We start from the raw sequence: 55,469 nt of genomic DNA on the forward strand, positions 1-55,469 counted from the left end.
GGACGCTTCCTTCGGACCGCCTTCCAGCGGGCCCTCCGGGCGCTTCGTTCTTTCGTGTTCCCAGCTTATCAGATGTTTTCCGCTCCGTTTTCCGGAGTTTCATTCATCCAATTTCCCGAACTGGGTCGGGGCCGCTTTCTGCGACGTCCACCACATTAGCGCATTCCGAGAGTCAATCGAAATCCACACTCACATCCGGTGACGGCAACGCCGACGGACCCAAGTGAATGGGCTTCGAGGTGTGAGGGTGGGTCTTGCTGAGTGGGTGGCCGCTCCAGCGACTCGTTCAACACTAGGCCACCTGGAGGACATCGTCAAACGTCGAGGGCCGGATCTGTCCAGATCCGGCCCTCGGGGCTCGAAGCCGCAGCTCAGAGCGGGTGTTCTTTCAGCCAGTAGATCAACTGACAGGTCGATGGACCGGTCAGCCGGCCGTGACCAGCTCCGCCGCCGCCAGGTTGCGCTTGCCACGGCGCAGCACCAGCCAGCGGCCGTGCAGCAGGTCGGCCTCGGTGGGCACGGCCTCCTCGTCCGTCACCTTGACGTTGTTGAGGTAGGCACCGCCCTCCTTGATCGTCCGGCGGGCGGCCGAGCGGCTCGGCGCCAGGCCGACGGCGACCAACAGGTCGACCACCGGCTGGAGTTCGGTGACCTCGGCCTTCGGGACCTCGGCGAGGGCCGCGGCCAGGGTCGGGGCCTCCAGGTCGGCCAGGTCGCCCTGGCCGAACAGCGCCTTGGACGCGGCGACCGCACGCTCGTACTGCTCGGCGCCGTGCACCATCGTGGTGAGCTCCTCGGCCAGCGCGCGCTGGGCGAGGCGGGCGGCGGGGCGCTCGGCGGTCTCGCGCTCCAGCTCCTCGATCTCCTCCTTCGAGCGGAAGCTGAAGATCCGCAGGAAGTTGGAGACGTCCCGGTCGTCCGCGTTCAGCCAGAACTGGTAGAAGGCGTACGGGGTGGTGAGCTCGGGGTCGAGCCAGACCGTGCCGGACTCCGTCTTGCCGAACTTGGTGCCGTCCGCCTTGACGATCAGCGGCGTGGCCAGCGCGTGCACGGACTTGCCCTCGGCCTTGCGGATCAGGTCCGTGCCGGCGGTGAGGTTGCCCCACTGGTCGCTGCCGCCGGTCTGCAGGGTGCAGCCGTAGCGGCGGTTCAGCTCCAGGTAGTCCATGCCCTGGAGGATCTGGTAGCTGAACTCGGTGTAGCTGATGCCCGCGTCGGAGTTGAGCCGTCGGGCGACGGCCTCCTTGGCGATCATGTTGTTGACGCGGAAGTACTTGCCGACGTCGCGCAGCAGGCTGATGGCCGACATCCCGGACGTCCAGTCCAGGTTGTTCACCATGCGCGCCGCGTACGGGCCCTCGAAGTCGAGGAACCGCGAGATCTGGCCGCGCAGGCGCTCGACCCAGCCGGCCACCGTCTCGGGGTCGTTGAGCACGCGCTCGGCGGTGGGCTTCGGGTCGCCGATCAGGCCCGTGGCGCCGCCGACCAGGCCGAGCGGCAGGTTCCCCGCCTGCTGGATGCGGCGCATGGTGAGGATCTGCACCAGGTTGCCGAGGTGCAGGCTGGGGGCCGTCGGGTCGAAGCCGCAATAGAACGTGACCGGGCCGTCCGCGAACGCCTTGCGCAGTGCGTCCTCGTCGGTGGACAGGGCGATCAGCCCACGCCACCGCAGCTCGTCGACGATGTCCGTCACGGTCACGCTTCTCCTTCGATCGGGCGCCCGCCCGCTGTCGGCCCGGTTCGGTCGGGCCCGGGGTCGGTACGGCTCCAGCCTGATAGAGCCTACGCGGTTCCGGCCAGCGAGTTTCCCCCGAGGCACCGGGTCCGGTCGGCGGCCCCGCTGCCCGCGTTCCTCCTCGACACCGGAAATTCCGTTGTTCGTCGGCTGTGGGCCCATTCAGAGTGGGGTCACCGCCGTGCGGCGGCAGTGACGTGTGTGGAGACGGTCGTGCCGCCGTGGCACGCCCGTGGGAAGGGTGTGCCGAGTGCGCAACACGCTGGTTCTGAACGCGAGCTACGAGCCCCTGACGACGGTGTCGCTCCAGCGCGCCGTCGTCCTGGTGCTCCAGGACAAGGCGGTGGTGGAGCAGGCGCACCCGCTGCGCTCGATCCGGGGGACGGGTGTGGCCGTCCCGGTGCCACGGGTGATCAGGCTGCAGAGGTACGTGAGAGTGCCGTTCCGACAACAGGCCCCGTGGTCGAGGCGGGGTGTCCTGGCCCGGGACCAGCACCTGTGCGCGTACTGCGGGCGCCGGGCCACCACGGTGGACCACCTGCAGCCCAGGTCGCGCGGTGGGGAGGACAGCTGGATGAACACCGTGGCCGCGTGCGCGGAGGACAACCAGCGCAAGGCCGACCGGACGCCGGAACAGGCCGGGATGAAACTGCTGCGGCGGCCGTTCGTGCCGACCCCGCAGGCCACCTTGATGCTCGCGCTCGGGCTGCGCGGCTCGGAGGCCCGCGAGCTCGCCGACTGGCTGCCGGCCGTGCCGGGGCAGCCCGTCACGGCGGCCTGACGGGGAGCCGGGCGCCGGACCGGGAACCAGGCCCGGGCCCGGTCCGGCCTCAGCCCTTCGCCTGGTACCCCGCCGCCGTGCCGTAGTTGGCCGCGTGCTCCGGCACCACGACCACCTGTCCGCCGCCGATCAGCACCCGCCCGGAGAGCAGCAGCGAGCCGGTGCCGGGCGGGAAGTTCCCGCCGACCGCCTCCTGGCCGCCCGCCAGCGGGAAGCGGCCGAGGCGGGCGGGCTGGTCGCGGCGCTCGTCGGCGGCCAGCACCAGCGAGCCGCCGTCGATGCCGACCGCCCGGGAGGTGCCCTTGGCGGCGGTCGGCGTCTTCCAGCGCTGCTTGCCGGTGTCCAGGTCGTAGCCGACCGCGGACACCGGCCCGCCGCCGTTCGCCGGGGTCGTCGCGGCGACCATCGTGCGGCCCTCGAAGAACACCTCGGGCGTGGCCGAAAACGTTCCATGGGTGACGTTCAACCGGCCGCCGTCGGTGACCACCGGGATCTCGACGGCCGGGTCACCGGCGGAGCCCCAGGCGAACACCCGGTCGTCCTCGGGCCTACCGCCGGTGGTGAGCACCACGGCCGGTTCGGCGGAGAGCACCGTCACCGTCTTCGGCTGGTTGTTCAGGCCTCGCCACCAGCTGACCTTGCCGTCCGTCGCGTTCACCGCGACGGCCTGGTCGGCGGGCGTCGAGTCGGCGCAGGAGGAGGCGACCAGCACGGTCCTGCCGCTGACGCCGCCGGACAGCGTGCAGAACTTGCCCTGCCCGGTGTACTGCCAGACGTCCTTGCCGTCGGCGGCCGCCCAGGCCGCCGCCCGGTCGTCGCCGACCGCGATCACCATGTCGTCGGTGACGCCGATCCGCGCCGAGTAGGCGTCCTTGGATTCCGAGAGGCTCTTGCTCCAGGTGGTCTTGCCGGTCTTGGTGTCCACGGCGGCGACCAGGGTGCAGGGGCTCTTCGGGGCCGCCTGCGGCCGGAACAGGGCCGCGCCCAGCCCGGCCTGGTTCACGCTCGCCGAGAGGCCGCACGGAACGGCCCCGGCCGCCGGGGGCTCGACCGACCAGGTCGGCTTGCCCGTCGCCCGGTCGTACGCGCGCACGCCGGCGCCGTCGGCGCGGACCACCGCGTCGGCCAGCAGCCAGCTGCCGACCAGCGTGTCGTCGCCCGTCTGCTGCGCGGCCGCGGGCTGCGCCGACCAGATCCTGGTGTGCGCCACCGTGAAGCCGGGCTCACCCCCACTGGACGCGGACGCGCTGCCGCCGCCCTCGGCACCGACCGTCAGCGCCGCCGTTATCAGCACCCCGAGCGCGGCCACCCCGGCGCCGGCCCGCACCAGCAGGGCCCGCCGGCTGGGCACGTGCTCCCCGGTCAGGACGGCCGTCCGGACCTTGTCCACCAACGAGGAAGAGGAGGGAGAAGAAGGAGAAGAAGGGGAGGAAGGAGAGGAAGGAGAGGCGGAACCGGAACCGCCGTCACCACCGCGACCGCCCCGCCGAGCGGCCCGCGAGCGCGCGCCGGGCTCGCCGGGCTCGGCGGGAACGGCGGGAGCCGCCACCGAGGCCGCTGCCCCCGCCGGGGACTCCTCGACGGCCGGCTCGGGCTCCGCCGGTGACTCCTCGATCCGCACGTAGCCGTCGGCCGAGTACTCGGCCCCCGCCGGGACGTACAGCCCCTCCCCCACCTGCTGGGCCTGCGGTGCGGCCGCGGCGTACGGCTGCTGCCCGTGGCCCGGGTACTGCTGCTGGTACGGCTGGTACTGCTCCTGCCCGCCGTACGACCCGTGCGCCTGGGCCTGCTCCTGGTAGCCGTGACCCGCGAAGCCCTGCCCGTGGAAGTAGCCGCCCTCGACGTACCCGGTCTGCGCGTACCCGCCCTGCTGCTCGTACGGGGCCTGCTCGTACTGCCACTGCCCGGACGGCTCGGTCTGCTGCCACTGCGCCGCCTGCTGCTGCGGGTCGTAGTAGCCCTGCCAGTCCTGCCCGCCCTGGGGGTGCCACGGCTGTTGCTGGGCATGGGCGTCTCCGAAGGGCTCCTGTGCCACCGTTCCGTCCCTCCCAGCCCCCCAGCCGGCCTGCCGATTGCGGCAGTCAGCATCTCACGCCCGCCCGGGCCCGCCACCCGGGCCCTCGACGCGGTGGCGGGGGCCGGGTCTCAGGCCGCCGACTCGGCGCGCAGGGCCTCGTCGATGCGGGCGGCGAGGGTGAAGTCCAGGCCGGTAAGGCCGCCCTCGCTGTGGGTGGAGAGCACGAAGCGCAGGGTGCGCCAGCGGATGTCGATGTCGGGGTGGTGGTCGAGTTCCTCGGCCTGCTCGGCGACGGCGACGACCACCCGGATCGCGGCCGGGAAGTCGGGGGCGTCGGCGCTGCGGACGATGCTGTCGCCGTCCCGGCTCCACAGCGGCACGTCCGCCAGCGCCGCCGCGATCTCGTCCTCGCTCAGTCGTGCCCTCTTGCCCATCGGTGCGCTCCGGGTCTCGTCGGTGGTGCCGGTCGGATGCCGGTCAGGCGGCCTTCCGGCGCGGACGGGTCACCAGTTCGCCTCCGCAGTTGGGGCAGTTGGCGGCCATGGCCTCGGTGCAGTCCGCGCAGAAGGTGCACTCGTAGGAACATATCGAGGCGGGGCCGTCGGCGGTCAGCGACACCTCGCAGCGCTCGCAGGTCCCGCGCATCTCCAGTGCCATGGCTTGTCTCCTCCGTTGTTGGTACGGTCCGACGGTCGGTCAGTCCTACGGTCCGACCGTAGTTCAGCTCAGCAGCAGTTTGATGACGGCCACCAGTCCGACCACCACGATGACCGCGCGCAGCGCGGTCGGCGGCAGGCGGCGGCCGACCTTGGCGCCCAGCAGGCCGCCGACCAGCGAACCCACCGCGATCAGCCCGGCAGCCGTCCAGTTCACCGTCGAGGTGAACAGGAAGAACAGCGCGGCGACCCCGTTGACGATCATCGCCAGGGCGTTCTTCACGGCGTTGATCCGCTGCAGGTCCTCCTGGAGCAGCATGCCCATCAGCGCCATCAGCAGGACGCCCTGCGCGGCGCCGAAGTAGCCGCCGTAGATGCCGGTGAGGAACACCCCGGCCAGCAGCACCGGACTGCCGTCCGGGTCGCCGTCGGCCCGCCGCCTCGCCGCGACGGCCTTGGCCACCCGGGGCTGGATCACCACCAGGACGAGCGCGAGCAGGATCAGCGCCGGGACGATCGCGTCGAAGGCCCCGCTCGGCAGCTTGATCAGCAGCAGTGCGCCGAGCAGCCCGCCGAGCAGCGAGGCGGTGCCCATCCGCCGCAGCCGGCGGCCCTGGCCGACCAGCTCGCGGCGGTAGCCGATCACGCCGCTGAGCGAGCCGGGCACCAGGCCGAAGGAGTTGGAGACGTTGGCGGTCACCGGCGGGATGCCGACGGCGAGCAGCACCGGGAAGGTGATCAGGGTGCCGGAGCCGACGATCACGTTGATCATCCCGGCCCCGACGCCGGCCGCCAGGACGGCGATCGCCTCCCAGAGCGTCATGGGTCACCTCTCCTCGCGGTCCTGTCCGAGGGGATCATGCCGGACCCCGCCCCGGCCGGACCAGGCCCGCCCACGATTCGGGACGCACGCCACACCGCCCATACCGCCCCCACGCCCCCACGCCGCGCCGCCGCCTGCACGGCGCACGACCCGGAAAGACGCCGGGGGCCCGCCACCACCAGGCAGCGGGCCCCCGGCCGGAGAACTCGGCCGATCACTCCGGGTCGATCTTGCGGTACTCCCGCGCCGGGTCCACCCGGGGACGGGCGGCACCCTTCTCGACGTCCACCGGCCGCGGCCCGGCCGCCGGGTCGATCGGCACCTGGGTGGCCGCCGGGGGCGCCTGCGGCACGCTCGGCGCCGCCACCGCGGCGCCGTTGGCCCCGCCGCCGTTGCCGGTCAGGCCGGTGAAGGCGCCACCGAGGCCCTTGAGCGCGTCGCCGACCTCGCTGGGGATGATCCACAGCTTGTTGGAGTCGCCCTTGGCCAGCTCGGGCAGGGTCTGCAGGTACTGGTAGGCGAGCAGCTTCTGGTCGGCGTCGCCGTCGTGGATGGCCTCGAAGACCGTCCGGATCGCGGCCGCCTCACCGTCGGCGCGCAGCACGGCGGCCTGCGCCTCACCCTCGGCCCGGAGCACGTCCGCCTGCTTCTCACCCTCGGCCTTGAGGATCTGCGCCTGGCGCTGGCCCTCGGCGGTGAGGATCGCGGCGCGCTTGTCACGGTCGGCGCGCATCTGCTTCTCCATCGAGTCCTGGATGGAGGTCGGCGGCTCGATCGCCTTCAGCTCGACGCGGTTGACCCGGATGCCCCACTTGCCGGTGGCCTCGTCCAGCACCCCGCGCAGACCGGCGTTGATGACCTCGCGCGAGGTCAGGGTGGACTCCAGGTCCATCGAACCGATGATGTTGCGCAGCGTGGTCACGGTCAGCTGCTCGATGGCCTGGATGTAGCTGGCGACCTCGTAGGTGGCCGCCCGGGGGTCGGTGACCTGGTAGTAGATGACGGTGTCGATGTTGACCACCAGGTTGTCCTGGGTGATCACCGGCTGCGGCGGGAACGGCACGACCTGCTCGCGCAGGTCGATGCGGTTGCGGACCCGGTCGATGAACGGGACGACGATGTTCAGCCCTGCGTTGAGCGTCCGGGTGTAGCGGCCGAAGCGCTCCACGATCGCGGCGCTGGCCTGCGGGATGACCTGGATCGTCTTGATCAGCGCGATGAAGGCCACCACGACCAGGACGACCAAAACGATAAGGACGGGTTCCACGGACTCTCCCCTAGACGACCAGGGCGGTCGCGCCCTGGATTTCGACGACGTCGACCTGCTGCCCGGGCTGGTAGACCTGGTCCGGGTGGAGCGCGCGGGCCGACCAGATCTCGCCGTTGAGCTTGATCCGTCCGCCCTCCCCGTCGACGGTTTCCGCGACGACCGCGGTGGCGCCCTGGAGCGCCTCGATGCCCATCTTGATCTGCGGTCCCCGCTGCAGCTGCCGGTAGGCGATCGGACGGACGAAGGCCACCAGCGCGACCGAGACCACCAGGAAGGTCACGGCCTGGAGGACCACTCCCGCGCCCAGCCCGGCGACCCCGGCGGCCGCCAGCGCGCCGACGGCGAACATGGCGAACTCCGGCATCGCGGTGAGCACCAGCGGTATGCCGAGGGCCGCGGCGGCCAGGAGCCACCAGATCCAGCTGTCCACACGACCATCCTAGGGAGCGAGGGCCTTCGAGGCGGACAGTTCCCGCAGGTCGAGGGGCGGAAACCGGTCGCACGTGCGACCGGTTCCCAGGAGCCCTCGTGAGGCGGGCGGACGGGGGGTCAGCCCAGCGGCAGGCCCTGCGCCGACCAGCGGTCGCCGTGGCGCTCCAGGGTCAGCGGCAGGCCGAAGCACTTGGAGAGGTTGCGGGCGGTCAGCTCGGTGTCGATCGGTCCGGCGGTGAGCACCTTGCCCTGACGGATCATCAGCACGTGGGTGAAGCCGGGCGCGATCTCCTCGACGTGGTGGGTGACCATCGCCATGGCCGGCGCGAACTCGTCCTGGGCGAGCGCGCCGAGCCGGCGGACCAGGTCCTCGCGGCCGCCGAGGTCCAGGCCGGCCGCGGGCTCGTCGAGCAGCAGCAGCTCGGGGTCGGTCATCAGGGCGCGGGCGATCAGGGTGCGCTTGCGCTCGCCCTCGGAGAGGGTGCCGAACTTGCGGCCGGTGAGGTTGGCCATGCCCATGCGGTCGAGCAGGGCGAGGGCGCGGCCCTCGTCGGACTGGTCGTAGGTCTCCTGCCAGCTGACCGTCATGCCGTAGGCGGCGGTGAGCACCGTCTGCAGCACGGTCTGCTCGGCCGGCAGCTTGTCGAACATCGAGGCGCCGGCCAGACCGATCCGGGAGCGCAGCTCGAAGACGTCGATCTCGTCCAGCTTCTCGCCCAGCACCGAGACCTTGCCCGAGGTCGGGAACAGGTACGAGGAGGCGATCTGCAGCAGGGTGGTCTTGCCGGCGCCGTTCGGTCCCAGGATGACCCAGCGCTCACCCTCGGAGATGGACCACGAGACCTGGTCGACCAGCGCGCGCCCCTCCCGGACCACGGATACGTCCACCAGCTCCAGCACGTCGCTCATGCCTACGCCTTCCCCAAATACAAAAAATGTCGGCCGTCGGTGCGGGCGGCGAGCCTACTCCGGCGGCCGGTGGGCACGGGGTGGGTGCGCCGCACGCGCATGGGCAAACCTACGCCACGCGGATGACCGCCGATTCCGTAGGCTGGCCGGATGCTCGCGACTCCTGCCGACAATCCGTACGAAGAGCCCCGTTCGGGGCGGCTGACCGCCTGGGGCAACGCCCTGCTGGGCGGGCTCGTGCCGCCCGACGACGCCGCCACGGCCGTGCTGGGCGCCGACGAGGGCCACCGGGTGACCGGGCTGCCCGGGGACGCTCCGGGCGAGCAGCACGGGCTGACCTGGGCGCTCGGCCGGCTGCGGGTGCTGGGCGTGAAGGGCCTGCGGCTGGCGCTGCCCTCGGCCGGCCACCCGCTGGGGCTGACCGGCCCGGCGGCCTTCAACGAGCGGGCCATGGCGGCCGGCGAGGCGGTGCTCGCGGTGGGCGTACCGCTCGGCCTGGTGCCGGAGGTCACCGTGTACGGCCCGGAGGGGGACCGCGCGGCGACCGTGCTGTGGCGCTGCTCCGAGGTCACCGACGCCCCGCCGGCCGACGTGCCCTCGCTGCACGAGGCCGAGCGCGAGCTGGCGGACGGCCTGCGCGAGGCGACCGTGCTGCTGACCCGGCTGGATGTGGCGGGTGCGGGTCCGGAGGCGCTGCGCGCCCTGGAGGCGTACCGCCGGCGCGGCCACGCCGAGCTGCTCGCCCCCGGCTATCCGCCGCGCGCCGTGCGGGTGCTGGAGTCGGCCCGCCAGGTGTCCGCCTTGCTGGCGATCGCCTCGGGCGGCCACGGCGCGGCCGTGAGCGCCTCCGAGATGACCGCCCGCCGGTCCGTGCTGGCCCCCCTGCGGCGCACCGCCCGCCGCGCCCAGGTGGCGGCCTACAACGCACTGGTGGACGAGCGCGACGACCGCTAGGTCGGGGAGCCCTCGCGGGTCTCGCCGTTGCGGACGGCCCACAGCGCGGCCTGGGTGCGGTCGGCGAGGTCCAGCTTCATCAGGATGTTGGAGACGTGGGTCTTCACCGTCTTCTCCGACAGGTGGAGGCTGCGGGCGATCTCCCGGTTGGAGCGGCCGTCGGCGATGTGGCCGAGCACCTCGCGCTCGCGCTCGGTGAGGGTGCCGCCGCGGCCCTGCGGGGCGCGCGGGCCCTCGTCGGCGAGCAGCGCCTCGGCCAGTTCCGGCTGGAGCAGCACGTGGCCGGCGTGCACCGAGCGGATGGCGCCGGCCAGCGCCTCCGGGTCCACGTCCTTGTAGACGTAACCGGCGGCGCCGGCCCGCAGCGCGGGGACCATGGTGCGGTGCTCGGTGAAGCTGGTGACGATCAGGATCCGGGCCCGGCTGCCCTCGCCCTTGAGCGTGCGCAGCGCCTCGATGCCGTCGACGCCGGGCATCTTGAGGTCCATCAGGACGACGTCCGGGTCGAGTTCGCGGGCGCGCTCGACGCCCTCGGCCCCGTCGGCGGCCTCCCCGACCACCTCGATGTCGTCCTGGACCTCCAGGAAGGTGCGCAGCCCGCGGCGGACCACCTGGTGGTCGTCGACCAGCAGGACGCGGATCGACGGCGTGCTCTCAGGCACCGGGGACCTCCATCTCGACGAGCGTCCCCTTGCCGGGGGCGGACTCCAGGGTGAGCGTGCCGCCGACGGCGGCCGCGCGGTCGCGCATCGAGGCCAGGCCGAGGTGGCGGCCGGCCCGGCGGACGGAATCGGGGTCGAAGCCGCGCCCGTCGTCGCGCACCCGCAGCACGGCGCCGCGGGCGGCGGTACCGGTGAGGGTGACGGTGACCCGGCGGGCGCCGGAGTGGCGCAGCGCGTTGTGCAGCGCCTCCTGGGCGACCCGCAGCAACGCGGCCTCCTGGGCGGGCGGCAGGGCACGGACGCCGTCGGCGGCGAAGGCGAGGTCGGCGGTGTGCGCGCGGTCGAGGACCTGTACCTGGGAGGCGAGGGTGGCGCTCAGTCCGTCCTCCTCCAGGGCGGCGGGGCGCAGTTCGACCACCACGGCGCGCAGTTCGTCGGCGGCCTCGGCGGCGAGCCGGGCGACCTCGGCGAGTTCGGCGCGGGCCCGGGCCGGGTCGCGGTCGACGAGCTTGGCGGCGGCCTTGGCGGTCAGCCGCAGCGAGAAGAGCTTCTGCGAGACGGCGTCGTGCAGGTCGTGGGCGATCCGGGCGCGCTCGCCGGCCAGGGTGAGTTCGCGGCTTCGTTCGTACAGGCGGGCGTTGGACAGGGCGAGCGCGGCGTGTGCGGCGAGGATCCGCAGCAGTTCCTCGTCGTGGTCGGTGAACAGGCCGCCGCCGCGCTTGTTGGCGAGGAAGATGACGCCCATCACCTGTGGTTCGTCCTCGGCGGCCTCGGTGTCCAGGACGGGCATGCCGAGGAAGGCGTCCATCTCGGGGTGGGCGGAGGGCCAGCCCTCGAAGGCGGGGGCCTTGCGGACGTCGACGAGACGGGTGGGGCCGGTCTCGTGCAGCAGTTCGGCGAGCACGCCGTGCTGACGGGGCAGCGGGCCGATCGCCCGCCACTGTTCGTCGGTGACGCCGTCGACCACGAACTGGGCGAAGCCGCCGTGGTCGTCGGGCACGCCGAGGGCCGCGTACTCGGCGCCGAGCAGGTCGCGGGCGGAGGCGGTGATGCGGCGCAGCACCTCGCGGACCTCCAGGTGCCGGCTCATCGCGAGCAGGGCCTGGCTGACGGCTTCGATGCCGGCCAGCTGGTCGCAGGCGGTGGGCGGGCCTTCGGGGGTCCGGTGGTCACCGGTGGTGCAGGGCATACCGCCAAACTACCGCCGCCGCGGGGACGTCCGCGTCCGCCCCGGGCCGCCCCGGACGCAGGTCCGGGGACCTAGGCCGGTGGGCCCGCCACCCCGGGCCCCCGGGTCCGAGCGCCCCGGAGGTGGGCGGGCGGGTGACGGCGAAGGGCGGCCCTCCCCTCATGGGGAGAGCCGCCCTGTTCGAGGCCGGGGGTGTCAGCCCTTCTGCATGACCTCCGGCTCGTGCCGGCGCTGCAGCCGGGTCACGATCACGCCGATGATGATCGAGATGACGACCAGCACGCTCGCGTCGATGGCCCACTGGGCGACGGAGTGCTTCCACAGCGGGTCGTAGTTCGGGTGCTGGAAGTCCTTGTTCCAGGGGCCCATGAGCTCCGACAGGTTGAGCGTGGTGGCGACGATGCCGGTGCCCCAGCGGGCGGGCATCAGCCAGGCGACCTGCTCCAGGCCGGGCTTGCCGAAGATCTGGAAGAGGCAGCCGGTGAAGACGACCTGGACGATGGCGAACATGACCAGCAGCGGCATGGTCTTCTCGGCGGTCTTCACCAGCGCGGAGATCATCAGGCCGAACATCATCGCGGCGAAGCTCAGCAGGATCATGCCGATGGTCATCTCGATCATCGGCATGTTCTGGACGATCAGGCCGTGCTCGGGGAGCTTGCGCGGCAGGAAGCCGACCGCGGAGATGATCGCGCCCTGGATCACGGAGAAGATGCCCAGCACGATGATCTTGGACATCATGTAGGCCGACCGGGACAGGCCGGTGGCCCGTTCCCGTTCGTAGATCGCCCGTTCCTTGATCAGCTCGCGGACCGAGTTGGCCGCTCCGGAGAAGCAGGCGCCGATCGCCAGGATCAGCAGGATCGTCGCGGCCCCGTTGTTGAGGTGGAGTTGCGTCTTCGGGTTGGGTGCGAGCCCCGGTTCGTTGGGGATCAGCACGCTGACCGCGCCGATGACCGCGGGCAGCAGTACGGACAGCGCCAGGAAGCCGCGGTCGGAGGCGAGCACCGACATGTAGCGGCGCATCAGCGTCCACAGCTGCGAGCCCCAGCTCTGCGGCTTGGGCGGCTTGATGGCCTCCTGGGCGACCTGGACGTGCTGCACCTCGCCCGCCTCGACGGTCGGGGCGGAGTACTGCTGGTAGTGCACCGAGCCCCGGTAGCGGCCGGCCCAGTCGTGGTCCGGGTAGTTCTCGAAGGCCTGGAAGACGTCCGCCCAGGTCTCGTACCCGAAGAAGTGCAGCGCCTCGTCCGGCGGGCCGAAGTAGGCCACCGAGCCGCCCGGCGCCATCACCAGCAGCCGGTCGCAGAGCGCGAGTTCGGCCACCGAGTGGGTGACGACCAGGATCGTGCGGCCGTCGTCGGCCAGGCCGCGCAGCATCTGCATGACCTCGCGGTCCATGCCCGGGTCCAGGCCCGAGGTGGGCTCGTCCAGGAAGATCAGCGAGGGCTTGGTGAGCAGCTCCAGCGCGACCGAGACGCGCTTCTGCTGGCCACCGGAGAGCGCGGTGATCTTGTTGTCGGCGCGCTTGTCCAGGCGCAGCTCGTAGAGCACCTCGTCGATCCGGGCGTCGCGCTCGCGGGCCTCGGTGTCGCCGGGGAAGCGCAGCCGGGCCGCGTACTTGAGGCCCTTCCGGACCGTCAGCTCGCGGTGCAGGATCTCCGACTGCGGCACCAGGCCGATGCGCGAGCGCAGTTCGGCGAACTGCTTGTAGAGGTTGCGGCCGTCGTACAGCACCTCGCCGCGGTCGGCCGGGCGGTAGCCGGTGAGGGCGCGCAGCAGGGTCGACTTGCCGGAGCCGGACGGGCCGATGACGGCCACCAGGGACTTCTCCGGGACGCCGAAGCTGACGTCGTTGAGCAGGATCTTCTTGGCGCCCTTGTGCTCGACCTCGACGGTCAGGTGGCGGGCGGAGAAGGAGACCGCGCCGGTGTCGACGAACTCCTGCAGCTGGTCGCCGACCAGCACGAAGCTGGAGTGGCCGACGGTCAGCCGGTCCTGCGGGCCCATCAGCTGGCGCTGCACCGGCTGGCCGTTGAGGAAGATGCCGTTGTGGCTGCCGAGGTCGACGATCTCGTAGCGGCCGTCCGGCAGCTGGCGCAGCTCGGCGTGGTGGCGGGAGACCTGGAGGTCGGACACCACGATGTCGTTGTCCAGTGCACGGCCGATCTTGACGGTGCGCATGCCGGCCGTCAGGTTGCGGATCATCGTCGGCTGCGGGCCGCCGCCACCGCCGTGCTGCGGCGCGGCCGGGAAGCCCTGCTGCGGCGCGGCCGGGAAGCCCTGCTGCTGCGGGAACCCGCCGTGCTGCGGCGGCTGCTGGTTCTGCGGCTGCGGCGGGTACGGCTGCTGCTGCGGCACGTACTGCTGCTGGGGCTGGCCCGGCCAGGCCTGCTGCGGCTGCTGGTACGGGTCCTGACCCGGCCACGGCTGCTGCGGGGCGGGCTGCTGGGGCGTCGGACCGGGGCTGCGGCTGGTGACGGCCTCGTGCACCGGGGACGGCTGCGGGGCGGCGGCGTGCGCGGGGGCGGAGAAGGCGAGTCGGGGCCCGTTCTCCGGGTTGCCCAGGTTGACCACGCCACCGGGGAACAGCTGGGCCTGCATGGTGCGGGCGCCGGCCACGTACGTGCCGTTGGTGCTCCCGTGGTCGTCCAGCTGCCAACCGCTGCCGTTGAAGCTGATGGTCCCGTGCTGCCAGGAGACCCTGGCGTCGTCGAACGGGAAGTCCGACTGCGGGTTGCGTCCGATGGTGTAGGACCGCCCGGGCTCAAGAGTCCGCTGCTGTCCGTTGATCTCAATGACGAGTTGCGGCACTGCTCGCCTGCCCCGCTCTCTCGGTCCCCCGAATTCGGCCCCCGTCCGGGGTGCGCTGTTCCTCTGACTGACGGGGGGAATCATTCCAGCCCGCCGTCCGCCGATGAAAGTCACCCCGGGTGACTGTGACCAGCCTGCTACCCGCGGCCGCCGGCCGGGCCCTCGGGCGCGCGCGTCCCGCGACGTGGGACGGGTGCCCTCGGCCCGGCGACCGACGGGTAGCGTGGGAGTCACCATGAACGCATCGCCCTTGGCCGCTGAGCCCCTCCCCGCCGCCCAGCCCCGGACCGCGGACGAGCGCACCCTGCTCGTCAAGGTGTTCGGCAAGGACCGCCCCGGCATCACCGCCGGCCTCTTCGCCACCCTGGCCGGCTTCGGCGTCGACGTGATCGACATCGAGCAGGTCGTCACCCGCGGCCGCATCACGCTGTGCGCCCTGGTCACCCCGCCCCACGCGCCCGGCGCCGAGGGCGGCCTGCGGGCCACTGTGCACCGCTGGGCCGAGGAGCAGAAGCTTCAGGCCGAGATCCTCTCCGGCATCGGCGACAACCGGCCGCGCCGTGAGGGCCGTTCGCACGTGACGGTGCTCGGCAACCCGCTGACCGCCGCCGCCGTGTCCGCGCTGACCTCCCGGATCACCGCGGCGGGCGGCAACATCGACCGCGTCTTCCGCCTCGCCAAGTACCCGGTGACGGCGGTCGAACTGGCCGTCTCCGGTGTGGCCACCGAGGAGCTGCGGGCCGAGCTGGCCCAGGAGGCGGCCACCCAGCGGGTGGACGTCGCGGTGGTGGCCTCCGGGCTGGAGCGCCGGGCCAAGCGCCTGATCGTGATGGACGTGGACTCCACGCTGATCCAGGACGAGGTGATCGAGCTGTTCGCCGCCCACGCGGGCTGCGAGGAGCAGGTGGCCGAGGTGACGGCGGCGGCGATGCGCGGCGAGCTGGACTTCGCCGAGTCGCTGCGCGCCCGGGTCGCCCTGCTGGCCGGGCTGGACGCCTCGGTGACCGAGAAGGTCCGCGCGGAGGTCCGCTTCACCCCGGGCGCGCGCACCCTGATCCGCACCCTGCAGCGCCTGGGCTTCCAGGTCGCGGTGGTCTCCGGCGGCTTCACCCAGGTCACCGACCACCTGGTGGAACAGCTGGGGCTGGACTTCGCGGCGGCCAACACCCTGGAGGTGGTGGACGGGAAGTTCACCGGCCGGGTGGTCGGCGAGATCGTGGACCGGGCCGGCAAGGCCCGCTGGCTGGCCCGCTTCGCCGAGCAGGCGAAGGTGCCGCTGGAGCAGACGGTGGCGATCGGCGACGGCGCCAACGACCTGGACATGCTGAACGCGGCCGGCCTGGGGGTGGCCTTCAACGCCAAGCCGGTGGTGCGCGAGGCCGCCGACACCGCGGTGAACGTGCCCTTCCTGGACACCGTGCTCTACCTGCTGGGCATCACCCGCGAGGAGGTCGAGGCGGCCGACGGCCTCCCGATCGAGTAGTCAGCCGATCGAGTGGCTCCGAGCCGGGCCTGCGGACGTACCTGAGGGGCGCGCGGATCGATCCGCGCGCCCCTCACGTGTGGGTCGGCCGTCAGTCCTGCGGCGTGTGGTACGAGACCAGCTCGGCCACGCCCGGCTCGACGCCCTTCCACGAGCCGCTGAAGCTGAGGACCGCGATCGCCGCCGTCGGGAAGCCGCCCAGGCGCAGCCGCTCCAGCGCGTCCCGGTCGCCGGCGTCCCCGGCCAGCACCTGGGTCAGGCCCAGCACCCCGGGGTTGTGGCCGACCAGCACCACGTCCGCGTACTCCTCCGGGGTCTCCTGGAGGACGGCGATGATCTGGCCCGGGCTGGCCTCGTAGATCCGGTCCTCGTACACCGTCTTGCGGGTCCGCTTGGGCAGCTCGTGCGCCGCCAGCTTCCAGGTCTCACGGGTGCGCAGAGCGGTGGAGCAGAGCACGAAGTCGGGGTTGATGCCGGAGTCGGCCATCCAGCGGCCGGCGTCCGGGGCCTGATGGCGGCCCCGGTCGGCCAACGGCCGCTCGTGGTCGTCCACGCCGTTCGGCCAGTCGGCCTTGGCGTGGCGGAGAACGATGATCCTGCGGGGCGTGTCGGCGCTCATACCCAGCAAGCTTGGCAGAAAAGCGGCCCGGGGGCGCGACGCCCCCGGGCGCCGCCACTCCCCGGGGCGTCAGCCCATCGAGGTGGCGACGGTGGCGATGATCGCCACCAGCACGACGATGGCGGCGAAGGCGAGGGCGATGCGGCCGAGCTGCTTGCGGCCGTCGGTGGGATTCGGGTCGAGAACGGGCATGTCGGGAATTCTTCCATCCCGAACACGCCCGTCCTCCGCTGGCCCCACCGCCTTGGTCAGGCCTTGACCCGCCGCTCGGCCGGGCGGACCGCCTCGTCCTCGATGTGCCGGGCCCGCGCGGCCCGCAGGCCGAACAGCATCTGCGGCACCAGCAGCAGCGCCAGGAAGCCCAGCGGCCCGTACCACTGGCCGGTGGCCTGGTAGATCCGGCCGACCAGGATCGGGCCCGGGATGGAGATCAGGTAGCCGACGCCCTGGGCGAAGGCGGACAGCTGCGCCACCCCGCCCGCCGTCCGGGCGCGCAGCCCGATCATGGTCAGCACCAGCGGGAAGGCGCAGTTGGACAGGCCCACCAGGACCGCCCAGATCCACGCGCCCCCAGCCGGGGCGAGCGCCAGACCGGCGTAGCCGGCGATGCCGCAGGAGGCCAGCACCACGACGAACAGCCGCTGGTCACCGCGCCGGGCGGCCAGGTTGGGCAGCACGAAGGAGACCGGCACGCCGATCACCATGGTGACCGCGAGCAGCACTCCGGAGGTGCCCTTGTCGACGCCGGCGTCCTGGAAGATCTTCGGCAGCCAGCCCATCACCACGTACGCGCCGGTGGCCTGGAGGCCGAAGAAGCAGGCCATCGCCCAGGCGGTGCGGCTGCGGGTGATCGGCAGCTTGGCGGGGGCGGCGGAGCCGCCCGCCCGATCGCCGCGCTCGCGCCTGGACACCAGCAACGGCAGCCAGAGCAGCAGCGCGAGTGCGCCCAGGGCGGCCCAGATGCCCAGGCCGTAGCGCCAGTCGCCGCCGAGCGCGCCGGTCAGCGGCACGGTGACGGCGGCGGCCAGCGCGGTGCCCGCGGACAGCGCCATGGAGTACAGGCCGATCATCGGACCGACCTTCTCCGGGAAGTACCGCTTGATCACCACCGGCAGCAGCACGTTGGACACCGCCACGCCGGCCAGCGCGAGCGCGGTGAGCAGCAGGAACACCGCGGTGCCGCCGGCGAAGGAGCGGGCCAGCACGCCCGCGGTGATCGCGCCCATCCCGGCGGTGACCACCGCGATCGGGCCGATCCGGCGGGCCGCCGCGGGGGCGGCGAAGCCGAACAGCGCGAAGCACAGCGAGGGGACGGCGGTGAGCAGTCCGGCCAGGGTCGGGTTCATCCCGAGGTCGGCGCGGACCTGGTCGAGCAGCGGCCCGAGGCTGGTGACCACGGGGCGCAGGTTGACGGCGGCGGCGGCGATCGCGACGGCGAACAGCACGCCGAGGTACCTGGCGGGGGTGGAGGGCCGCTCGGTCTGCGGCCGGGCCTCGGTTCGTCGGGAGGCGGTGATGTCTGCTGCGGGAGGCATGTGGGCCATCATAGAATGATGGGATGAATTGATGCACCTTGGAATTGGCATGATGTGCCGACCGTTCATCCACCGGTCACCTCCCTCCGGGGGGCCACCCACCCCGTAGTCGCAAGGAGTCCCCGTGGCGCTGTCCTCGCCGAGGCGCACCCCGCTGTCCGACCAGGTGATCGCGCAGCTGCGCGCCCAGATCACCTCCGGGGAGTGGCCCGTCGGCTCGCGCATCCCCACCGAGGCCGCCCTGGTCGAGCAGCTGGGGGTCGCCCGCAACACCGTCCGCGAGGCCGTCCGCGCCCTCGCCCACAACGGGCTGCTCGACATCCGCCAGGGCTCCGGCACGTACGTGCTCGCCACCAGCGAGCTGGCCGGGGTGATGCACCGCCGCTTCGCCGACGCCGACCAGGCCCAGGTCGCCGAGCTCCGGGCGGCCCTGGAGACCTCCGCGGCCGGCCTGGCCGCCGTCCGCCGCACCGACCGCGACCTCGAACTGCTGGAGGCCGCGCTGGAGCGGCGCGAGGCCGCCTGGCGCTCCGGCGACGCCGAGGACTTCGTCCAGGCCGACGCCGCCTTCCACCAGGTCGTGGTGGCCGCCGCCCACAACGACGTACTGCTGGCCGTCTACTCCGACCTCGGCGAGGTCACCCGCGCGCACCTGCGCAACGACGTCGGCCCCGAGCTGATCGCCGAGCGCTACATCGGCCACGACACCATCCGGGACGCCATCCGGGACCGCGACGCCCAGCGCGCCTCGGTCGAGGCCGGCCGGGCCATCGGCGCCTGCGCGACCGCCGAGGCCTGACCGGCCGGGTGACTCGCCCGCTCGCCGGAAAACGCCGCTGCCCGGCACCCCCTCCTCGGGGGTGCCGGGCAGCGGCGGTGCCGGACGGTCAGGCGCCGATGGCGTGCAGACCGCCGTCCACGTGGATGATCTCGCCGGTGGTCTTCGGGAACCACTCCGACAGCAGCGCGACGATGGCGCGGCCGGCCGGCTCCGGGTCGCTCAGGTCCCACTTCAGCGGGGAGCGGTGGTTCCAGGTGTCGGCCAGGTCGCCGAAGCCCGGGATGGACTTGGCGGCCATCGAGCCGAGCGGGCCGGCCGAGACCAGGTTGCAGCGGATGTCCCGCTCGCCCAGGTAGCGGGCCAGGTAGCGGTTGGTCGCCTCCAGCGCGGCCTTGGCCGGGCCCATCCAGTCGTACTGCGGCCAGGCGAACTGCGCGTCGAAGGTCAGGCCGACGACCGCGCCGCCGTCCTGCATCAGCGGCAGCAGCGCCATGGTCAGCGACTTCAGCGAGTACGCCGAGACGTGCATCGCGGTGGCCACGGACTCCCACGGGGTGTCCAGGAAGTTGCCGCCCAGCGCGTCCTGCGGGGCGAAGCCGATCGAGTGGACGATGCCGTCCAGGGTCGGCAGGGTCTCCCGGACCTGGTCGGCGATGCCGGCCAGCTGCTCCGGGTTGGAGACGTCCAGCTCCAGCACCTTGACCGGCTTCGGCAGCTTCTTGGCGATCCGCTCGGTCAGGCTCGGGCGCGGGAAGGCGGTGAGAATGATCTCCGCGCCCTGCTCCTGCGCGAGCTTGGCGGCGTGGAACGCGATGGAGGACTCCATCAGCACGCCGGTGATCAGGATCCGCTTGCCTTCGAGGATTCCACTCATGATCAGTGACCCATGCCCAATCCGCCGTCGACGGGAATGACGGCTCCGGTGATGTACGCGGCCTCGTCCGACGAGAGGAACCGCACGGTGGAGGCGACCTCGGCGGGCGCCGCGTAGCGGCCCAGCGGCACGCCCGAGACGATCTCCGCGCGGCGCTCGTCGCTGAGCACGGCGGTCATGTCGGTGTCGACGAAGCCGGGGGCGACCACGTTGACGGTGATGTTGCGCGGGCCGAGCTCGCGCGCCAGCGAGCGGGCGAAGCCGACCAGGCCGGCCTTGGAGGCGGCGTAGTTGGCCTGGCCCGGCGAGCCGGAGAGGCCCACCACGGAGGAGATCAGCACCACGCGGCCCTTCTTGGCCCGCATCATCAGCTTCGACGCGCGCTTGACCACCCGGAAGGTGCCGGTCAGGTTGGTGTCGACGACGGAGGTGAAGTCCTCCTCGGACATCCGCAGCAGCAGGGTGTCGTTGGTGATGCCGGCGTTGGCGACCAGCACCTCGACCGCACCGTGCTTCTGCTCGATCTCGGTGAAGGCGGCGTCGACCTGGGCGGCGTCCGTGATGTCGCAGCGCACCGCGAGGACGTCGAACTTGGCCAGCGCCTCGGGCACCTCACCCGAGCGGCTGGTGATGGCCACCTTGTCGCCTGCCTCGGCGAAGGCCTGGGCGATCGCGAGGCCGATGCCCCGGTTTCCTCCGGTGACGAGAACCGAGCGGCTCAACGATCCACCTCTCTCCGTGTGTGAGCGCGTACGTCGGAATGCGTACGCAGTGTGACGCTATCGGGCGGTCGGCGGCGGCGACGAATCGGGCTCCCACAGCGCCGCACCGGCGGAACTGTCGCAATCCGACAATCCGCACCCGCAGCACCGGGCGTCCCGGGGCCGTGCGCCGCAGGCCGGGGCCCCGCCCGGATCGGGGTGGGCTGTCCGGGAACAACACGGGCGGGTGTGCCCGTTGCCCCCCTGGTGCGAACCGCCCCGGGACCGGCCGTACCCTTCCCCCGAAGAGTCCCGGCGAGGAAACGAAGGCAGGGCGCATGACCAAGGTACGGCCAGGGAGCACCCACCGACGCGGACGACTGCTCGCCCTCACCGCCCTGGCGGCGGGCCTGGGCGCGACCGCCTGGTCGCTGCGCGACCTGCCCGCGGCGTTCGGGCGCCGCCCCGACGGCGAGCGCGAGGAGCGGGTGCGCAACTCCCCCCAGTACCGCGACGGCGTCTTCCACAACGCGCCGTCCACCCTGGCCCGGGCCGCCGGCGCCCCGGACTTCGACCGCGACACCGTCCGCCGGATGCTGTTCGAGCGCGAGGGCCGCGTCCCGGCCCACCCGGTGCCCACCGTGCGCCCCGCCCCCGCCACCGGCCCGGCCGCCGAGGGCGTGGAGATCACCTGGTACGGCCACGCCTCCGCGCTGGTGGAGATCGAGGGCTCGCGCGTCCTGCTCGACCCGGTCTGGAGCGACCGCTGCTCCCCCTCCGCCCACGTCGGCCCCAAGCGGCTGCACCCGGTGCCGGTCGAGCTGGAGGAACTGCCGCCGGTCGACGCGGTGCTGATCTCGCACGACCACTACGACCACCTCGACATGGCCACCGTCAAGCGCCTGGTGCGCAGCCAGTCCGCGCCCTTCGCGGTGCCGCTGGGCATCGGCGGCCACCTGCGCCGCTGGGGCGTCCCCGAGCACCGGATCATCGAGCTGGACTGGGACGAGACCTGCACCCTGGGCGAGCTGGTGCTCACCCTCACCTCCGCGCACCACTTCTCCGGCCGCGGCCTGACCCGCAACACCACCCTGTGGGGCTCCTGGGTGATCGCCGGCCCGCGCCGCAAGGTCTTCTACACCGGCGACTCCGGCTACTTCGAGGGCTACGCCCGGATCGGCGAGCAGCACGGCCCCTTCGACGCCGCCCTGGTGCAGATCGGCGCGTACGACGCGGCCTGGGCGGACATCCACATGACCCCCGAGGACGCCGTCCTCGCCCACCGGGACCTCCGGGCCGGACTCCTGCTGCCGGTCCACTGGTGCACCTTCAACCTGGGCCTGCACCGGTGGGCCGAGCCGATCGAGCGGCTGCTCAAGGAGGCCAAGACCCAGGCCGTGCCACTCGCCGTCCCACGCCCCGGCGAGCGGGTCGACGTGGACAACCCGCCGGAGCTGGACGGCTGGTGGGAGGCCGTCGCCTGACGGCACGGAAGGCCCCTGGCCGAAACCGCAACGCACCGGGCCGAATACGCTGGCCGGAAACCCCGTGGACGGGAAATGATGCGGTGCGGACGCCCCTGCGGCGCCCGCACCGCCACCCTCCGCGACCTGGGAGCCCGATTGCCTCCGATCCCTCCGGCCGACACCGCCGGCGCCGCGCGCGAGCGCGCCGTCGACCCGCTGTTCCTCGCCCTCCCGCTGCGTTCCCTCGCCGACGCCGCCCTCAGCCGGGCCCGTGAACTGGGCGCCGGTCACGCCGACTTCCGCCTGGAGCGGGTCCGCAGCGCCTCCTGGCGGCTGCGCGACGCCCGTCCGGCCGGCACCTCGGACAGTGTGCAGCTGGGCTTCGCCGTCCGGGTGCTGCTGGACGGCGCCTGGGGCTTCGCCGCCGGGGTGGACCTCACCCCCGAGGCCGCGGCGAAGGTCGCCGCCCAGGCCGTCGCGGTGGCCCGGCTCTCCGGCGGGATCAGCCGGGCGGCCGGCTCCACCGAGCGGGTCGAGCTGGCCGACGAGCCCGTCCACCGGGACGTCACCTGGGTCTCCGCGTACGAGGTCAACCCCTTCGAGGTGCCGGACGCCGAGAAGACCGCCCTGCTCGCCGAGCGCAGCTCCCGGCTGCTGGCCGCCCCCGGCGTCTCGCACGTCCAGGCCGCCCTGCTGACGGTGCAGGAGAACAAGTTCTACGCCGACACCGCGGGCACCATGACGACCCAGCAGCGGATCCGGCTCTACTCCGACCTGGAGGCCACCTCGGTCGACGAGCGCACCGGCGCCTTCGACTCGATGCGCACCCTGGCCCCGCCGGTCGGCCGTGGCTACGAATTCCTCACGGGAGTCCCGGGGTCGTCCCCCGACGGACGCGGCCTGACCGGCGGCGGGTGGGACTGGGACGCGGAGCTCGCCGAACTGCCCGTCCTGCTGGCCGAGAAGATGAAGGCCCCGAGCGTCCGGGCGGGCCGCTACGACCTGGTCATCGACCCGTCCAACCTCTGGCTGACCATCCACGAGTCGATCGGCCACGCCACCGAGCTGGACCGCGCGCTCGGCTACGAGGCCGCCTACGCCGGCACCTCCTTCGCCACCTTCGACCAGCTCGGCAGCCTCCGCTACGGCTCCGACCTGATGCACGTCACCGGCGACCGCACCGCCGAGCACGGCCTGTCCACCATCGGCTACGACGACGAGGGCGTCGCCACCCAGTCCTGGGACCTGATCAGGGACGGCGTCCTGGTCGGCTACCAACTCGACCGCAGCATGGCCAGGTTGAAGGGCTTCGAGCGCTCCAACGGCTGCGCCTTCGCGGACTCCCCCGCGCACGTCCCGGTCCAGCGGATGGCCAACGTCTCGCTCCAGCCCGCCGCCGACGGCCCCGACACCGAGGGCCTGTTCGCCGGGGTGGAGAACGGCCTGTACATCGTCGGAGACCGTTCGTGGTCAATCGATATGCAAAGGTACAACTTCCAGTTCACCGGCCAGCGCGCCTACGCCATCAAGAACGGCGAACTCGCGGGCCAGGTCAAGGACTTCGCCTACCAGGCCACCACCACCGACTTCTGGGGCTCGATGGCGGCGGTCGGCGGCCCGCAGACCTACGTCCTCGGCGGTGCCTTCAACTGCGGCAAGGCCCAGCCCGGTCAGGTCGCGGCGGTCAGCCACGGCTGCCCGTCGGCGCTGTTCCGCAACGTCAACGTGCTCAACACCCAGCAGGAGGCGGGTCACTGATGTCCGCGATGCAGCCCCACGAACTCGTCGAGCTGGCACTCGGCCTCTCCCGCGCCGACGGCTGCGTGGTGATCGCCGACGAGGAGTCCACCGCCAACCTGCGCTGGGCCGGCAACGCCCTGACCACCAACGGCGTCACCCGCGGCCGCCGCCTCACCGTGATCGCCACCGTGGCCGGCGCCGAGGGCACCGCCTCCGGCGTGGTCTCCCGCGAGGCCGTCACCGCCGAGGACGTCGAGGGCCTGGTCCGGGCCGCCGAGGAGGCCGCCCGCGCGGCCGGTCCCGCCGAGGACGCCCAGCCGCTGGTCGCCGACCGGCCGCCGTCCCCGGACTTCACCGCGCCGCCCGCCGAGACCTCGATCGAGGTGTTCGACGCCTTCGGCCCGGCCCTCGGCGCGGCCTTCGCCCGCGCCGCCGCCCAGGGCGAACTGCTCTACGGCTTCGCCCGGCACGAGGTCACCACCAGCTACCTGGGCAGCTCCACCGGCCTGCGGCTGCGCCACGACCAGCCCACCGGCATGGTCGAGATCAACGGCAAGACGGCCGACCTCACCGGCTCGGCCTGGGTCGGCGCCGCCACCCGGGACTTCACCGACATCGACGTCCCGGCCCTGCACGCCGAGCTCACCAAGCGGCTCGGCTGGGGCGCCCGCAAGGTCGACCTGCCGGCCGGCCGCTACGAGACGCTGCTGCCGCCCTCGGCCGTCGCCGACCTGATGATCTACCTCCACTGGTCCTCCGGCGGCCGGGACGCCCACGAGGGCCGGACGGTCTTCTCCAAGCCCGGTGGCGGCACCCGGGTCGGCGACAAGCTCTCCGGCCTGCCGCTGACCCTGCGCGCCGCCCCGGACGAGCCCGGCCTGGAGGCCGCCCCGTTCGTGCTGGCGCACAGCTCCGGCGGCGACGTCTCGGTCTTCGACAACGGCGCGCCGATCACCGCCACCGACTGGATCCGCGACGGCGTGCTGACCGAGCTGATCACCAGCCGCCACGCGGCCGGCCTCACCGGCCTGCCGCTGCGCCCGGCGGTCGACAACCTGGTGCTGGAGACGGCCGACCAGGAGTCCGCGCCGACCCTGGACGAGATGATCGCCCGCACCGAGCGCGGCCTGCTGCTCACCTGCCTCTGGTACATCCGCGAGGTGGACCCGGCGACGCTGCTGCTCACCGGCCTCACCCGGGACGGCGTCTACCTGGTGGAGAACGGCGAAGTGGTCGGCGCCGTCAACAACTTCCGGTTCAACGAGTCCCCGGTCGACCTGCTCGGCCGGATCACCGAGGCGGGCCGCACCGAACGCTGCCTGCCCCGCGAGTGGAGCGACTACTTCACCCGCACCGCGATGCCACCCGTGCGTGTCGCGGACTTCAACATGAGTTCGGTCAGCCAGGCCTCATAGCCGCTGGCCAACGGGGGGATACCGAGAACATGATGGACGAGAAGCGGCTGGTCAGGTCGAGCAAGATGCTGTCGCGCATCCTGCGCCACGAGCCGGAGCTGGTGGGCATCACCCTGGACGGCTCCGGCTGGGTCCGGGTCGAGGTCCTGCTCGACGCCCTCGCGGCGAAGGGCAGGCCGCTCTCCAGGGCCGAGCTCGACCACGTCGTGGCCACCAACAACAAGCGCCGCTTCGGCTTCTCGCCGGACGGCCTCTCCATCCGCGCCAACCAGGGCCACACGGTGGCGGTCGACCTCGGTCTGACCGCCACCGTGCCACCCCACGTGCTCTACCACGGCACCGCCGACCGCCACCTGGCGTCGATCTTCCGCGAGGGCCTGCGCCCGATGACCCGGCAGGACGTGCACCTCTCGGCGGATACCGAGACCGCGACCCGGGTCGGCGCCCGGCACGGCCGCCCGGTGGTGCTGACCGTCAACGCGGCCGCGATGGCGGCGGCCGGCCACGAGTTCCGGCTCAGCGAGAACGGCGTCTGGCTCACCGACGCCGTACCCCCGCAGTACCTCTCCCGGCGCTCCTGACGGCCGATAGGCCCGTACGGCCCTCCTACCACGCCCGACCGGGTGGGCCCCGCCCACCCGGTCTCGTCGTCCCCGGCGCCCGGGCGTACCGTGAGGAGGCCGCGCGGCACGGCGCGCGGGTGCGTGGACGAGGGCGGTAGGACACATGGGCAAGAGCGCCGAGGACGGGCAGGTCTACCGGATCACAGGGGCGCGCAGCAGCCTCACCGAGGACGTCCGGGGACGCCAGCGCCGCTACGTCATCTCGATGCTGATCCGCACCCTCTGCGTGCTGCTCGCGGTGGCGCTGTGGGACGTCCAGCGCTGGCTCGCCTTCGCGGCGCTGGCGGGCGGCGTGCTGCTGCCGTACTTCGCGGTGCTGGTCGCCAACGCGGGCCGGGAGCGGGCGCCGTCGCTGCCGAGCACCTTCGACTTCCCCTCGGAGACGCCGCTGATGCTCGGCCCGGGTGGTACGGGAGGGGCCGGTGCGCCCGCTGGTACAGGACAGGCAAAGACCGCCGGCACCGAAAGTTCACAGGGCACGGACTGACCGTCCGCTTCACGGTGGTTGAGCCCGAATCGGCTGAGCAAAAGCTCAGAAGAAGCTCAGATTAATCATGCAAGACCTCCCCATCCGAGGGTCTCGGCGTGACATACTGCGTACGCGCTCCGCATCCCCCGTCGGAGCGACGGACCGACGCCGGGCGGCTCCCCCCGTGGCTGCCCGGCGTCGCCATGCCCGGATCCCGACGGGCCCGGACGGCGCGCCGCGGCGGCGTGACAGACTGGCGGCGACGACGCACCCGCCGAGCACCGAGGACGGCCCCCCGATGGACACCCCGCAGACCCCGATCTGCTCCGCCAAGGGCTGCCGGGCGGACGCCCGTTGGGTGCTGGTGTGGAACAACCCCAAGCTGCACACCCCGGACCGCCGCAAGACCTGGCTGGCCTGCGAGGAGCACCGCGAGCACCTGTCCCAGTTCCTGGGCGTGCGCGGCTTCCTCAAGGAGGTCGTCGCCTTCGCCGACTGGGCGCCCGAGGAGGGCTAGCCGCCGATCGCCGACATCGGCCGGTCGGGCTGGTGGAACTCCGGGTCGTCGATCCCGGCCCCGGCCTTCTTGCCCCACATCGCTGCCCGCCACAGCGCGGCCAGCTCCGCGTCGTCCGCCCCCGAGCGCAGCGCGGTGCGCAGGTCGGTCTCCCCGGTCGCGAAGAGGCAGTTGCGCACCTGCCCGTCGGCGGTCAGCCGGGTCCGGTCGCAGGCCCGGCAGAACGGCCGGGTGACGGAGGCGATCACGCCGACCCGGCCCGGACCGCCGTCCACCACCCAGCGTTCGGCGGGGGCCGCGCCCCGGCGCGCGGACGGCTCGGGGGTGAGCTCGAAGCGGGCGCCCAGCAGGTCGAGGATCTCGCCCGCGGTGACCATCGACGAGCGGTCCCAGCCGTGCTGGGCGTCCAGCGGCATCTGCTCGATGAAGCGCAGCTCGTAGCCCCGCTCCAGGCACCAGGCCAGCAGGTCGGCCGCCTCGTGGTCGTTGACCCCGCGCATCAGCACCGCGTTCAGCTTCACCGGCGCCAGTCCGGCCGCCTCGGCGGCGGTCAGCCCGTCCAGCACGTCCTGGTGGCGGTTGCGGCGGGTGAGCGTGCGGAACACCTCGGGGTCGAGGGTGTCCAGCGAGACGTTGACCCGGTCCAGCCCGGCCTCGCGCAGCGCGGTGGCCGTGCGGGCCAGTCCGATGCCGTTGGTGGTCAGCGACAGCTCGGGGCGCGGTTCCAGGTCCGAGCAGGCGGCCACGATGGCGACCAGTCCGGGGCGCAGCAGCGGCTCGCCGCCGGTGAAGCGGACTTCGCGCACGCCCAGGTCGCCCACGGCCAGGGTGACCAGCCGGACGATCTCCTCGTCGGTCAGCAGGTCGGGCTTGGCCAGCCACTGCAGGCCCTCCTCGGGCATGCAGTACGTACAGCGGAGGTTGCACCGGTCGGTCAGGGAGACCCGCAGGTCGACGGCCTGTCGTCCGAAGGTGTCGAGCAGCACGTGGCTTCCCTTCCCGAGTAGCGGCCGGCTTCCGGGGAAAGCAGCCGGCCCGGCCACCGTCGCGGCGGGGCCGGGCCAGCATAGTCATGCCGCAACGATCAGTGGGCGCCCAGCCCGGTGAGCGAGCGGACCTCCAGTTCAGCGTACTTCGCCGGATCGGGGCGTTCCTTGGACAGGAGGGTGCCCAGCCAGCCGGCCAGGAAGCCGATCGGGATGGAGACCAGGCCGGGGTTCTCCAGCGGGAACCAGTGGAAGTCGGAGTGCGGGAAGAGCGAGGTCGTCCTGCCCGAGACCACCGGGGAGAAGACGACCAGCAGCACCGAGCTGATCAGGCCGGCGTAGACCGAGCTGACCGCGCCGGTGGTGGTGAAGCGCCTCCAGAACAGCGAGTACAGCAGCGTCGGCAGGTTCGCGGAGGCCGCCACCGCGAAGGCCAGGGCGACCAGGGCGGCGGTGTTGAGCTTGTCCGCGTAGAGGCTGAGCACGATCGAGACCGCGCCGATCCCGACGGCCGCCCACTTGGCCGAGCGCACCTCCTCCCGTTCGCCGGCCTTTCCGCGCCGGATCACATTGGCGTACAGGTCGTGCGCGAAGGAGGCGGAGGAGGCCAGGGTGAGCCCGGCGACCACGGCCAGGATGGTGGCGAAGGCGACCGCCGAGATCACCGCGAGCAGGATGGCCCCGCCGGTGCTGCCACTACCGCCGCCGAGCGCCTCGGCCAGCTGAGGGGCGGCCGTGTTGCCGGCCGCGTTGGCCGCCTTGATCTGCTTGGAACCGACCAGCGCCGCCGCGCCGAAGCCGAGCGCCAGGGTCATCAGGTAGAAGACGCCGATGATGCCGATCGCCCAGAGCACCGACTTCCGGGCCGCCTTGGCGGTGGGCACGGTGTAGAAGCGGACCAGGATGTGCGGCAGGCCGGCGGTGCCGAGGACCAGCGCGATGCCGAGGCTGATGAAGTCGAGCTTGGCGGTGCCGGTGCCGTACTTCTGCCCGGGTTGGAGGAAGGCCTCGCCCTTGCCGCTGGCGCTCGCCGCCGCGCCGAGCAGTTCGGAGGGGTTGAAGTGGTACTTGGCCAGCACCAGGACGGTCATCAGCGCGGCGCCGGCGATCAGCAGCACGGCCTTGACGATCTGCACCCAGGTGGTGCCCTTCATCCCCCCTATCACCACGTAGATGATCATCAGCGCGCCGACCGCGACGACGGTCCAGCGCTTGGCGGCGTTCCCCTCGACCCCGAGCAGCAGGGCCACCAGCGTCCCGGCTCCGACCATCTGCGCCAGCAGGTAGAAGATCGACACCACGATGGTGGACACGCCCGCGGCGGTGCGCACCGGGCGCTGGCGCATCCGGAAGGCGAGCACGTCCGCCATGGTGAACCGGCCGGAGTTGCGCAGCGGCTCGGCGATCAGCAGCAGGGCGACCAGCCAGGCGACCAGGAAGCCGATCGAGTACAGGAAGCCGTCGTACCCGGCCAGCGCGATGGTGCCCGCGATGCCGAGGAAGGAGGCGGCGGACATGTAGTCGCCGGAGATGGCCAGGCCGTTCTGGAAGCCGGTGAAGCCGCGCCCGCCCGCGTAGAAGTCGGCGGCACTGCGGTTCTGCCGCCCGGCCCACAGGGTGATGGCCAGGGTGGTCAGCACGAAGAGCCCGAACAGGGCCATCGTCAGCCCGCGGTGATCGGTGGCGGAGCTCGCGAGCGAGGTCATTCGGCGGCCTCCCGGGGAGCGTGGACGACGGCGCCGTGGGCCTCGCGGATCGCGGCGGCGGGCGGGTCGATCCGCCGGTCCGCGTAGCGGGCGTACCAGCCGGCGATGGCGAAGGTGGTGGCGAACTGCAGCAGCCCCAGCACCAGGGCCACGTTGATGTGCCCGAGGACCTTGGTGGCCATCAGGCCGGGGGCGTAGCAGGAGAGCAGGACGTACAGCAGGTACCAGAGCACGAAACCGATGGTGACCGGGAAGGCGAAGCTCCGAAACGAGCGCCGCAGGGTACGGAACTCCTCGCTGTCGTCGATGAGTTGGACTTCCGTGACGGTAGTGGCGATCGGCGGCGAATCCACTCTGTCTCCTCACTCCTTCGATGTGGCGGTCACACGAGGGAAAGAATCAAACGTGAGGGGCGTCACATTCCTCGTGCGCGCCGCGCAATGCTAGGAGCGTCGCGCCCACCCCGGAAGGGGTTGACCGCGATCAGCCGGTCGTTCACCCCCTCGCATCATCCAATTGGCCGAAAATCACCCCCTCTCGTCACTCATGGATCCGGCCGCGGCAACCGAAAAGGGCGGCACCGTCCAACGGTGCCGCCCTTGTTGACGAAACGTCAGAAAGCGATCCGGACCTTCAGTGCGGAGCGGTCGTCCATCGCCCGGTAGCCGTCCGGGACGCCGTCCAGGTCCACCGTCCGGTCGAAGACCAGGCCCGGCTCGATCGCGCCCGAGAGCACGTCCGGCAGGAGCTCGGGAATGTACGCCCTGGCCGGCGCCACGCCACCGTTGAGCGAAACGTTTCGGCCGAACATCTGACCGATGTCGACGCCCGCGCTGCCGCCGTGCGGCACGCCCACGTAGCCGACCGCGCCGCCGTCCCGGGTGATCGAGATCGCCGTCCGCATCGACTCCTCGGTGCCCACCGCCTCCAGCACCGCGTGCGCGCCCAGGCCGCCGGTCAGCTCCTTCACCGCCTCGATCGCGGCCTCGCCGCGCTCGGCCACCACGTCCGTCGCCCCGAAGCGCCGGGCCAGGTCGGTCCGGGCGGGGTGTCGGCCCAGCGCGATGATCCGGCCCGCGCCCAGCCGGTTCGCCGCCAGCACGCCGCACAGGCCCACCGCGCCGTCGCCGACCACCGCGACCGTCGCGCCCGGGCGCACCCGCGCCGACACGGCCGCGTGGTGCCCGGTGGACATCACGTCGGACAGCGCCAGCAGCCCCGGCAGCAGTTTCTCGTCACCCGCCGCCTCCTTGGGCAGCTTCACCAGCGTCCCGTCCGCGAACGGCACCCGGACCGCCTCGCCCTGGCCGCCGTCCGAGCCGACCTGCCCCCAGAAACCGCCGTGCGGGCAGGACGTCTGCAGCCCTTCGAGACAGAACTCACAGACGCCGTCCGACCACACGAAGGGGGCGACCACCAGGTCGCCCTTCGCGAAGCCGCGGACCTCGGCGCCGACCTCCTCGACCACGCCCAGGAACTCGTGCCCGATCCGCTGCCCGGCCACCCGCTCGGCCACCCCGCGGTAGGCCCACAGGTCACTGCCGCAGATGCAGGCGTTCACCACCCGCAGCACCACGTCCGTCGGGTGCTGGATCACCGGGTCCGGTACCTCTTCGATCCGGATGTCGTTCGGTCCGTGGATCACCGTGGCGCGCATGCGTTCTTCCTCACACAAATCCGACCGAGCGGCCGGAAACGATCTCGACCAGATGTACGACACCCCCGCCGACCACTCTATTCCGGCCGCCCGACCGGAACATTCCGACCGGACCCCGCCGACCCGCCCCTTATCCTGTTGGACCATGCAACCGATCCAGCCCGAGACGTACGGCGCGCCGCGGACCGCCCCGGTCCCCGCCCAGCGCTCCGCCGCCCCCGCCGAGGGCTTCGCGGTCGTCGACGTCGAGACCACCGGTCTCGGCCGCTCCGACCGCGTCATCTCGGCGGGCGTCTACCAGCTGGACCAGGACGGCGAGGTCACCGACCACTGGTACACCCTGGTCAACCCCGAGCGGGACCCGGGCCCGGTCTGGATCCACGGCCTCACCGCCGAACTGCTCTCCGGCGCGCCGACCTTCCCCGAGATCGCCGACGAGTTCGCCGCGCGCCTGCGGAACCGCGTACTGGTCGCGCACAACGCGCTCTTCGACTGGAACATGATCTCCCGCGAGTTCTCCCGGGCCGGCCGCCGCGCGCCCGTCGAACAGCGGCTGTGCACCATGGTGCTCTCCCGCGACCTGCGCCTGCCGCTGCCCAACGGCAAGCTCGCCTCGCTCGCCGCCCACTTCGGCGTCCAGCAGCGCCAGGCCCACAACGCCCTGGACGACGCCCGGGTGCTCGCCGAGGCCTTCCGCCCCAGCCTCCGCCTGGCCCGCCTGGCCGGCCTCCCGCTGCCGCTGCAGACCTGCGTCGCGGTCACCGACCTCGGCGAGGACGAACCCGCCACCCCCGGCCGCAGCAACTGGACCGGCTCCCAGTACCGCCAGGCCAAGAAGCGCCCGCCCTGCCCGTACCCCAACCCGGGGCGCTGGGAGGACGGCAAGCCGCTGGTGCAGGGCATGCGGGTGGCCTTCACCGGGGACACCGCCACCGACCGCGAGGTGCTGGAGGACCGCGCCGTCGAGGCCGGCCTGCACATCGCCACCTCGGTCAGCCGGCTCACCAGCCTGCTGGTCACCAACGAGCCGACCAGCTGGAGCGGCAAGGCCCGCAAGGCCCGCGACGTCGGCACCCCGATCGTCACCGAGGACGCCTTCCTCCAGCTGCTGCGCGATGTGGCCCCGCACCCCGGTGCGTGAGCCCGGTGTGAGGTCGGCGTACCGTTCCCATGTGTACCGATTTCTGCTGACCCGCCAGTGGCTGATCACCCTGCTGATCGCGCTGCTGCTGATCCCCGCGACGATCAAGCTGGGCTTCTGGCAGCTGCACCGCCACGAGGCGCGGGTGGCCCGGAACGAGCTGGTCGGCAAGGCCCTCACGGCGCCGCCGGTGCCGTTCGACAGCCTGTCCGCGGCTCCCGGCGCCGCGGTGCCGTCCGCCCTCACCTGGCACGCCGTGACGGCGACCGGACAGTACGACCCGGCACACGAGTTCGTGGTCCGCAAGCGGACCGACTCCAACGGCACCCTCGGCTACTTCGTCGTCACCCCGCTGAAGCTCTCCGACGGGAAGGGCACCGTGCTGGTCAACCGCGGCTGGGTCCCCTCCGGCGACGGCGCCACCGAGTACCCGCCCGTCCCGGCCGCCCCGACCGGCGAGGTCACCCTCACCGGCCGGCTGCGGGCCGACGAGACCACCGGCAGCAGCGGCGGCTGGGTCAAGGACCGGGCCGGTCTCCCGGCCCGCCAGTTCAACCTGATCAACAGCGAGCAGCAGTCCAAGGAGGCCGGCACCCCCCTCCTCGGCGGCTACCTGGAGCTCACCGCCACCGCCCCGGCCCCGGCCGACCAGCCCGAGCTGATCCCCGAGCCCAACCACTCGGACATCGGCCCGCACATGGCCTACGCCATCCAGTGGTGGCTGTTCACCGCGATGATCCCGGTCGGCGTCTGGGTGCTCGTCCGCCGCGAGGCCAAGGACCGCGCCAAGCAGGCCGCCGAGCCCGAGGTCGAGCCCGACGCCCTGCCCGCCTGAGGCCGGGACCCCGACAGCGCCGGAGGCCGTACAGCCGCAGGACGTTCGGCCGAAGGACGCTCGACCGAAGGACGTTCTAGAGGACGTCCTCCAGCTCCCGCAGCAGCCGCGCCTTCGCCCGGGCACCCACCACCGACCGCACCGGCTGCCCGCCCCGGAACAGCATCAGCGTCGGCATCGACAGCACCCCGTACGCCGCCTGGGTCCTGGGGTTGTGGTCCACGTCGACGCTCACCACCCGCAGGCGGTGGGCCTCCTCCCGCGCGACGTCCGCCAGCACCGGCGCCATCATCCGGCACGGCGGGCACCAGTCCGCCGTGAAATCCACCAGCACCGGCCCCTCGGCCGCCAGCACCTCCGCCGCGAAGGTCTCGTCCGTCACCGCCGGAACACCGTCGATCCGCACCATCGTCTACTCCTCCGTCAGTTCACACAGGGGCGGCTGCTCGGAGACCGCGAGTTCGTCCCGCGCCCGGACGGCCCGGGCGAACTGCCCGGCCACCTGCTCGCGCACCTCCTGGAGCCGCCCGATGCACTCGTCCAGTTCGGCGAGCTTGCGCCGGTAGACCTCCAGCGAGGCCGGGCAGGAGTCCCCGTCCGGATGCCCGGCCCGCAGGCACTCCACGAACGGCCTGGTCTCCTCCAGGCCGAAGCCGAAGTCCTGGAGCGTCCGGATCTCCCGCAGCAGCCGCAGGTCCCCCTCGTCGTACGCCCGGTACCCGTTGCCCGCCCGCCGGGCCGGCAACAGCCCCAACTGCTCGTAGTACCGCAGCGCCCGCGTGGTCGTCCCCGCCCGCTCCGCCAACTCCCCGATCCGCACGCCGAACCACTCCTCCCGAACAGCCGGTTCCGACCGTAAACCTTCCCCCGGACGTCAACGCCAGTGCGAATCCGCAGGCCCGGGGCCAGCCGGACGGGCCCCCGCCCGGCAAGATGTCCCCATGGATCTCGGACTGAAGAACAAGGCCTACATCGTCACCGGCGCCACCCGGGGCCTCGGCCTCGCCGCCGCCCGCGAACTCGTCGCCGACGGAGCCCACGTGCTCGTCAGCGGCCGCACCCAGGAGGCCGTCGACGCCGCCGTCGCCGAACTCGACACCCTCGGCAGCGCCCACGGCCTGGTCGCCGACAACGCCGCCCCGGACACCGCCGAGCGCCTGGTCGCCGAGGCGAACCAGCGCTTCGGCCGCTTCGACGGCATCCTGATCAGCGTCGGCGGCCCCCAGGCCGGCCCGGTCGGGACCACCCCCGAGTCCGCCTGGCGCGACGCCTTCGAGTCCGTCTTCCTCGGCGCCCTGCGCCTCGCCCGCACCGCGGCCGCCACGCTGCCCTCCGGCGGTGTGATCGGCTTCGTGCTCTCCAGCTCCGCCCGCCAGCCGATCCCCGGCCTCGGCATCTCCAACGGCCTGCGCCCCGGACTCGCCATGGCCGCCAAGTCCCTCGCCGACGAGCTCGGCCCGCGCGGCATCCGGGTGCTCGGCCTGCTCCCCGGCCGGATCGACACCGACCGGGTCCGCGAGCTCGACGCCCTCGCCCCCGACCCGGAGGCCGCCCGCACCGCGGCCTCCGCCGCCATCCCGCTGCGCCGCTACGGCACTCCGGAGGAGTTCGGCAAGGTCGCCGCGTTCCTGCTCTCCCCCGCCGCCTCCTACCTGACCGGCCTGATGGTCCCCGTCGACGGCGGCGCCCTCCGCTCGCTCTGACCTACTCCAGCTCCCGGTGCCCCCGCCGACGACCGCGGCGCCGCTTCCCGGCGGGGGCCTCCTGCAGCACCCGGATCCGCAGCTCGGCCGGCAGGTCCGCCAGCCCCAGGCTCCGGACGGCGTCCGCCCGGGGCCCGTCCTCGAAGTGCTCCACCAGCCCCACCGGATCCCCGCCCGGCGTCAGCCGCACGGCCCCGCGCAGCCGGGGGTGTCCGGGCGCGCGCACCAGCCGGACCCCCGCCCGCTCGACCTCCGGCAGCACCGCCGTGCCCTGCTCCAGCGCCTCCTCCAGCGCCCGGGCACCCACCTTCAGCCGCAGCCCGCCCGCCCCCGGGGTCGGCACGTCGATCCCGGGCAGCCCGGTCCGCCGCAGCTGCGCGACCAGCCACCAGGCCGTTCCCACCAGCAGCACCGACAGACCGCCGATCACCGTCGGCCACCACCAGGAGGACCCCACCCAGCGCCCGCGGGAGCGCGCGCTGACCACCGGCTGGTCCGGCGAGGTCAGCGGCCACCAGGCCGGCGGGTGGACGCCCAGCCGCCGGTACAGGTCCAGCCCGCCCGCCAGCACCAGCACCCCGGCCCCCAGCAGCACCGCCCCAGCCAGCCCCAGCAACACCCGGTTGACGACCGTCCGCCTCACCCCGCCGCCTCCTTCGCCTGGTCGGCCGGCTGATCGGGAGCCTGGTCGGCCGGCTGATCGGGCGCCTGATCGGGCGCCTGGTCGGCCGGCCCTCCGGCCGACCCGCGCCAGGACCGCACGTCCAGCCGCAGCGGCCGCGCCAGTCCCACCCGCTGCAGTTCCTCCCGCAGCTGCCGCTGCACCACCGCCGGATCCACCGGCCCGCTCACCGACACCCGCACCCGCCGCCGCCCGACCTTGATCCGCAGCCGGTCGATGCCGGTCAGCCCGGCGGCCCGGTCCGTCAGCAGGTGCCCGATCCCGGCCCGCTCGATCGCCGCCTCCGTCCCCCCGTACGGCCGTAGGACGAGCCACCGCCGCAGCCCGGGCGCGATCGCCAGCCACAGCAGCCACCCGCCCAGCAGGGTCGAGACCCCGGCCCCGACCAGCACCCACAGGTCGTCCAGGTGACGCGTCGCCAGCTCGTCCGCGATCTGGGCCCGCCACCGCCGGGCCGGCTGCCCGGCCCGCACCGCGATCACGTCGTACAGCAGTGCCCCCGCCGTCACCAGCACCGCCGTGGCGACCAGCGCCGCCGGTGCCGCCCGGCCCGCGCGCAGCCGGGGCACCCGCAGCGCCGGGCCGGCCTCCCGGTCCCGGCTCACCACGCTCCCCCGGCGACCAACTTCTCGACCACCACGACCACTTCGGACACTCTCGTCCCGGTCAGCCCGAGCACCTGCGCCGCCACCCGGTCCCGTACGCCGCGGGCGAGGCCCGCGAGGTCGGCGGGGAAGGGCGCGTCGACGGCCACCCGCACGGTCACCGTGCTGCCCGGCCTGGCCACCGACACCCGGGGCGGGGCTCCCTTCGCCGACCGCCCGGCCCACGCCTCGGAGAGCACGTCCCGGGCCGCCTTCCCGGCGATCCGCGCGTACACCCGGTCGGCGACCCGCAGCCGCCCCCGGCGGGCCGCACCGGGGGCGGGGGCGGGCGCGGGAACCGAGGCCCCCATCAGCGCCGCCGGTCACGGCCACGGAGCAGGTCCCCGAGGTCGCCCAGATCGATGTCGCCCTCCAGCAGCCGCCCGGCCACGAAGCCGACCAGCCCGAGCGCCGCCACCAGCAGGAACGCCGCGAACCCGCCGAAGTACCCGGCGAAGCCGAGGGCCATGCCCACCACGAGGCCGACGATGGCCAGGTTCATCCGCTACTCCCTCGTGCTCCGCCGGACGTCACTTGAGCTTGGGCCGCTGCCCGGACGCCGGCTCCGGCTCCGCTTCCTCCTCGAACTCCGGTTCGTCCGGGAGGTGGACGTCGTTGACCGCAATGTTGACCTCGACAACCTCCAGGCCGGTCATCCGCTCGACCGCGTCGATGATGTTCTCCCGCACCTGGCGGGCGAGTTCGGGGATCACCACGCCGTACTCCACCACCAGGGCGATGTCGATCGCGGTCTGCTTCTCGCCCACCTCGGCCTTGATCCCGCGGCCGACGCTGGGCCTGCCGCCGGGCACCCGGTCCCGCATCGCGCCGAAGGTGCGGGCCAGCCCGGAGCCCAGCGCGTGGATGCCGGAGACCTCCCGGGCGGCCATCCCGGCGATCTTCTCCACCACGCCGACGGCCAGCGCCGTCCGGCCGCGCTCACCGGTCGGCTGTCCACCGCCCCCGCCCGCCCCCGGCCCGGGCGCGGTCCTGGCCCCGGCGGGCGGTCCGGGCGTCGGCGCACCACCGGGGTTCTTGTGCATGGTCGCGGGCGTCGGAGTGTCAGGCATGGGGCGCATCTCCCTCGTAGCGGCTCCAGCTATATCGCAGACCTCCCCAACTCTGGCATTTCGCCACGTCCCCCGCCCGCCGAGCGCGCTCCCGCCGCCGCCCCCGGACACGCCGGAGGCCCGGCCCCGGGCTCTCCCGGGGCCGGGCCTCCCAGCGAGGACCGGCGTTCAGTCGCCGATGCCCGCGAGCTCCCGCAGCCGCCGCGCCTGCGCCGCCCGTTCGGCCGAACGCTGCTCGTCGTACGACCGTCCGGAGGCGCCCTGCAGCAGCGCCTTGGTCTCGGTGACGGCCCCGCGGGGAGCGGCCAGCAGGGCGGCGGCGAGGTCCCGGGCGGCCGAGTCCAGCTCCGCGCCGGGGACGGCCAGGTTGGCCAGCCCGATCGCGGCGGCCTCCTCCGCGCCGACCCAGCGGCCGGTCGCGCAGATCTCCAGCGCCCGGGCGTAGCCGACGAGTTCGACCAGCGGCTTGGTGCCGGCCAGGTCGGGGACGAGCCCGAGCGAGGTCTCCTTCATCGCGAACTGGACGTCGTCGGCGACCACCCGCAGGTCACAGCCGAGCGCGAGCTGGAAGCCCGCCCCCACGGCGTGGCCCTGGACGACGGCGATGGAGACCAGGTCCGCGCGGCGCCACCAGGTGAAGGCCTCCTGGTACGCGGCGATGGCGTCGTCCAGCTCCTTGTCCGCGGAGCCGGCCAGCTGCAGGAAGGTGGGCTCGCCGGGGATGCCCTCGGGGGTGAACATGGCCCGGTCCAGCCCGGCGGAGAAGGAGACCCCCTCGGCGCGCAGCAGCACCACCCGCACGCTGCCGGGCAGTTCGCGCCCGGCCTGGGCGAGGGCCCGCCAGAGTGCGGGCGACTGGGCGTTGCGCCGCTTGGGCTGACAGAGGGTGACGACGGCGAGTTCGCCGTCGACCTCCAGGCGGACGCCGTCCCGCTCCCAGCTCGGGGCCTGCGGGTCGGTGGCGGGGGCGGTCATGCGGGAACCTCCGGTGGCGGGGGACGTGGCTACCGGAGAGTAACAAACCTGGGCGCGAACGGGCAGGGCCCGGGGCCCGGAAAGATCGGAGCGGGAAGGGGGGCCGAGAGTCCGGACATGACGATCGGCGGCCGGTCCACTCGACCCGAGGGTGGACGCCCGGCTGGGTCAGCCGTCGTCTCCTCGGCCGGCGTCCTGCCGCCGCGCCATCCAGCTCAGGGCCGACGGACCGTCAGGAACCGGCCGCGGCAGTCGCCTTGTTCTTGCCCCGCGTGGCACCACCGCGGCCCCGGAGGATCACTCCGGACTCGCTCAGCATCCGGTGCACGAAGCCGTACGAACGACCGGTCTCCTCCGCGAGAGCGCGAATGCTCGCCCCGGAGTCGTACTTCTTCTTGAGATCGGCCGCGAGCTTCTCACGCGCGGCACCGGTCACCCGGCTGCCCTTTTTCAGAGTCTCGGCCACCCGTGCCTCCTCGTAGCGTTGCTCGGTCAGATTCCCATGATCACCCATCGACCGCGTCCTGGCCACCCATTCGACAAGGTCGATGTCGCAAATGCGTGGTCCTGCGGTGGTGATCCGAGTGCATCGGGGCGCTCACGCAGAGTGCACGCCCCCGGGTGGGTGCCGCCGAGTGCCGAGAAAGAGCTGATCAGCAGTGTCGGCCCGACCACGATCGAGTGGCGGGCCGACAGGAAGTGCTTAAACGGAATCCGGGTCTTCTTCATTCCCGGACACGCCGAAAGGACTAGATTTTCTGGTCCGAAAAGCGGATGGGGCGTCTACTTCCAGTCAGGCCAGCGAGACCAGATCGGCGTACGAGGGGTTCCACAGGTCCTCCACCCCGTCGGGCAGCAGGATGATCCGCTCCGGGTCGAGCGCCTCGACCGCGCCCTCGTCGTGGGTGACCAGCACGACCGCACCGGAGAACTCGCGCAGCGCGCCCAGGATCTCCTCGCGGCTGGCCGGGTCGAGGTTGTTGGTGGGCTCGTCCAGCAGCAGCACGTTGGCGGAGGAGACCACCAGGGTGGCCAGGGCCAAACGGGTCTTCTCCCCACCGGAGAGCACCCCGGCCGGCTTGTCCACGTCGTCGCCGGAGAACAGGAACGACCCGAGGATCTTGCGGATCTGCACCAGGTCGGTGTCCGGCGCGGCCGAGCGCATGTTCTCCAGGACGCTGCGCTCCGCGTCGAGCGTCTCGTGCTCCTGGGCGTAGTAGCCGATCTTCAGGCCGTGGCCCGGGATCACCTCGCCGGTGTCCGGCGCCTCCACCCCGGCCAGCATCCGCAGCAGGGTGGTCTTGCCGGCGCCGTTGAAGCCCAGCACGACGACCCGGGAGCCGCGGTCGATCGCCAGGTCGACGTCGGTGAAGATCTCCAGCGAGCCGTAGGACTTGGACAGGCCGCTGGCGGTCAGCGGGGTCTTGCCGCAGGGGGCCGGCTCCGGGAAGCGCAGCTTGGCGACCTTGTCGCTCGCCCGGACCTGCTCCAGGCCCGCGAGGAGCTTGTCGGCGCGGCGGGCCATGTTCTGCGCGGCCACCGTCTTGGTCGCCTTGGCGCGCATCTTGTCGGCCTGGGCGTTCAGGGTCGCGGCCTTCTTCTCGGCGTTGGCCCGCTCGCGCTTGCGGCGCTTCTCGTCGTCCTCGCGCTGCTGCTGGTACTGCTTCCAGCCCATGTTGTAGACGTCGATGGTGGAGCGGTTGGCGTCCAGGTAGAAGACCTTGTTGACGACCGTCTCGACCAGGTCGACGTCGTGCGAGATGACGATGAAGCCGCCCTTGTAGGTCTTCAGGAAGTCCCGCAGCCAGACGATCGAGTCGGCGTCCAGGTGGTTGGTGGGCTCGTCGAGCAGCAGCACGTCGGAGTCCGAGAACAGGATCCGGGCCAGCTCGACGCGGCGGCGCTGACCACCGGAGAGGGTGTGCAGCGGCTGGCCGAGGATGCGGTCCGGCAGGCCCAGCGCGGCGGCGATGGTGGCGGCCTCGGCCTCGGCGGCGTACCCGCCCTTGGTGAGGAACTCGGTCTCCAGGCGCGCGTACTTCTTCATCGCGTTGTCCCGGGTGGCGCCCTTGCCGTTGGCCATCCGGTCCTCGTTCTCGCGCATCTTCTTGAGCACGGTGTCGAGGCCGCGGGCGGAGAGGATGCGGTCCTTGGCGAGGACGTCCAGGTCGCCGGTGCGCGGGTCCTGCGGGAGGTAGCCGACCTCGCCCGAACGGGTGACCGTGCCGGCGGCGGGCAGGCCCTCGCCGGCCAGCACCTTGGTGAGCGTGGTCTTGCCGGCGCCGTTGCGCCCGACCAGGCCGATCCGGTCGCCGGCGGCGACCTTGAAGCTCGCGGACTCGATCAGGATCCGGGCACCGGCGCGCAGCTCAAGGGCGTTGGCGGAAATCATGGCTGGGACTACTCCTGGGACGTGGGCGGGCGGCCGGGTACGGGCCCGGGCAGCGGGAAGTGGGGCTTCATCGGCGGTCGGCGCGGTGGAACTGGGCGCCGCCGCCCGCTATTGCCCGGAGAAGATAGCCATGACGGCCAGTCTACCGGGCCGCGCGAAACGCCCCTGGGCACTACCGCCCCGGGGTACCCGCCGGGGTCCGGCTACTGCTGCGCGGCCGCCTGGTCGCTCGCCGACGCCGCGGGGGCGGGCGGGGCCGGCGGGACGGTCGCCGTCGGACTCGCCGACGGGTCGGTGCAGCCGCTCTGCGGGCGGACCGCGGCGAACGGGGCGTCCGGGCTGGAGCAGGCCGTCTCGGGGGCCGCGGCCTTGGTGTCGAAGACCTTGGGCGGCACGATCGGGCCGTCGGTGATCTCCACCAGGCTGCGGTCCAGCACCTTCACGGTCGCGGCCGGGCCGGTGATCATCGACCACCCGTTGCTGTCCAGCCGGTAGCCGGTGATGCCCCCGGAGACGGCCACCCCGCTGCTGTTGGTGCAGGCGCGCGGGATGAGCACGGCGTAGTCGGTGTGGACGGTGCGCAGCGGGTCGTAGAGGCAGCCGTTGGAGGGGCGGTCGTTGTAGCGCAGGTCACCGTCGGCGTCCCGCAGGCCCATCGTCAGGTTCGGCGTCACCACGGCCAGCCAGGGGGAGCCGTCCCGCTGGACGGTGTGCAGCGCGGCCGCGGCCCGCTGTACGGCGGTGTTCTTGCGCTGGGCGTCGGTCCGCTTGTCCGCGCCCGGCTCGCCGCCGGCGCGCAGGTAGTCCGCGAGGCCCGGCACGGCGCGGTGCCAGCGCACCTCGTGGTCGCCCGGGCGCACCGAGGTGACCAGGCCGTCGTCCCAGACCACGATCGCGTTGTCCCCGGCCATCGCCAGGTAGAGCGCCTCGGCGCCCTCGCGGCGGTACGTCCAGGCCCGCTCACCGGTCTGCTTGTGGTACGCCTCCAGGCCGGGGCCGACCACCTTGAGGTCCAGGTCGGCCGAGCTGACCGACTGGGAGTTCACCGGGGTCGCGTCCGCGTCGGCGGGCCCGGCCACCCGGTCGCCGAACGGCACCGGCTTGTTCGCGTGCGCCGCCGCCCCGGCCGCAAGGACCAGCATCACCGCCAGGGCAGGCAGGAACGAGCGGGGGGTGAGGACACGCGGCGGCTTCCAGGACACGGCCGGAGCGTACCTTTCACCGGGCGCGCCAGTCAGCCGGAATCGTCTCCCGGCCGTCCCGCCCGCCGCACGCCCGATCGTGCGCGCCCGTCCCGTACGCCCGCCCGCCCACCTGCGCCGTCGGCCGCCGGCCGGCCGGCCGGACCGGCCGCAACGGACTCCGTGAGCCCCGCCGGACCGTTACAGAGCTGATACACGCGGCCGGGCCGGTGGGAGCTTGCGGCAGACGGCGTTCGAATATCGCCCACTTTAGGGTGACATTCGGCTTTCCCGTCCGTCGCCGGGCCTACTGTCGGCGAGCACGGCGCCACCGTCCGTCGACGTGGTCACCGCCCGCTCCGCCCCCGCCCCGCGACGTCCGGAGGACAGACCATGCGCATCGGCCGCCTGACGCTGGCCGCCGCCACTCTGCTGCTGATGGCCACGGCCAGCGTCCCGGCCGGGACGCCGCTCAGCCGGACCGAGCGGCACGCCCTCTCCTCGGACGCCTTCGAGCCGCGCGGGGCGGCCGCCCGCCCGCCGGTCCAGCGGCCCGAGCACGAGCCGCCGTTCGGCGCCTTCGTCGGCTCCTGGGACAACTACATCCCGCAGATCGGCAAATACTCCCAGTGGCTCGGCAACGCGAACCTCCAGGTCGGCCACACCTATCTGGCGGGCAACGACTGGGCGGACATCGAGGGCGAGCCGGCGGTGCTCGGCATGTGGTCGCAGTGGCGGCTGGCCGACCCGTCCCGGCTGCTGGTGCTCGGCGTGCCGATGCTGGTGCCCAACGAGGCGCACGTGCCGGACGGCGAGGTCGCCCGGCTGATCGGCCAGGGCGCGCGCGGGGACTTCGACAGCCACTTCCTCCGGCTCGCCCGCCGGCTGGTGGCGCTCGGCGGCGCGGACACCGTGATCACCCTCGGCTGGGAGATGAACGGCATCACCTACACCCACCGCTGCAAGCCCGACCCCTCCGCCTGGAAGGCGTACTGGCGGCGGATCGTCGGGGTGATGCGCTCGGTCCCCGGGCAGCGGTTCCGCTTCGACTACGCCCCCAACCGTGGCCTGGACGCCATCCCGTGGACCAAGTGCTACCCCGGCGACGACGTGGTCGACATCATCGGCATGGACAGCTACGACCAGCCCGCCGGCAGCACCTTCGACGACTACGTGCGCGAGCCGTACGGCCTGCAGGACCAGGTGGAGTTCGCGGCCAGGCGCGGCAAGCCGGTCTCGTACCCGGAGTGGGGGCTGTTCCGCAACGGCGACAACCCCCAGTTCGTCCGGCGCATGGTCGACTGGATGCGCACCCACGACACCGCCTACCAGACCGTCACCGACTACTGCCCGCACGGCTTCTTCCAGTGCCGCAGCAACCCGCGCTCGACCGCGGTGTTCAAGCAGCTGATGAACGGTTCGCCGGGGGCGCCGCTCGCGCTGCCGTCGGCGCCACCGGCCCCGGTCGTGCCGGTGGCGCCGAGCGCCCCCACCCCGCCGGCCCCGCCCACCGCGCCCGCTACGCCGACCGTGCCGGGCCGGCCCACCCTGCCGGGGGCGACCGCGAGCCCCTCCGCCGCCGCGTCGCCGAGCCCGTCCCCGAGCCCGTCCCCGAGCCGGACGCCCTCGCGGCGCTGAACGGCGGTCAGGCCCGGCGACGGGCCAGCAGCGCCTCCTTGAGCCGGGGGAAGCGGGTGCGCAGCTGGTGCGCCGCCGCCTGCCGGGCGCGCACCGCGCCGGCCCGGGCGGCGGCCGCCGGGGCCATCCCGGCCGGGCCCAGCAGCAGGCGCTGGTTGGGCAGCCGGTCCGGCCGCCAGCGCTGCTTGTACGGTTCCTGGCCGCGCAGCAGTCCGAGCACCGGGATGCCCGCGCCGACCGTCTCGTCCAGGGCCGCGCCGAACAGCAGCCCGGCGATGTCCAGCCGCTCGCGCAGCCGCGGGTGGGCGCCGTACAGGTACAGGCCGCCGAAGGAGGGGCAGAGCAGCAGCAGGTTGACCGCGACCAACTCGCCGTCCAGGTGGAACCGGTGGACGGCCGCCCGGCCGGTGGCGACCAGGCCGACGGTGGACTCGGTCAGGTGCCGGGCGAAGCGCTCGGTCCGGTGCTCGGCGGTGACACCGCGCTCCTGCCACTGCTCGAAGTGCAGCCGCAGCAGTCCCTCCAGGGCGGCGGGCACCTCGTCCACCGGCGTGGAGCTGACCCGCACCCCGGCCTCGGCGATCTTGCGCAGCTTCACCCGGCTGCGCTGGGCGGTCTTGCCGGGCACCCGCTTGAGCAGCCGCTCCATCGGAACGGCCGGGAGGTACTGGCACAGCGAGTCCTCGTGGCGGCGGCGGGAGCCGCGCCAGTGCTCGTACACCCGCTGGACCGCCGCCTCGGGGTGCACCTCGCGCAGTTCCAGCCAGTGCCAGGGGCGGGTGAGCGGGAGGGCGGCGGCGAACTCGGCGGCGGCCCGGTCGGCGCAGTCGTCGTCGAGCAGGACGTCGCCGTAGTCGACCAGCCCGCCGCCGAGGCCGGTGAGACCGCCGAACGGGCCGCCGCGCCGCATGAAGGCGCCGGCGCCGACCAGCCGGCCGTCCCGGCGGACCAGCACCACCACCAGCGCGCCGGGGCGGCCGTAGTGGCGCCACCAGGAGCGCTGCCAGGCGGCGGCCTGGAAGAAGGTGGCGGTGCGGCAGCGGGTCGTCAGGTCGTCCCACTCCTCGGCGACGGTGTCGAGGGCGTCGTCCTCGCGGCGCAGCTCGGTGGTCCAGACCGGCGCGGCCGAGCGGGCCGGCAGGCCGACGGCGCGGGCCTCGGTGCTCATCGCCCGCTCCCGGCGGCGGTCTTCGCCTCGGCCGGGGGCTCGGTCTCCGCCTCGGGCTTGCCGCCGGGGCCGGTGCCGGCCTTCGCCGTGGCCTTCGCGGCGGGCTTGGCGGCGGTCTTGGCGGCGGGCTTCGGTTCGGTTCCGGCGGCTTCCTTGGTCTCGGTCCTCGGCCGGGTCCGGCCGGTCTGCGCCGCGCTGCGCGGGCGGGGTGCGGCCGGGGCCGGGGCGGCCTCAGCCGGGGCCGGGGCGGCCTCTGCCGGGGTGGCCGCGGCCGGCTCCGGAACCGCAGGTGCCGCGGGCGCCGACGGGGCCTCGGGAGCTGCCGGAGCACCGGCCTCGGCCTCGGCCTCGGCGCCGGCCGCACCGCCGCGCCGACGGGTCATCAGCGCCAGCGAGCCGAGCAGCAGCCCCGCCGCGGCGCCGACCGCGACGTCCAGCTTGGCGGAGGGCGTGGTCGGCCTGTCCGGCTCGGCGGCCGGGGCCAGCGTCACCAGCCGCACGTTGGTGTCCCTGCTGCTGGTGTTGGCGAAAGCGACCAGCGAGCGGGCCACCGCGTCGGCGGTCCGGGCCGCCTCCTGGGCGCGCGGGCCGGTGCCGGTGATCTCGATCATCGGAGCGTCCGGGGAGGTCGTCCCGGACACCAGGGACTCCAGCTCCGCCCGGGTGCGGCCGGTCTCGGCGGCCGCGGCCGCGAGCACCTGGGGCTGGCCCGCGAGCCGCCCGTAGGCCTGGGCGAAGTTGGTCGCGGTCCCCGACTCCCCCTGGTTCTGCGGCACCACGAGGACGTAGGCACTGGCCGAGTACGAGGGGGGCGAGACGACGGCGTACCCGGCGCCGGCCGCGGCGCCCAGCGGCACCGCGAGCGCCACCGGCCACCAGCGGCGGACCAGGTGGCGGGCGCTTCGGCGCGGTGTGGTCATGGGTGTGACTCCTTGGGTCTGGGGCAGCGGTACCGGCGGCGGGCGGTCAGACGCGGGCCAGTCGGTCGTAGAGGGCGCCCAGGTCGGCGGCGACCCGGGCGATGTCGTAGTGGCCGACGGCCGGCGGGTGCGGCAGCGGGTCGGCGATGTGGCCGCTCAGCTGCCGCAGGTCGCGCAGCGCGGCGGCGTACGCGGCGGGTTCGGAGGGGATGCGGCGGGCCTGCGGGGCGGCGCTGGGCGGCAGTTCGTCCAGTGCCGGACAGGCGCTGTGCCGCACCGGGAGCCCGGCCGCGAGGCCCTCCAGGACGCCGAGGCCGAAGGTCTCCGCGGTGGAGGGGGCGGCCAGCACGTCCATGGCGGCCAGCAGATCGGGCACGTCGTCGCGCTCCCCGGTGAGCACCAGCCGCTCCCGGACGCCGAGTTCGCCGGCCAGGCGCTCCAGCTCAACCCGCTCGGGACCCTCGCCGACCAGCACCAGGCGGGTGGCCGGGTCGAGGTCGACGAGCGCGGCCAGCAGCACCTCGAAGCGCTTGCCGGGGACCAGGCGGCCGACCCCGCCGACCACCCAACTGCCCTCCGGCAGACCGAGTTCGGCCCGGATCCGGGCGCGGGCGGCGGACCGCTCGGCGGGCGGGCGGCGGTAGCCGGCGGTGTCGATGCCGTTGGGGATCAGCTCGATCCGGGTCGGCGGGACGCCCCAGGAGCGCAGTGTCTGGGCGACCTGCCGGGAGACCGCGACAGTGGTGCTGCCGAGCCGCTCGGCGGCCAGGTAGAGCCCCTTGACTCCCCGGGTGACCGGCCGGCCCTCGATCACCCCGGCGTGCAGCGAGTGCTCGGTGGAGACCACCGCCCGTACCCCGGCCAGCCGCGCGGCCAGCCGGCCGTACAGCTGGGCGCGGTAGAGGTGGGTGTGCACCAGGTCGTAGCGGCCGGCCCGGACCAGCCGGACCAACCGGGGCAGGGCGCCGAGGTCCCGGTTGCCGCGCATGCCGAGGTGGTGGACGGTCACCCCGTCCGCGCGCAGCGCGTCGGCGACCGCGCCGGGGTTGGTCAGGGTGAGCACCTCGCAGCGCTGGTGCGACGGCAAGTGGCGTAGCAACAGGTGGAGTTGGCGCTCGGCGCCGCCCGAGGCGAGCCCGGTGACGATGTGCAGCACTCTCACGACCGGCGCTCCGTGCCCGCCCGCTCGGCGCGGATCCGACGGCGGCGCCTCAGTTCGGTGACGGCGTCCCGCAACCGGTGCCGGCCCTTCTTGGCGCGCAGCCGCCAGGCGCCGTCGCGGTCGCCGACGTAGCAGCGGGGCAGGGCGAAGCGGCCGGTGAGCGGGGAGTGGGCGATGGCGCAGGCGTAGTCGTACCCGGCGTCGCGCACGGCCAGGGCGGCGGGCGCGTCGACGGCGCCGTACGGGTAGCAAAAGCCGGTGACCGGGCCGCCGACCACCTCCTCCAGCAGCAGCCGGCTCTCCCTGGTCTGCATCGCGAGGACGTCGGCGGGCAGGCCGGGCAGCGCCCGGTGGCCGAGGCCGTGCGAGCCGATCTCCCAGCCCGCGGCGGCGAGTTCAGTGACCTCCTCGACGGTGAGCAGCTTCTTGCGCGGGCCCTCGGTGTCCCAGCCGTTGTCCTGGCCGAGGAGGTCGGCGACCACGTACGCGGTGGCGGTGAAGCCGTACGCCTGCAGGATCGGCACGGCGTAGCGGGCGAAGTCCGCGTAGCCGTCGTCGAAGGTGAGGCCGACCAGCTTGTCGTCCCGCCCGTGGGCCCGGGCCCGCATCAGCTCCCGGACCGAGACCCCGCGCCGCCCTCGTCTGTGCAGCCAGGCGATCTGCTCGGCGAACCGCTCGGGGCTGACGGTGAGTTGGTACGGATCCTCCTTCTCGACCGCCACCGAGTGGTACATCAGGATCCACGGCGAGGAGGAGCCGGGGCGGGCGGGTTCGCCGACCGGGCGGCGGCTCCTGGGCAGTCGCGCCCGGTCGGACGGGGCGTCGGTGACGCCCGCCCGGGCCGAACGGAGGGTTCCCCGTTCATTGTCCATGGGGAAACTTCCCTTCATCGGCGACGATTGGCGGGTCCAGCGCCTCTCCGGCGGATCTCGTCGGATCGGCGACTGACGACAGCGCGGCGAGCTGCGCGCTCGCACTTCGCGGGCCCGGCGAGATCCGCCGGAGGGGCCCCCGCCCCATGACCCGGGCGGCGGCGAGGACGGGGTCGCGCACCTCGCGCGCCCCGAGTCCGGTACCGAGGGCGGCGAAGGCCAGCACCACGGTGAGGCCCCCGACGACGGTCGAGCACAGCGGACCGGTGGCCAGGCCCGCGGCGGCGGCCCCCAGTGCGGTGGCCCCGGCGGCGGTGCCGGCCAGCCGGGCGTGGCCGCCGAGCACCCGGCGCAGCCGCAGCGGGATGCCGCGCAGCACCAGGCCGCGCAGCAGCAGCGCCGCGGTGGCGGTGATCCCGGCGGCATTGCCGGCGGCCAGGCCGAGGGCGCCGAAGCGGGGCGTGGCGAGCAGGCCGACGGTGACGGTCACGGCGAGGCCCAGCAGCATCGCGGCGAGCGGGTACCAGTCCAGCAGCCGGCGACCGCCGTCCTCGGCGCGCGGGTCCCCGGCGCGGCGGACCACCGGGCGCAGCGAGAAGTACGGGCGGATCATCACGCCGGTCAGCGCCTGGGCGGGCAGGCCGAAGCTGTACACCCGGATGACGGCCGCGGTGGCGGCGGTGTCGTGGGGGCCGAAGGCGCCGCGCTGGAACAGCAGCGAGACCACCGAGGGGGCGCAGGCCATCAGGAAGGCGGTGCCGAGCAGGACGACCGCGGCGGCCTGGCCGAGGTCCTTCTCGACGCGGTCGCGGGCGGCCGTGAGGTCCCCCGCCGCGAGCGCCCGGGCGACCAGCGGAAAGGTGACGGTGCAGATCAGGATGCCGGCGGTCATGGCGAGTTGGGACACCTTGGCCGCGTAGTTGAGGTGCGAGATGGTGCCGGCCGGCAGCGCCGACCCGAGGTAGCGCTCGACGAAGACCTGGGACTGGCGGGTCAGTGTGAACGCGGCCACCGGCAGCAGGGCCAGCGGCATCAGCACGAGGGTGTTGCGGCCGCGCCGGCCGCGGCCGGTGCCGCCCTGGCCGGCCCGCAGGCGGCGCAGGAACGGGCCGACCAGCAGACCGGCCATCAGCAGACTGCCGAGCGCCACGCCCAGCGCGGCGGAGCGCACGCCGAGCAGGCCGTGGAAGCCGAACAGCAGGGCCAGGATGCCGAGGTTGTAGGCGACGTAGATGGCGGCCGGGGCGGTGAAGCCGTGGTGGGCGCGCAGCGCGGCGGCCAGGTAGCCGGCCACCCCGAAGGGCAGCACGGTGATCGCGGTGATCCGGGTGCAGACGACGGCCAGGCCCGGGTCGGGCAGGCCCGGGGCCAGCAGTTCGACCAGCTGGGGGGCGCCCAGGGCGGCGACCAGGGCCAGCCCGCTGAGCGCCAGCAGCAGCCAGGGCAGGGTGGCGCGGACCAGGTGGCGGACCGGGTCGGGGGCGTCCGGGTCCTCCTCGCGCAGCACCAGGGCGAGGGCGAAGGCGGGCACCATGAGGAAGGACATGGCGTCCTCGATCAGCAGCGGCGCCGCCGTCTCGGGAACGGTCCAGGCGACCAGAAAGGCGTCGGTGCCCTGGCTGGCGCCGAAGTACCGGGCCAGCAGCAGGTCGCGCAGCAGCCCGAGGCCGGAGCCGGCCGCGCTGAGCACGGCGGTGACCCCGAAGGCCTTGGCGAGGAAGCCGCCCCGGGGAGCCCGGTCGGCCCCGGGGGCGGGGGCCTCGACGGGGGCGCTGCGGGGGGCGGGGAGGGTGGAGGCGAGGGTGGCGGGCCGGTCCGTGTTCACAGTGCCCTCGCCCGCTCGTCGCTCCGGGCGGGCTCGGGGCCGGGCGCCTCCTGGAAGGCCGCGCGGGCCGCCAGGCCGAGGACGACGGAGGTCAGCACGGTGGTGGTGCCGCCGATGTCGGCGTAGAGGAAGTCGACCAGCACCCAGGTGAGCAGGGCGAGGGCGGCGAGGACCGTGCCGCGGCGGTGGCGGAGGCAGCCGAGCAGCAGGGCGAGGAAGAGCGCGGCGTAGGCGGTGATGCCGATCAGGCCCTGCTCGCTGAGCACCAGGAAGTACATGTTGTGCGGGGAGAGCAGCGGTTCGCGCTGGAAGCCGATGGTGGAGTCGGCGGCGTCGCTGCCGGAGGACAGCCGCAGCGGGGCGTGGCTGTCGCGCAGTCGGGGGAAGGCCTTGGGCCCGGCGCCGTGGACGGGGTGGTCCTGCCAGATCCGCCCGGCGGTGGTCCACAGGTCGTAGCGGTCGGAGACGGACTGGTCGGGCGCGGCGGAGACCGAGCCGATCGAGCTGAGCCGGTCGGTGACGCCGGAGGCACCGAGCCCGAAGCCGCCGATCAGGACGACGGCGGCTGCCAGGCCCAGCACGGCGCCGCGGACCAGCAGCCGGGCGTCGGCGCGCAGCAGCAGTACGGTGGCGGCGACGCCGGTGGCGATCCAGCTGCCGCGGCTGAAGGAGACGGCGAGCGGGAGGGCGAGGAAGGCCGCCGCCGCGAACATCGCCCGACGGAGCCGGGCGTTGCCCCCCTTCCCGCGTTCGCCGAGGGCCAGGGCGAGGGCGGCCAGCAGTCCGTAGCTGACCACGGTGGACATCGCCATGATGTCCAGCGCACCGAAGGTGCCGACGGCGCGGATCGGCTGGCCGGTGTAGGAGGCTCCGGTGCGGGTGAGGTACTGGTTCGCGCCGACCACGCCCTGGATCAGGGCGGCGAGCACGAAGGAGCCGAGGACCAGCCGCTGGTCGGTGCGGTCGCGCAGCGAGCAGAGCACGGCGAGGGGCACCAGGACGAACACCTGGGTGAGCCGGACGAAGCCGGTGAGGCTGGTGGCCGGGTCGATCGATCCGGCGGTGCCGACGGCGGCGGCGACCACGACGCCGCCGAACAGCAGGCCGGCGGTGCGGCTGATCGCGGGCAGCCGCCCGCGCAGCAGGTTGAGCGCGGTGAGCGCGACCAGGGCGAGCGAGGCGACGTCGGCGGCGGTGACGTGGACGGCCGCGGTGACGTCCTTCTCGCCCGCGGGCACGCAGACCAGCAGGACGGTCGCCGCGGCGAGCAGGCTCGGCCGGTCCGCGAGCGCGGGCAGCGCCCGCCGCAAGGCGGTTGACCGCCCGCTCGTCCCCGCGGCGGGACCGGCCGGAAGGGTCAGGTCCACGCCGGGTCAGCTCCCGTCCGGGTGGAGCATCATGGCCGCGGTGCGGCACAGGATCTTGACGTCCTGCCAGAGGCTCCAGCTCTCGATGTAGCGGTTGTCGAAGCGGGCCCGGTCCTCGATCGAGGTGTCCCCGCGCAGGCCGTTGACCTGGGCGAGGCCGGTGAGGCCGACCGGGACGCGGTGGCGGTCGGCGTACTCGGGGTAGGCCTGGCTGAACCGCATGACGAAGTACGGGCGTTCGGGGCGCGGGCCGACCAGGCTCATGTCGCCGCGCAGGACGTTCCACAGCTGCGGCAGCTCGTCCAGCGAGCTCTTGCGCAGCAGGCGGCCGACGGCGCCCATCCGCTGATCCTGGGCGATGTTCCAGCGGGTCGCCGACTCGTGCTCGTTGCTGGGGCGCAGGGTGCGGAACTTCAGGAGGGTGAAGACCCGCCCGTCCAGGCCGGTGCGCTGCTGGCGGAAGAGCACGCCGGGGCCGGTGTCGAAGCGGACGGCGAGGGCGCACAGCGCGAGGACCGGGGCGAGCAGCAGCAGGCCGAGCCCGGCGGCGGTGACGTCCAGGGCGCGCTTGACGGCCCAGCCGGGGCGGCGCATGGCCGGGCTGCCGAGCCGCAGGCAGGGGAAGCCCCACAGGTGGTCGGCGCCGGCGATCGGGGTGGTGGGCAGCGAGCCGTGCTCGCGCAGCGCGGGCACCAGCCAGACCTGGCAGCCGAGCCGGACGGCGTCGCGCAGGGTGGCGGCGGTCTCGGCCTCGTCGGCGGCTCCGGCGGTGGCGATCACGTGGTGGATCCGGTGCCGGCGGACCTCGCGCTCCAGCACCTCGCGGCCGCCGAGGACGGGCAGGTCGGTGTCGCCGGCCAGCAGCGGCGGGTCGGCGTCCAGGAAGCCGACCGGGCGCATGCCGTACTCGCCGTGGTCGCGCAGGGCGGCGGCGACCGTGCGGCCGAGCTGCCCGGCGCCGAGCACCAGGACGGGGCTGGGGCGGCCGCGGCGGATCCGCCGGACCAGGTGGTAGAGGAAGCCGCGGCCGACGGAGGCGATCAGCAGCTGGGCGCCGAGCAGGACGGTGAGGCGGGCCGGGGTGGCCGGGCCGCAGTCGGGCCAGCGGCCCTCCAGGCAGCCGGCCAGGGTGACGGCGAAGGCGGTGGCGACCACGGCCCGGACGGCCAGGGCGGGCAGTTCGTCCAGGACGGACAGGGTGAGCCGGGTGCGGTAGAGGCCGCCGGCCAGGTTGAGCAGCAGGAGCAGGGGCAGGACGGCGGTGGCGCCGAGCAGCGGGGCGAGCGGGACGGGCGGGTCAATCGCCCGGTTGGCGATGCCGGTGCCGGTGCACAGCGCGATCGCGTCGACCTGGACCATCGCGAGCGGCAGGGCGAGCCGGGAGCGGACCGCCCTGCGGTGCCGACGGGGCGACGGCACGGCCCGGGTGTACGCCGGTCCGGTCGGCCGGTCGAGCAGCCCCGTGGCGGGCAGACGAGGGCCGGACAGGGGCCCGCCGGATCGCGGCACACTCTCGTGGTCAATGGTCATCAGCGCACGAACTCCCCTGCTGTGTGCCCGGGGTGACGACCCCCCGGCACCGATGGGCGAGGAGCGGCCGTCCCGGCCCGGTGGGCGCGGTCCTGACAGCACCTGCCATCGCTGGCGGCTCTCGGTGGGACCGCGAACGGGCCGATCGCGGAACTGCCGGTCACCTTGGAAGCGGCCGCGAAGGGCCCGGACGCGAATTTCCGGGATGACATAGAAACGAAGCAGGCAAAATCCGACAATACCGAACCCGTACAGGGGGGCCGGAAGTTGACTTGCCGTTTCATTCCAGCCGCCCATTAATAGGTATGTCGGATTGAACGCCTCGCCCATATCCGGTTGAGGGTGCGAATACTCCGGCGCCGGAACGGCGGGGATTCACGGCATGTGAAACGATCAGATCCGCTCTGGGACACGGGGCCGGCGCCGTCCGGCCGCCGGCCCGGCACCCAGCAGATCGCGGTACAGGTCGTCCACCTGTTCGACCACGGTACGGACGTCATGGCGGCCGACCACGTGGTCACGCAGCCGGGCACCGCGTCGCTCGCACTCGATCGGATCGGACAGCGCTTCGGCCATCCGGGTGGCGAGCGCCTCCGCATCCTCCGGCGGCACCACCGACTGCGCCCGCTCGGCCTGCGGCAGGCACTCCCGGGCACCCGGCACGTCGGTCAGCAGCACCGGACGGGCGGCCGCCATCGCCTCCAGCGGCGCCAGCGCCATGCCCTCCCAGCGCGAGGGCAGCACCACCAGGTCGGCCGCCGCCAGCCACGGGCGCGGATCCGGCACGTCCCCGACCAGCCGGACCCGGCACGGCTCGGCCGACTCCCGGACCGCCTCCGCCACCCGCTGCTCCTCCGGCCCGCCGCCGACCAGCGCCAGCCTGGCCCGCGGGACCCGGCGCAGCACCTCCGGCCAGGCGGCCAGCAGCACGTCCTGGCCCTTCTGCCGGCACAGCCGCCCGACGCAGACCGCCAGCGGGGCGTCCAGGTCCAGCCCGAGCGCGATCCGGGCGGCCCGGCGGTCGGCCGGCGCGTAGTGGCGGACGTCGACGCCGTTGGGCACCACCGCCCAGTCGGCGTGCACCCCGACGGCCACCCCGTCCGCCCGCTCCTGCACGCTGACGCACAGCAGCCGGTGCGCCCAGCGGGTCGCGAAGCGCTCCCAGCGCAGGGTGGCGGCGGCCATCGGGCCCTCCACGGCGGCGAAGGACCAGGCGTGCGGCTGGAAGACGGTCGGCACCGCGCCGCGCACGGCCAGCCGGCCGGCCAGGCCGGCCTTGGCACTGTGCAGGTGGACGACGTCGGGCGCGGCGGCCCGGACGATCCGGCGCAGCCGCCAGGTCTCGGCGGCGGTGGCCGGGCCGGGCGAGCGGTCGGCGGACCAGTCTCGGACCAGCGCGCCCACCGCGGCGGCCTCCTCGGCCAGCCGCCCGCCGCGCGGGCAGGCGACCAGCACCCGGTGCCCGGCCTCGCGCTGCCCCCGGACCAGGTCGACGACGACGCGGGCGACTCCGCCGTCCACCGGCTGCGAAATGTGAAGGATCGTCATATGCACGGCGGCGAGCCTAGGGTGGCTCTCCCACGCCGCGGCGCCGCCGTCACCCGCAGGTGGCGGGCCGTCCACCCGTACGGCTTGCCGCTCGTACGGGCGGACGAGCCGCTCGAAACTCCGGGCGATTCACCCGGTCCATCCGAACGGCTGGTACTCCGGCCCGGTCAGCGGACCTCGGCGGCCAGGTTGGCCAGCACCTGGTCGTGGATCCGGTTCAGGCCCTTGGGGGCGAAGGTGCGCTCGAAGAAGCCGCCGATGCCGGTCGCGCCCTGCCAGGTCGCGGTGACGGTGACCTTGGAGCGGCCCTCGCCGGCGGCCGCGACGGTCCAGGTGATCACCATGCTGGAGTTGGCGTCCTTCTCCACCAGCTGGTCCGGCTTCGGCGCCGAGACGGTGAACAGGCAGTCGCGCACCCGCTTCTCGGTGGCCTGCAGCTTCCAGTGCACCTGGGTGCCGGCACCGGTGCCGCCGACCCGCACCTCGTACTCGCTGTACTGCGCCGGCAGCAGCTTGGGGCGGGTCACCTGGTAGTCGGCCAGCGCCTCGTACACCCGCTCGGGGGCGGCGTCGTAGACCCGCTCGGTGGTGGCCTGCACCTGTCCCATGACCTTGCTCTCCTCGTGTGGTGGGTACCGGTCTGGCGGACCGTTCTCACCGGCAAGCCAATCACAGCGGCGGAGCGCTCACGCGGCGGGCCGGTCCGCAGACGCCGGCCCGCGGGCGGGAGGTCTGCGGACCGGCCCGAGAGGATAGGGTGACCGGTGTGCTCGATCTGGTGACTGCGCTGCGCTACGTGGACCCGCTGCGGGCGGGGGGCTCGGTGCCGGGGGTCGTGGAGACCGACGACCTGGGGACGTACGTGGTCAAGTTCACCGGTGCCGCCCAGGGGCGCAAGGCGCTGGTGGCCGAGGTGATCGTCGGTGAACTGGCCCGGCGGCTCGGGCTGCGGGTGCCGGAGCTGCGGCTGGTGGACTTCGATCCGGTGGTGGCCGCGGACGAGCCGGACACCGAGATCCAGGACATGCTCAGGGCCAGCGCCGGGCTCAACCTCGGGATGGACCTGCTGCCCGGGGCCGCGGACTACCGGCCGGGGGCGGTCCCGGTGGACTCCGCCGAGGCCGGGCGGGTGGTCTGGCTCGACGCGCTCACCGGCAACGTCGACCGCACCGTCCACAACCCCAACCTGGTGGTCTGGCACCGGCGGCTCTGGCTGATCGACAACGGCGCCGCGCTGATCTTCCACCACCGCTGGGCCACCGCCGAGGCGTCCGTCGGCAAGCGGTACGACCTCAGCGCCCACGCGCTCGGTGCCTGCGCCCCGGACGTCCGGCTGGCCGACGAGGACCTCGGGCCGCTGGTCACGGTCGAGCTTCTGGAGCAGGTGGTGGCACTGGTCCCGGACGAGTGGCTGGCCGACGAGCCCGGCTTCGACTCGGTGGACGCCGTCCGGCGCGCGTACGTCGACCACCTGGCCGCCCGGGCGGTGCTCTCCGAGGAGTGGCTGCCGGAGGGGTTCGCCACCCCGGAGCAGCTGCGCGAGGCGGAGCTGCGGCGCGCGGCCCGCACCCGGGCCGGTCGGCCGGCCTGGCTGCAGGAGGTGCCGGACCTGCACGGCAAGCCGTCGGTGGAGACGGTCTGGGAGCACCACTTCGAGGGCTGATCCCGGGGCCTCCCGGTGACCGGACGCAGTCGGGGAGCGGGGCCCGTGGCCCCGCTCCCCGGTGGTCAGCGCCTCAGCGCGTCAGCGCGTCAGCGCGTCAGCGCCACCACTGGACCGCCTTCTCGGCGTTGATGATGCCCGCGCCGTAGAAGCCGTTGTCGTCCGCGCCGCCCTCGCAGGTGGCGGTGAACTTGCCGGTGTCGCCCGGGTTGTACACGCCGGTCGGGCAGGCGTGGGACTCGGCCTGGTTGGTGAGCAGCTCGGTCAGCTCGTCCGCGCTGGCCCACGGGAAGGTGCTGGCGAGCAGCGCGACCACACCGGTGACGTGCGGGGTGGCCA

General features: G+C 73.5%; 56 protein-coding genes (1 of these 56 running past the window's edge). 15 read left to right on the plus strand and 41 right to left on the minus strand.

Annotated elements, in window-relative coordinates; all coding sequences use genetic code 11:
- Positions 1-424: 424 nt before the first annotated feature.
- Positions 425-1,693 carry a tyrosine--tRNA ligase gene (gene tyrS, locus ACZ6Z8_RS30550; protein ID WP_465613380.1) on the minus strand — a complete coding sequence of 423 codons (1,269 nt, stop codon included), beginning with the start codon at positions 1,691-1,693 and terminating at the stop codon, positions 425-427.
- Positions 1,694-1,985: 292 nt separating this feature from the next.
- Here tyrS and ACZ6Z8_RS30555 point away from each other — a divergent pair, with 292 nt between their 5' ends.
- Positions 1,986-2,516, plus strand: coding sequence for an HNH endonuclease (locus tag ACZ6Z8_RS30555; RefSeq protein ID WP_030285730.1), 531 nt, complete (start codon positions 1,986-1,988; stop codon positions 2,514-2,516).
- Positions 2,517-2,565: 49 nt separating this feature from the next.
- Here ACZ6Z8_RS30555 and ACZ6Z8_RS30560 read toward each other — a convergent pair whose 3' ends face one another.
- The 7 genes from ACZ6Z8_RS30560 to ACZ6Z8_RS30590 form a co-directional block, all read right to left on the minus strand.
- Positions 2,566-4,551, minus strand: a complete 1,986-nt coding sequence (locus ACZ6Z8_RS30560; protein WP_465613281.1) for an outer membrane protein assembly factor BamB family protein — start codon at positions 4,549-4,551, stop codon at positions 2,566-2,568.
- 110 nt (positions 4,552-4,661) lie between these two features.
- Entirely contained in the window at positions 4,662-4,967 is a 306-nt protein-coding gene (locus tag ACZ6Z8_RS30565) for a 4a-hydroxytetrahydrobiopterin dehydratase (RefSeq protein ID WP_465613282.1), read from the minus strand.
- 43 nt (positions 4,968-5,010) lie between these two features.
- On the minus strand, positions 5,011-5,190 hold the full coding sequence (locus ACZ6Z8_RS30570; protein ID WP_465613283.1) for a DUF1272 domain-containing protein: 180 nt from the start codon (positions 5,188-5,190) through the stop codon (positions 5,011-5,013).
- Positions 5,191-5,253: 63 nt separating this feature from the next.
- Positions 5,254-6,012 (minus strand): sulfite exporter TauE/SafE family protein, encoded by a 759-nt coding sequence (locus tag ACZ6Z8_RS30575; protein WP_465613284.1) that lies wholly within the window; start codon positions 6,010-6,012, stop codon positions 5,254-5,256.
- 214 nt (positions 6,013-6,226) lie between these two features.
- A complete protein-coding gene (locus ACZ6Z8_RS30580; protein WP_465613285.1) occupies positions 6,227-7,279 on the minus strand; it encodes an SPFH domain-containing protein in 1,053 nt (350 codons plus the stop codon).
- A gap of 10 nt (positions 7,280-7,289) precedes the next feature.
- Positions 7,290-7,712, minus strand: a complete 423-nt coding sequence (locus tag ACZ6Z8_RS30585) for an NfeD family protein (RefSeq protein ID WP_465613286.1) — start codon at positions 7,710-7,712, stop codon at positions 7,290-7,292.
- A 119-nt stretch (positions 7,713-7,831) separates the two neighbouring features.
- Complete coding sequence (locus tag ACZ6Z8_RS30590; protein ID WP_465613287.1) at positions 7,832-8,623, minus strand: ABC transporter ATP-binding protein; 792 nt, start codon at positions 8,621-8,623, stop codon at positions 7,832-7,834.
- A 150-nt stretch (positions 8,624-8,773) separates the two neighbouring features.
- On the opposite strand from ACZ6Z8_RS30590, the gene ACZ6Z8_RS30595 reads away from it, so the two are divergent.
- Complete coding sequence (locus tag ACZ6Z8_RS30595; RefSeq protein ID WP_465613288.1) at positions 8,774-9,577, plus strand: hypothetical protein; 804 nt, start codon at positions 8,774-8,776, stop codon at positions 9,575-9,577.
- On the opposite strand, the gene ACZ6Z8_RS30600 is transcribed toward ACZ6Z8_RS30595, so the two are convergent.
- The 3 genes from ACZ6Z8_RS30600 to ACZ6Z8_RS30610 form a co-directional block, all read right to left on the minus strand.
- Complete coding sequence (locus ACZ6Z8_RS30600) at positions 9,574-10,239, minus strand: response regulator (RefSeq protein WP_465613289.1); 666 nt, start codon at positions 10,237-10,239, stop codon at positions 9,574-9,576. The genes ACZ6Z8_RS30595 and ACZ6Z8_RS30600 overlap by 4 nt on opposite strands.
- Positions 10,232-11,329, minus strand: coding sequence for a GAF domain-containing sensor histidine kinase (locus ACZ6Z8_RS30605; protein WP_465613381.1), 1,098 nt, complete (start codon positions 11,327-11,329; stop codon positions 10,232-10,234). The genes ACZ6Z8_RS30600 and ACZ6Z8_RS30605 overlap by 8 nt, the downstream gene beginning before the upstream one ends.
- Positions 11,330-11,623: 294 nt before the next feature.
- Positions 11,624-14,242 (minus strand): FHA domain-containing protein, encoded by a 2,619-nt coding sequence (locus ACZ6Z8_RS30610; RefSeq protein ID WP_465613290.1) that lies wholly within the window; start codon positions 14,240-14,242, stop codon positions 11,624-11,626.
- Positions 14,243-14,477: 235 nt separating this feature from the next.
- On the opposite strand from ACZ6Z8_RS30610, the gene serB reads away from it, so the two are divergent.
- Entirely contained in the window at positions 14,478-15,725 is a 1,248-nt protein-coding gene (serB, locus tag ACZ6Z8_RS30615; protein WP_465613291.1) for a phosphoserine phosphatase SerB, read from the plus strand.
- Between the two features lie 91 nt (positions 15,726-15,816).
- Here serB and ACZ6Z8_RS30620 read toward each other — a convergent pair whose 3' ends face one another.
- From ACZ6Z8_RS30620 to ACZ6Z8_RS30630, 3 genes are all read right to left on the minus strand, one after another.
- The gene (locus ACZ6Z8_RS30620; RefSeq protein ID WP_465613292.1) at positions 15,817-16,344 is read right to left on the minus strand and encodes a SixA phosphatase family protein; all 528 of its coding nucleotides are present in this window, start codon (positions 16,342-16,344) and stop codon (positions 15,817-15,819) included.
- Positions 16,345-16,413: 69 nt separating this feature from the next.
- A complete protein-coding gene (locus ACZ6Z8_RS30625; protein ID WP_402829524.1) occupies positions 16,414-16,536 on the minus strand; it encodes an SGM_5486 family transporter-associated protein in 123 nt (40 codons plus the stop codon).
- Positions 16,537-16,592: 56 nt separating this feature from the next.
- Positions 16,593-17,879: a CynX/NimT family MFS transporter gene (locus ACZ6Z8_RS30630; RefSeq protein ID WP_465613293.1), complete on the minus strand. Its 1,287-nt coding sequence runs from the start codon at positions 17,877-17,879 to the stop codon at positions 16,593-16,595.
- A gap of 124 nt (positions 17,880-18,003) precedes the next feature.
- On the opposite strand from ACZ6Z8_RS30630, the gene ACZ6Z8_RS30635 reads away from it, so the two are divergent.
- The gene (locus ACZ6Z8_RS30635) at positions 18,004-18,678 is read left to right on the plus strand and encodes a FadR/GntR family transcriptional regulator (protein WP_465613294.1); all 675 of its coding nucleotides are present in this window, start codon (positions 18,004-18,006) and stop codon (positions 18,676-18,678) included.
- 88 nt (positions 18,679-18,766) lie between these two features.
- On the opposite strand, the gene fabI is transcribed toward ACZ6Z8_RS30635, so the two are convergent.
- Positions 18,767-19,534, minus strand: a complete 768-nt coding sequence (fabI, locus tag ACZ6Z8_RS30640; protein ID WP_380412844.1) for an enoyl-ACP reductase FabI — start codon at positions 19,532-19,534, stop codon at positions 18,767-18,769.
- A 2-nt stretch (positions 19,535-19,536) separates the two neighbouring features.
- Entirely contained in the window at positions 19,537-20,256 is a 720-nt protein-coding gene (gene fabG / locus ACZ6Z8_RS30645) for a 3-oxoacyl-[acyl-carrier-protein] reductase (protein ID WP_402829517.1), read from the minus strand.
- A 317-nt stretch (positions 20,257-20,573) separates the two neighbouring features.
- On the opposite strand from fabG, the gene ACZ6Z8_RS30650 reads away from it, so the two are divergent.
- The 6 genes from ACZ6Z8_RS30650 (at position 20,574) to ACZ6Z8_RS30675 (ending at position 26,465) form a co-directional block, all read left to right on the plus strand.
- Positions 20,574-21,719: an MBL fold metallo-hydrolase gene (locus tag ACZ6Z8_RS30650; RefSeq protein WP_465613295.1), complete on the plus strand. Its 1,146-nt coding sequence runs from the start codon at positions 20,574-20,576 to the stop codon at positions 21,717-21,719.
- A 138-nt stretch (positions 21,720-21,857) separates the two neighbouring features.
- Positions 21,858-23,459, plus strand: a complete 1,602-nt coding sequence (locus ACZ6Z8_RS30655) for a TldD/PmbA family protein (RefSeq protein WP_465613296.1) — start codon at positions 21,858-21,860, stop codon at positions 23,457-23,459.
- Entirely contained in the window at positions 23,459-24,856 is a 1,398-nt protein-coding gene (locus ACZ6Z8_RS30660; RefSeq protein ID WP_465613297.1) for a metallopeptidase TldD-related protein, read from the plus strand. Before ACZ6Z8_RS30655 ends, ACZ6Z8_RS30660 begins: the two co-directional genes overlap by 1 nt.
- A gap of 32 nt (positions 24,857-24,888) precedes the next feature.
- Positions 24,889-25,437 (plus strand): RNA 2'-phosphotransferase, encoded by a 549-nt coding sequence (locus tag ACZ6Z8_RS30665; RefSeq protein ID WP_465613382.1) that lies wholly within the window; start codon positions 24,889-24,891, stop codon positions 25,435-25,437.
- Positions 25,438-25,582: 145 nt separating this feature from the next.
- Positions 25,583-25,966 (plus strand): DUF3099 domain-containing protein, encoded by a 384-nt coding sequence (locus ACZ6Z8_RS30670; RefSeq protein WP_465613298.1) that lies wholly within the window; start codon positions 25,583-25,585, stop codon positions 25,964-25,966.
- 280 nt (positions 25,967-26,246) lie between these two features.
- Entirely contained in the window at positions 26,247-26,465 is a 219-nt protein-coding gene (locus ACZ6Z8_RS30675; RefSeq protein WP_465613299.1) for a hypothetical protein, read from the plus strand.
- Here ACZ6Z8_RS30675 and moaA read toward each other — a convergent pair.
- The 4 genes from moaA to ACZ6Z8_RS30695 all read right to left on the minus strand — a co-directional run bounded on the left by moaA (position 26,462) and on the right by ACZ6Z8_RS30695 (position 30,814).
- Positions 26,462-27,451 carry a GTP 3',8-cyclase MoaA gene (gene moaA / locus ACZ6Z8_RS30680; RefSeq protein ID WP_465613300.1) on the minus strand — a complete coding sequence of 330 codons (990 nt, stop codon included), beginning with the start codon at positions 27,449-27,451 and terminating at the stop codon, positions 26,462-26,464. The two genes, ACZ6Z8_RS30675 and moaA, sit on opposite strands and share 4 nt — an antisense overlap.
- 98 nt (positions 27,452-27,549) lie before the next feature.
- A complete protein-coding gene (locus ACZ6Z8_RS30685; protein ID WP_465613301.1) occupies positions 27,550-29,157 on the minus strand; it encodes a solute symporter family protein in 1,608 nt (535 codons plus the stop codon).
- A complete protein-coding gene (locus ACZ6Z8_RS30690; protein WP_465613302.1) occupies positions 29,154-29,510 on the minus strand; it encodes a DUF485 domain-containing protein in 357 nt (118 codons plus the stop codon). The genes ACZ6Z8_RS30685 and ACZ6Z8_RS30690 overlap by 4 nt, the downstream gene beginning before the upstream one ends.
- A gap of 260 nt (positions 29,511-29,770) precedes the next feature.
- Positions 29,771-30,814, minus strand: coding sequence for a zinc-dependent alcohol dehydrogenase family protein (locus ACZ6Z8_RS30695; protein WP_465613303.1), 1,044 nt, complete (start codon positions 30,812-30,814; stop codon positions 29,771-29,773).
- A 145-nt stretch (positions 30,815-30,959) separates the two neighbouring features.
- Here ACZ6Z8_RS30695 and ACZ6Z8_RS30700 point away from each other — a divergent pair, with 145 nt between their 5' ends.
- Both ACZ6Z8_RS30700 and ACZ6Z8_RS30705 read left to right on the plus strand, forming a co-directional pair.
- Complete coding sequence (locus ACZ6Z8_RS30700) at positions 30,960-31,955, plus strand: DEDDh family exonuclease (RefSeq protein WP_465613304.1); 996 nt, start codon at positions 30,960-30,962, stop codon at positions 31,953-31,955.
- Positions 31,956-31,986: 31 nt separating this feature from the next.
- Positions 31,987-32,790: an SURF1 family cytochrome oxidase biogenesis protein gene (locus ACZ6Z8_RS30705; protein ID WP_465613305.1), complete on the plus strand. Its 804-nt coding sequence runs from the start codon at positions 31,987-31,989 to the stop codon at positions 32,788-32,790.
- Between the two features lie 76 nt (positions 32,791-32,866).
- Here ACZ6Z8_RS30705 and trxA read toward each other — a convergent pair whose 3' ends face one another.
- Entirely contained in the window at positions 32,867-33,199 is a 333-nt protein-coding gene (trxA, locus tag ACZ6Z8_RS30710) for a thioredoxin (protein ID WP_465613306.1), read from the minus strand.
- A gap of 3 nt (positions 33,200-33,202) precedes the next feature.
- Positions 33,203-33,610, minus strand: coding sequence for a MerR family transcriptional regulator (locus tag ACZ6Z8_RS30715; RefSeq protein WP_465613307.1), 408 nt, complete (start codon positions 33,608-33,610; stop codon positions 33,203-33,205).
- Between the two features lie 121 nt (positions 33,611-33,731).
- Here ACZ6Z8_RS30715 and ACZ6Z8_RS30720 point away from each other — a divergent pair, with 121 nt between their 5' ends.
- Positions 33,732-34,493: an SDR family oxidoreductase gene (locus ACZ6Z8_RS30720; RefSeq protein ID WP_465613308.1), complete on the plus strand. Its 762-nt coding sequence runs from the start codon at positions 33,732-33,734 to the stop codon at positions 34,491-34,493.
- Between the two features lies 1 nt (position 34,494).
- Here the strand turns inward: ACZ6Z8_RS30720 and ACZ6Z8_RS30725 are convergent, their stop codons facing one another.
- From ACZ6Z8_RS30725 to ACZ6Z8_RS30765, 9 genes are all read right to left on the minus strand, one after another.
- On the minus strand, positions 34,495-35,136 hold the full coding sequence (locus ACZ6Z8_RS30725; protein ID WP_465613309.1) for an Asp23/Gls24 family envelope stress response protein: 642 nt from the start codon (positions 35,134-35,136) through the stop codon (positions 34,495-34,497).
- Positions 35,133-35,780 (minus strand): DUF6286 domain-containing protein, encoded by a 648-nt coding sequence (locus tag ACZ6Z8_RS30730; protein ID WP_465613310.1) that lies wholly within the window; start codon positions 35,778-35,780, stop codon positions 35,133-35,135. Before ACZ6Z8_RS30730 ends, ACZ6Z8_RS30725 begins: the two co-directional genes overlap by 4 nt.
- Positions 35,777-36,130: an Asp23/Gls24 family envelope stress response protein gene (locus ACZ6Z8_RS30735; RefSeq protein WP_402829488.1), complete on the minus strand. Its 354-nt coding sequence runs from the start codon at positions 36,128-36,130 to the stop codon at positions 35,777-35,779. Before ACZ6Z8_RS30735 ends, ACZ6Z8_RS30730 begins: the two co-directional genes overlap by 4 nt.
- Entirely contained in the window at positions 36,130-36,321 is a 192-nt protein-coding gene (locus tag ACZ6Z8_RS30740; RefSeq protein ID WP_380412872.1) for a hypothetical protein, read from the minus strand. The genes ACZ6Z8_RS30735 and ACZ6Z8_RS30740 overlap by 1 nt, the downstream gene beginning before the upstream one ends.
- A gap of 28 nt (positions 36,322-36,349) precedes the next feature.
- Complete coding sequence (locus ACZ6Z8_RS30745) at positions 36,350-36,862, minus strand: Asp23/Gls24 family envelope stress response protein (protein ID WP_465613383.1); 513 nt, start codon at positions 36,860-36,862, stop codon at positions 36,350-36,352.
- Between the two features lie 195 nt (positions 36,863-37,057).
- Complete coding sequence (locus ACZ6Z8_RS30750; protein ID WP_465613311.1) at positions 37,058-37,864, minus strand: enoyl-CoA hydratase/isomerase family protein; 807 nt, start codon at positions 37,862-37,864, stop codon at positions 37,058-37,060.
- A 232-nt stretch (positions 37,865-38,096) separates the two neighbouring features.
- Positions 38,097-38,330 carry a helix-turn-helix domain-containing protein gene (locus tag ACZ6Z8_RS30755; RefSeq protein WP_030285640.1) on the minus strand — a complete coding sequence of 78 codons (234 nt, stop codon included), beginning with the start codon at positions 38,328-38,330 and terminating at the stop codon, positions 38,097-38,099.
- A gap of 327 nt (positions 38,331-38,657) precedes the next feature.
- Entirely contained in the window at positions 38,658-40,256 is a 1,599-nt protein-coding gene (locus tag ACZ6Z8_RS30760; protein WP_402829483.1) for an ABC-F family ATP-binding cassette domain-containing protein, read from the minus strand.
- A gap of 203 nt (positions 40,257-40,459) precedes the next feature.
- Complete coding sequence (locus tag ACZ6Z8_RS30765) at positions 40,460-41,458, minus strand: hypothetical protein (RefSeq protein WP_465613312.1); 999 nt, start codon at positions 41,456-41,458, stop codon at positions 40,460-40,462.
- Between the two features lie 372 nt (positions 41,459-41,830).
- Here ACZ6Z8_RS30765 and ACZ6Z8_RS30770 point away from each other — a divergent pair, with 372 nt between their 5' ends.
- A complete protein-coding gene (locus tag ACZ6Z8_RS30770; RefSeq protein WP_465613313.1) occupies positions 41,831-43,075 on the plus strand; it encodes a glycoside hydrolase family 26 protein in 1,245 nt (414 codons plus the stop codon).
- 7 nt (positions 43,076-43,082) lie between these two features.
- Here ACZ6Z8_RS30770 and ACZ6Z8_RS30775 read toward each other — a convergent pair whose 3' ends face one another.
- From ACZ6Z8_RS30775 to ACZ6Z8_RS30815, 9 genes are all read right to left on the minus strand, one after another.
- Positions 43,083-44,243 carry a GNAT family N-acetyltransferase gene (locus ACZ6Z8_RS30775; protein WP_465613314.1) on the minus strand — a complete coding sequence of 387 codons (1,161 nt, stop codon included), beginning with the start codon at positions 44,241-44,243 and terminating at the stop codon, positions 43,083-43,085.
- Positions 44,240-45,163, minus strand: coding sequence for a Wzz/FepE/Etk N-terminal domain-containing protein (locus ACZ6Z8_RS30780; RefSeq protein ID WP_465613315.1), 924 nt, complete (start codon positions 45,161-45,163; stop codon positions 44,240-44,242). Before ACZ6Z8_RS30780 ends, ACZ6Z8_RS30775 begins: the two co-directional genes overlap by 4 nt.
- Before the next feature lie 46 nt (positions 45,164-45,209).
- Complete coding sequence (locus ACZ6Z8_RS30785; protein WP_465613316.1) at positions 45,210-46,325, minus strand: glycosyltransferase; 1,116 nt, start codon at positions 46,323-46,325, stop codon at positions 45,210-45,212.
- The gene (locus ACZ6Z8_RS30790; RefSeq protein ID WP_465613317.1) at positions 46,322-47,197 is read right to left on the minus strand and encodes a polysaccharide deacetylase family protein; all 876 of its coding nucleotides are present in this window, start codon (positions 47,195-47,197) and stop codon (positions 46,322-46,324) included. Before ACZ6Z8_RS30790 ends, ACZ6Z8_RS30785 begins: the two co-directional genes overlap by 4 nt.
- A complete protein-coding gene (locus ACZ6Z8_RS30795; RefSeq protein WP_465613318.1) occupies positions 47,187-49,022 on the minus strand; it encodes a lipid II flippase MurJ in 1,836 nt (611 codons plus the stop codon). The genes ACZ6Z8_RS30790 and ACZ6Z8_RS30795 overlap by 11 nt, the downstream gene beginning before the upstream one ends.
- Positions 49,019-50,389 (minus strand): O-antigen ligase family protein, encoded by a 1,371-nt coding sequence (locus ACZ6Z8_RS30800; protein WP_465613319.1) that lies wholly within the window; start codon positions 50,387-50,389, stop codon positions 49,019-49,021. Before ACZ6Z8_RS30800 ends, ACZ6Z8_RS30795 begins: the two co-directional genes overlap by 4 nt.
- Before the next feature lie 6 nt (positions 50,390-50,395).
- A complete protein-coding gene (locus tag ACZ6Z8_RS30805) occupies positions 50,396-51,808 on the minus strand; it encodes a sugar transferase (RefSeq protein ID WP_465613320.1) in 1,413 nt (470 codons plus the stop codon).
- 504 nt (positions 51,809-52,312) lie between these two features.
- Complete coding sequence (locus tag ACZ6Z8_RS30810) at positions 52,313-53,467, minus strand: glycosyltransferase (protein ID WP_465613321.1); 1,155 nt, start codon at positions 53,465-53,467, stop codon at positions 52,313-52,315.
- Between the two features lie 167 nt (positions 53,468-53,634).
- Entirely contained in the window at positions 53,635-54,075 is a 441-nt protein-coding gene (locus ACZ6Z8_RS30815; RefSeq protein WP_030285618.1) for an SRPBCC family protein, read from the minus strand.
- Between the two features lie 158 nt (positions 54,076-54,233).
- Between ACZ6Z8_RS30815 and ACZ6Z8_RS30820 the strand changes: the two genes are divergently transcribed.
- A complete protein-coding gene (locus ACZ6Z8_RS30820) occupies positions 54,234-55,130 on the plus strand; it encodes a HipA family kinase (protein WP_465613322.1) in 897 nt (298 codons plus the stop codon).
- 97 nt (positions 55,131-55,227) lie between these two features.
- Here ACZ6Z8_RS30820 and ACZ6Z8_RS30825 read toward each other — a convergent pair whose 3' ends face one another.
- Positions 55,228-55,469, minus strand: the 3' portion of a protein-coding gene (locus tag ACZ6Z8_RS30825) for a S8 family peptidase (RefSeq protein ID WP_465613323.1). The gene runs 1,243 nt beyond the window's last position; only the last 242 of its 1,485 coding nucleotides appear in the window; its start codon lies beyond the right edge, outside the window; its stop codon occupies positions 55,228-55,230.

This window comes from Kitasatospora sp. NPDC101108 (assembly GCF_055584725.1).

What these genes read in the sequence shown, in the direction of transcription:
- ACZ6Z8_RS30575 (WP_465613284.1), bottom strand. Translation starts at nt 6,012, where the DNA reads ATGACGCTCTGGGAGGCGATCGCCGTCCTGGCGGCCGGCGTCGGGGCC.
- ACZ6Z8_RS30810 (WP_465613321.1), bottom strand. Translation starts at nt 53,467, where the DNA reads ATGACGATCCTTCACATTTCGCAGCCGGTGGACGGCGGAGTCGCCCGC.
- ACZ6Z8_RS30625 (WP_402829524.1), bottom strand. Translation starts at nt 16,536, where the DNA reads ATGCCCGTTCTCGACCCGAATCCCACCGACGGCCGCAAGCAGCTCGGC.
- ACZ6Z8_RS30775 (WP_465613314.1), bottom strand. Translation starts at nt 44,243, where the DNA reads ATGAGCACCGAGGCCCGCGCCGTCGGCCTGCCGGCCCGCTCGGCCGCG.
- ACZ6Z8_RS30700 (WP_465613304.1), top strand. Translation starts at nt 30,960, where the DNA reads ATGCAACCGATCCAGCCCGAGACGTACGGCGCGCCGCGGACCGCCCCG.
- ACZ6Z8_RS30780 (WP_465613315.1), bottom strand. Translation starts at nt 45,163, where the DNA reads ATGACCACACCGCGCCGAAGCGCCCGCCACCTGGTCCGCCGCTGGTGG.
- ACZ6Z8_RS30760 (WP_402829483.1), bottom strand. Translation starts at nt 40,256, where the DNA reads ATGATTTCCGCCAACGCCCTTGAGCTGCGCGCCGGTGCCCGGATCCTG.
- ACZ6Z8_RS30720 (WP_465613308.1), top strand. Translation starts at nt 33,732, where the DNA reads ATGGATCTCGGACTGAAGAACAAGGCCTACATCGTCACCGGCGCCACC.
- ACZ6Z8_RS30675 (WP_465613299.1), top strand. Translation starts at nt 26,247, where the DNA reads ATGGACACCCCGCAGACCCCGATCTGCTCCGCCAAGGGCTGCCGGGCG.
- ACZ6Z8_RS30605 (WP_465613381.1), bottom strand. Translation starts at nt 11,329, where the DNA reads ATGAGCCGGCACCTGGAGGTCCGCGAGGTGCTGCGCCGCATCACCGCC.
- ACZ6Z8_RS30745 (WP_465613383.1), bottom strand. Translation starts at nt 36,862, where the DNA reads ATGCACAAGAACCCCGGTGGTGCGCCGACGCCCGGACCGCCCGCCGGG.
- ACZ6Z8_RS30630 (WP_465613293.1), bottom strand. Translation starts at nt 17,879, where the DNA reads ATGCCTCCCGCAGCAGACATCACCGCCTCCCGACGAACCGAGGCCCGG.
- ACZ6Z8_RS30570 (WP_465613283.1), bottom strand. Translation starts at nt 5,190, where the DNA reads ATGGCACTGGAGATGCGCGGGACCTGCGAGCGCTGCGAGGTGTCGCTG.
- ACZ6Z8_RS30695 (WP_465613303.1), bottom strand. Translation starts at nt 30,814, where the DNA reads ATGCGCGCCACGGTGATCCACGGACCGAACGACATCCGGATCGAAGAG.
- trxA (WP_465613306.1), bottom strand. Translation starts at nt 33,199, where the DNA reads ATGGTGCGGATCGACGGTGTTCCGGCGGTGACGGACGAGACCTTCGCG.
- ACZ6Z8_RS30790 (WP_465613317.1), bottom strand. Translation starts at nt 47,197, where the DNA reads ATGGACAATGAACGGGGAACCCTCCGTTCGGCCCGGGCGGGCGTCACC.
- ACZ6Z8_RS30750 (WP_465613311.1), bottom strand. Translation starts at nt 37,864, where the DNA reads ATGACCGCCCCCGCCACCGACCCGCAGGCCCCGAGCTGGGAGCGGGAC.
- ACZ6Z8_RS30740 (WP_380412872.1), bottom strand. Translation starts at nt 36,321, where the DNA reads ATGAACCTGGCCATCGTCGGCCTCGTGGTGGGCATGGCCCTCGGCTTC.
- serB (WP_465613291.1), top strand. Translation starts at nt 14,478, where the DNA reads ATGAACGCATCGCCCTTGGCCGCTGAGCCCCTCCCCGCCGCCCAGCCC.
- ACZ6Z8_RS30595 (WP_465613288.1), top strand. Translation starts at nt 8,774, where the DNA reads ATGCTCGCGACTCCTGCCGACAATCCGTACGAAGAGCCCCGTTCGGGG.
- ACZ6Z8_RS30670 (WP_465613298.1), top strand. Translation starts at nt 25,583, where the DNA reads ATGGGCAAGAGCGCCGAGGACGGGCAGGTCTACCGGATCACAGGGGCG.
- ACZ6Z8_RS30660 (WP_465613297.1), top strand. Translation starts at nt 23,459, where the DNA reads ATGTCCGCGATGCAGCCCCACGAACTCGTCGAGCTGGCACTCGGCCTC.
- ACZ6Z8_RS30735 (WP_402829488.1), bottom strand. Translation starts at nt 36,130, where the DNA reads ATGGGGGCCTCGGTTCCCGCGCCCGCCCCCGCCCCCGGTGCGGCCCGC.
- ACZ6Z8_RS30650 (WP_465613295.1), top strand. Translation starts at nt 20,574, where the DNA reads ATGACCAAGGTACGGCCAGGGAGCACCCACCGACGCGGACGACTGCTC.
- ACZ6Z8_RS30665 (WP_465613382.1), top strand. Translation starts at nt 24,889, where the DNA reads ATGGACGAGAAGCGGCTGGTCAGGTCGAGCAAGATGCTGTCGCGCATC.
- ACZ6Z8_RS30565 (WP_465613282.1), bottom strand. Translation starts at nt 4,967, where the DNA reads ATGGGCAAGAGGGCACGACTGAGCGAGGACGAGATCGCGGCGGCGCTG.
- ACZ6Z8_RS30770 (WP_465613313.1), top strand. Translation starts at nt 41,831, where the DNA reads ATGCGCATCGGCCGCCTGACGCTGGCCGCCGCCACTCTGCTGCTGATG.
- ACZ6Z8_RS30815 (WP_030285618.1), bottom strand. Translation starts at nt 54,075, where the DNA reads ATGGGACAGGTGCAGGCCACCACCGAGCGGGTCTACGACGCCGCCCCC.
- ACZ6Z8_RS30590 (WP_465613287.1), bottom strand. Translation starts at nt 8,623, where the DNA reads ATGAGCGACGTGCTGGAGCTGGTGGACGTATCCGTGGTCCGGGAGGGG.
- ACZ6Z8_RS30620 (WP_465613292.1), bottom strand. Translation starts at nt 16,344, where the DNA reads ATGAGCGCCGACACGCCCCGCAGGATCATCGTTCTCCGCCACGCCAAG.
- ACZ6Z8_RS30685 (WP_465613301.1), bottom strand. Translation starts at nt 29,157, where the DNA reads ATGACCTCGCTCGCGAGCTCCGCCACCGATCACCGCGGGCTGACGATG.
- fabI (WP_380412844.1), bottom strand. Translation starts at nt 19,534, where the DNA reads ATGAGTGGAATCCTCGAAGGCAAGCGGATCCTGATCACCGGCGTGCTG.